Origin of the sequence: Haloferula chungangensis, assembly GCF_042664875.1 — a bacterium.
GTDB classification, from domain to species: domain Bacteria; phylum Verrucomicrobiota; class Verrucomicrobiia; order Verrucomicrobiales; family Akkermansiaceae; genus Haloferula; species Haloferula chungangensis.
Genome location: NZ_JBHTBS010000003.1, coordinates 115,343 through 173,013, shown reverse-complemented (window position 1 = coordinate 173,013; position 57,671 = coordinate 115,343). Strand labels below are relative to the sequence as shown.

Sequence of the window (57,671 nt, the reverse complement as noted above, 5' to 3'; positions counted from 1 at the left end):
CTTTGACACTCCGAAAGGAACCGTGGTCGCGTTGGAAGACTTGTCGTTCTCCGTTCACAAACGCGAGTTCACCTGCGTGATCGGGCCTTCAGGCTGCGGGAAATCGACGCTTGTCAGAATCCTCGCCGGACTGGAAACGCCGACGGGTGGCGAGGTGCTGGTGGGAGGGAATCCGGTGCAAGGTCCGGGTCCGGACCGGGGCATGGTTTTCCAGTCCTACACACTCTTTCCGTGGCTGACGGTGAAGCAGAACGTGATGTTCGGTCCTCAGATGTCGGGTGCGTCATCAACCTCGGCGGAAGGCGAGGCGCGGCAGTGGATCGACCTTGTGGGTCTGTCACGTTTCGAAAATTCCTATCCCAACCAATTGTCAGGAGGGATGAAACAGCGTGTGGCGATTGCGCGGGCACTGGCGAATCAGCCAAAGGTGCTGTTCATGGATGAGCCCTTCGGTGCGCTGGATGCGCAAACCCGCGCGAGCATGCAGGCGCACCTGTTGGAGATCTGGAAAAGCGTCGATATCACCATTGTTTTCATCACCCATGATCTGGATGAAGCGGTTTACCTGTCCGATCGGATTCTGGTGCTCGATGCAAATCCGGGACGGTTTAGGGAAATGGTAGAAGTTCCCGTGGCACGGCCCAGGACACCTGAGCAGGTATTTGAACCTTCGTTCAAAGCGGCGAGGCATCATATCGACCATCTGATCCATCCCCCCGGAAAGGTCGAGGCAGAGACGCCGGTGCTGCGGATGGTGAAGCACGATCCGGACGTCGTTTGAGGACGATGAATCGCATCAAGGGAGAAATTGCCTTCGAGGTTTCACACAAATTTCAAATGAAGTATGATTACGGTTCCAAATAGGGGAGAAAAGGCGGCGCTTCTGAAAGCGAAGTTGTTGGACGCGGGCGTGAAGTACTGTGTCGGGGCCTATGTCGACATCCACGGGGTGCCGAAAGGGAAATTCGTGCCGATCAGTCATTTTGAACATTTTGCCGAAGGCAGCGAACTTTACACCGGCTACGCCCTCGATGGTCTGGGTCAGAGGCCGAACGATGACGAGATCGCCTCTCTCCCGGACCTTGATGGTTGTGTGATCCTTCCATGGAATAGGGAGGTCGCTTGGTTTCCTGCAGATAATACGTTCAAGGGCGAGCCTTATGAAATCAGTACCCGCGTCGCGCTCAAAAAGCAGATCGCAAAAGCGGCGGAAATGGGCTTCGGGATGAATCTCGGTATCGAGTGTGAACTCTTCGTCGTGAAGCAGGGCGACGACGGAGGTCTGGAGATTCCGAACGATGACGACAATCTCGTGAAGTCATGCTACGACGTGAAACGCTTCATGGATCGCTACACCTGGATCGACAAGGTCTCAACGACGATCAACGACCTGGGTTGGGATCTCTATTCACTCGATCATGAGGACGCGAATTCCCAGTTTGAATTCGACTTCCAGTACTCCGACGCGCTGACAATGTGCGACCGCTACATCTTTTTCCGTCTGATGGCGAAGCAGTATGCGGCCGAAGAAGGATTGCTGGCGACCTTCATGCCGAAACCCTTCGCCGACAAGACGGGAAGTGGGGCGCATTTCAATATGTCGCTCTATGATCTGGAGAGCGGGAGGAATCTTTTCAAACGAGCGCCGGAGGATGATCCACGGGGGCTTGGCCTGAGCGAACTCGGCTATCAGTTCGTCGCCGGGATCCTCAAGCATGGCCCTGCCCTGTGTGCGGCATTCGCCCCGACGGTGAACAGTTACAAGCGCCTCGTTCGCAAAGGCCTGATGTCCTACTATTCATGGGCGCCTGTCTTCAACAGCTACGGAAAGAACAACCGCACGAATTCGGTGCGGGTGCCGATGGCTGGCGGACGTTGTGAGAGCCGCAATGCTGATGCCGCATGCAATCCCTATCTTGCGGCGACCTTGGCGCTGGCGGCGGGACTGGAAGGAATCCGTGAGGGACTTGACCCTGGACCCGCGCAGGAGATGAATCTCTATGAACTTTCGCCACAGGAGCTGGCTGCTAGGGGAATCTCGGAGTTGCCAAGAACCCTGGACGAGGCCGTGGCGGCTTTCGCGGCGGATCCCTTCGTCACCGAAGTGCTGGGGCAGGGACTGCGCGACGAATTCATCAATTACAAAAGCGAAGAATGGCGCCAGTATCATCAGCGCGTGAGTCAGTGGGAGATCGATACCTATGCGCGACTCTTCTAACAAGTCTGCGGTGATCCTCGAGAACCAGAACTGGTCCGAGATCTCAAAGCTGCAAAAGGAGCACGGTGGAATGCTTCTTCTGCCGATGGGCGCGACCGAGCAGCACGGACCTCATCTGCCGGTGGCGATGGATACCCTGCTGGTCGAGAAACTCTGCCAGAAGGTGTCGGCACGGACAGGAGTTCCGGTGATGTCGGCGCTCCGCTATACGGTTTCGCAAGGACATACGCCGAAGTGGCCCGGCACCTTCTCGCTCCGGCATGAGACTTTCATCGCGGTGCTCCGGGAGTTGGCTGGGTGGGCGGAAGCGACGGGCTGGAAACGCTTGCTGCTGGTGAATTCCCACTTTGGCAATGATGCGCCTGCGCGGGTGGCGGTGGATCAGCTCAGGCTGGAACTGATGGGGCGACTACAGGTCGGTCTGGTCCACGTGTTTCAACTCAATGACGAGATATGGAGGAGTTATACGGACGATGCCGGAGATCTTCATGCCAATCGCGCGGAGACCTCCCTGATGCTGCACCTGTGTCCCGAACTGGTCGACAGGGCGGCGATGCAGACCAGTGATGACCCGGACCGGACCGTGGAGACGGTTTTTTCCTATCCCGTCGCACAGACGAGCTTGAACGGGGTGACCGGGAGACCATCGGATGCTACGCAAGAAGAGGGCAAAGCGCTCTTCTCCGCGATGGTGGAGGCTATGATCAGGAAGGTCGCAAGCGGTGTCCGTGAGGAACCACCGCTTCCGACATCGGAGTGGGGAAATCTAGCCTCTATTCGGTATGACTAGTGTGAGGAAAAAGAAAAATCTTCATACTTGGCGCGGCCTTTGCTTTTCTCGCCCTGTGCCGCGAGATGAAAACGGAGAAAGCCTGCGCCGGGTGACGGTGTCGATGTCGGAAGACACCTTCCAGACGCTGGATCGACTGGTGAACGACCGAGGCTTTGACAGCCGGTCGCAGGGGATTGCCGAAATGATCCACAGCCAGGCAGCCGAGCATTTGGGCAAGGTGGGAACCGAGGTGATGGCTGCGAATCTGACGCTGGTTTACGATGAGTCGAAGAGCAGTTTGCTGCGCGACTTGTCGAGGATTTGTCGCGAACACATTGCCGAAGTGATCTCGTCGCAGCATGTGCTGTTGGAAGACGATCACGTGATGGAGGTGATGCTGATGCAGGGACCGGCGAAGATTTTGAGGGAGATCGCCAACGAGTTGGCGACCTGTAAGGGGGTGAAGACGGCTCAATTGACGCTCACCCCTTTCCTGATTCCTCAGGTGCATGGAAAAGGAAAGACGAACGAGTTTTAGTGATGAACCCCATATTTAGAAAAACACTGACAGGCGGAGGAATGTGGTCCGCGGTGATCGCGAAGGGGCGAAAGATCCGTCTAACAGACCTGCAAGGTCGGGCGAATGTCGGAATGCTGCTCTACAACGCGCTCGAACGGCAGGAACGCTACAACATGCCGGATACACTGAAAGGCCAGTATGTCTTCTATCTGCGTGAGCCTTACTGCCTGCACTCAGACATGGGTCGCTTGCTGGCATCGATCACGGCGGATAGCCTCGGCTGGCATGATACGGTGTGCGGACATTCCGATGCCAGGCTGGTCGCCGAGAAGTATGGTGAAAAGAATTACCAGCAGGCTGGCAACGGGTGGTTCCGCAATGGCAGGGATTGCTTCCTGATCGAACTGGCGAAATGGGGACTCGGAAAGAAGGACCTGGTGCCCAATCTGAATTTTTTCAGCAAGGTCGTCAGCAATGATGACGGGGAGCTTTCCTTCATCGAGGAACATTCCGGTCCTGGCGATTTCGTCGAGCTGCGCTTTGAAATGGACACGCTGGTGGTGCTGAATACCTGCCAGCATCCGCTCGATACGTCTCCCGTCTATCGCGAGAACGAGGTGAAGCTTGAAGTCTTCGATGGCGAGGTCGCGCAGCGAAATGATCCGAGCCTCACGGTGCGGGAGGAGAACCTCCGCGCCTGGGAGAACAATTTTAACTACCATACCCTGAGATTCTGATGTCGATGAAGGAAAGTGAACTCAACCCGAAGACTGCCGCCTTTCGCGAAACGATCCCGGCCGGTGACTGGTGGGTGCATGAGATCAAGAAAGGACAGACGCTGAGGATTCTCGATCTCGAGGGAAACCAGGCGGCGGACACCTTGTTCTTTGATGCGCATGATCCCAGTGATCGCTACAGTGCTGATCGGACGATTCAGGCGCAGCGGGCACTCTATCTAACCACCGGCACCAAGCTGATGAGCACGGAGGGAAATGTGATGCTGGAGATCGTAGCGGATACCTGTGGTAGGCACGATACCCTTGGGGGGGCTTGTTCGCGCGAGTCGAATACCATGCGCTACGCTCACGACAAGGAATGCATGCATGCCTGCCGCGACAGTTTTATTCGTGGGGCGCAGGAGTGGAATGTCGAGCTGACGAAGCGGGACATCACCTGCAACATCAACTTCTTCATGAATGTGCCGGTGACCTCTACCGGTGAATTGAGTTTTGCTGACGGCATTTCGGCACCCGGCCGGTATGTTGAAATGAAGGCGGCACGTGATGTGGTTTGTTTGATCTCAAACTGCCCGCAGCTGAACAATCCATGCAATGGCTGGAATCCAACACCGGTCGAAGTGCTGATCTGGGATTAAGATGATGAAAGGTTCGATTCTAATTGCTAACAGGGGTGAGATCGCAGTGCGCGCGATGCGGACGGTGAAGCGGCTCGGACTGAAGTCGGTCGCCGTCTATTCGGATCCGGATGTCGCGGCGCCGCATGTTGATCTCGCTGATGAAGCATTTCGCCTGGGACCGGGGCCGGTGGCGGAGAGCTATCTGCTTAAGGAAAAACTCATCGAAGTGGCCCAAGAAACCGCCGCGGTCGCGGCTTTCCCCGGTTATGGCTTGTTGAGCGAAAATACGGACTTCGCGCGAATGTGCGAGGAGGCTGGGGTGAAGTGGATGGGGCCGACTCCCGAGCAGATCATTGCCTTCGGACTGAAACATGAAGCGAGACGTCTGGCGGGTGAGGCCGGTGTGCCCCTGGTGCCGGGAACCGAACTCCTGGAGTCTGTTGAGGATGCGTTGAAGGCGGCGGAAACGATCGGTTTTCCGCTGATGCTCAAGAGCACGGCTGGCGGTGGTGGCATCGGGATGAAAGTGGTGCGCGATGAAACCGAACTGAGAAAGGAATTTGAAAGCGTGGTTCGCTTGAGCGAGCGCAGCTTCGGCTCGGGGGCGGTGTTTTTGGAACGCTTCATCGAGCGGGGCCGGCACGTCGAAGTGCAGGTGTTTGGCGATGGCAAAGGTCGCGTGCTGGCGCTGGGCGAGCGCGATTGCTCGGTGCAACGGCGGAACCAGAAAGTCTTCGAGGAAACGCCTGCGCCGGGCCTCTCGGATGAAATAAGAAAGTCGCTGCATGCGGCGGCGGTGAGTCTTTGCGAAAGCGTCAATTATCGCTCGGTCGGAACCGTCGAGTTCATCTACGACGCCGATCGTGGTGAGTTCTATTTCCTCGAAGTGAACACGCGGCTCCAGGTCGAGCACGGCGTGACGGAAATGGTGACGGGAATTGATCTGGTCGAGTGGATGCTGCGGCTGGCGCTTGATGAGAAGTGGACGATGCCTGATTGCGCACCCGAGCCAAAAGGTTGGGCGATCGAGGCACGGGTTTATGCCGAGGATCCGAATCTCGACTTCCGTCCGAGCTCGGGCCTGCTGACCGAAGTGGCCTTTCCCGAATGGACACGCTGCGATGGATGGATTGCGTCCGGCGCGGAAGTCAGTCCTTTTTACGACCCCTTGTTAGCCAAGGTGATGGTGCACGGGGAGAATCGCGACGAGGCAATCAAGCTGATTGAAAAGGCGCTTCTTGAGACGAGGATTTCCGGCATCGAGACGAATCTTCGCTACTTGCGTCAGGTTGCGGTCTGGGAACGCTTCGTTGACGGCGGAGTGGCGATGAGGGACATGGCTTCCTTCTGCTATCATCCCTCGACTATGGATGTGCTTTCGGCCGGAACGATGACAACCGTTCAGGATTTTCCGGGCCGGACTGGATACTGGGAAGTCGGGGTGCCGCCCTGTGGTCCATTTGATTCCTTGTCGTTCCGCGTGGCGAATCGTTTGGTGGGAAATGAGGAAGGGCTTCCTGGTTTGGAGATGACGATTTCCGGACCGACGCTTCGTTTCAATGTGGCTACGACCATTGCGGTGGTCGGGCCTCCGGTGCTGGTGCTGAAGAATGGCAAGGCGGTCGAGTTGAATGAAGCTCTTCAAGTCGAAGCGGGCGATGTGCTGAAGATCGGTCGACTGGAAAACCTCGGAGCGCGGGCTTATCTCGCGGTCAGGGGAGGGATCGAGTCGCCGGACTATCTCGGCAGTGCGTCGACCTTTACCCTCGGAAAATTTGGCGGTCCATTTGGTCGTGCACTGCTGCCGGGCGATGTGCTTGGCATCGTTGGCGGTGAAAGCGAGCGTTCAGGTTCTGTGATTCCAAAGCTTCCGTATGCCACGGAATGGCGAATCGGGGTGCTGTATGGTCCGCACGGTGCGCCTGACTTTTTTACGGATGAAGACATTGAAATGTTCTTCAGCACGGACTGGGAAGTTCACTACAACTCCGCGCGAACAGGGGTTCGCTTGATTGGTCCCAAGCCAAAGTGGGCACGGAAAGATGGCGGAGAAGCAGGGCTTCATCCGTCGAACCTGCATGACAATGCCTACGCGATCGGAGCGGTGGACTTCACCGGTGACATGCCGGTGATTCTTGGTCCGGATGGCCCGAGCCTCGGCGGATTCGTTTGCCCGGCAGTGGTCGTGGAGGCCGAATTGTGGAAGCTCGGCCAGTTGCGACCCGGGGACCGGATTCGCTTTGTTGCGGTGGATCAGGCTTGGGCCGGTGAGCAGCGTGAGGCGGTGGATCAGTATTTGAGCGGTGGCGTCGACTCTCTTCCCGAGCCTCGGGACGTCGGTCTAACAGCGAGTGCTTCCTGCATTCTCGACGAGTTTGGTGAGGGCGATGACCGGGTGGTGCTGAGACCTGCGGGTGATCGCTATCTGCTGATCGAATTTGGACCGCACCTTCTCGACTTGAAGCTCCGCTTCAAGGCTCACGTGGTGCATGAATGGCTGAAGAAGCAGGAGCTGGATGCGATCGTGGATCTCACGCCCGGAATCCGCTCCCTGCAGGTTCACTATGAGCCGCGAAAGATGGACCGGGATGAGCTATGGAACCTGATCCGTCGGGGAATTGAGTCCTTGCCGCCGCTGGAAGAGATCGAAGTGCCGGCCCGAGTGGTGCACATGCCCTTGAGCTGGGATGATCCGAGCACCCGAGAGGCGATCCGGCGTTACACGCAGAGCGTGAATCCGAAGGCACCGTGGTGTCCGAGCAATCTTGAGTTCATCCGTCGGATCAACGGGCTCGAGTCGATCGATGAAGTGAAGCGGATCTTCTTTGATGCCTCGTATCTGGTGATGGGGCTCGGAGATGTCTATCTCGGTGCACCGGTCGCGACCCCGCTGGATCCGCGCCACCGGATGGTAACGACCAAGTATAACCCGGCCCGCACCTGGACGCCCGAAAACGCTGTGGGGATTGGCGGAGCTTACCTCTGCATCTACGGCATGGAAGGTCCGGGTGGCTATCAATTTACAGGTCGCACCGTTCCCGTCTGGAACCGCTGGCGGAAGACCGATGACTTTGAACAACCGTGGCTGCTGCGCTTCTTCGACCAACTTCGCTTCTATGAAGTCAGCGCGGAGGAACTGATGGAGCTGCGCGAGTCGGTCCCCTTGGGGCGGCATCGCTTGAAAATCGAGCAGACAAGCTTCCGCTTTGCGGACTACGAGGCCTTTCTCGAAAAGCAGTCGGATGAGATCGAGGCTTTCCGGACAATGCAGCGTCAGGCATTTCAAGAAGAACGGGAACGCTGGGAAGCGGCAGGTCTGAATATGGAAGAGGCCTTCGAAGCGGTCGAGGAAGAGACGCCGGATGTCGTCATTCCGGATGATTGCTTCGCTCTTGAAAGTCCGGTGACCGGCAGCGTCTGGAAAATCGAGGCAGCTGCGGGCGATTCCATGAAGGCTGGTGCTTCATTGATGATACTGGAAGCGATGAAGATGGAGATCCCCGTCGATGCCGACGAAGCACTGGAGCTCGTCGAACTGCTGGTGAATGAGGGAGATTCGGTGAAAGCCGGGCAGGCACTGGCGGTGGTGAAGGCAATCTAACAAATACCAATCTTAGACATGACAATTGAGGATCTGATCAAGCGCTACGAAGCCGGTGAGACACCCGTCGAGGTGATGGAATCGGTGTGGCAGCGGATTGCCGAGTGGGATGATCCTGCGATGTTCATTCATCTGCCCGAGTGGGAGGAAATGAAGATGATCGCGGCCGAGGTGGAGAAGATGCCGAAGGACCTGCCGCTCTGGGGGGTGCCCTTCGTGGTGAAGGACAATATCGATGTGGCGGGCTGGCCGACGACTGCGGCGTGTCCCGGGTTTGCCTACACGCCCGATGAGGATGCGAGCGTCGTCCGCTTGTTGCGGGAGGCGGGGGCGATTCCGGTGGGGAAGGCGAATCTTGATCAGTTTGCAACCGGTCTGGTGGGGACGCGTTCGCCCTATGGCGTGGCGAGGAATGCGGTGGCACCGGGATGGTTGCCAGGAGGGTCGAGTTCCGGAAGTGCATCCGCCGTGGCGGCAGGGATTGCCGTTTTTTCTCTGGGAACGGACACGGCGGGATCAGGTCGGGTGCCTGCGGCCTTTCAGGAACTTATCGGGTGGAAACCCACACGTGGACGGCTCAGTACGAAGGGCGTCGTACCTGCCTGTCGATCACTCGACTGCGTGTCGGTCTTCGCGAACAACACGTCCGACGCTGCGCGAGTGATGTCAGTCGCAGGAAAGTTCGATGAAGAGGATCCATGGTCGAGAGAGGTGAAAGGATCCGGCTTGAAGGGGAGGCGAGTCGGCGTCCCGAGCGGACTGGATTTCAGTGGCGACCCCGACACGCCGGGTTTGTTTGATGGAGCTGTCGAAAAGCTCAAGAGCCTGGGCTACGAAGTGGTATCAATTGATCCGACGCCCTTTGTCGAAGCGGCGAAGTTGCTCTACGAAGGTCCCTGGGTCGCCGAGCGCTGGGCGGCGGTGGGGGAATTCGTTTCATCGAATGCCGATGAAGTCCATCCCGTGACCCGCAAGATCCTCGAAGGTTCCCAGGGTTGGCAGGCGGCGGATTTGTTCAAGGCACAGGACAAGCTCAAGTGCTTTGCCAGACACGCTGATGCTGTCTGGAAAGAGGTGGATCTTCTGTTGTTGCCGACGACACCGTGTCTTTACAGGGTCGAAGAAGTGCTCGAAGAGCCTTTCGGGACGAATGCGACCCTTGGCCGTTACACGAATTTCATGAACCTGCTCGACCTTTGCGCCGTCGCTCTGCCAGCAGGGCGGGCGAGAGGAGGGGAGGTGCCCTGGGGGGTGACCTTGGCGGCTCCTGCGGGAATGGACGAGGGATTGTTAGACCTGGCCGCACTGATGAATGGGGAGGCTGTCCATGAGCGACCATCAGAGAAGATTCCGGTGGTGGTTTGCGGGGCGCACCTTGAAGGACTGCCGCTTCACTGGCAGCTTTCGGATCGTCATGCCGAACTTGTTAGGCGGGGGAAAACCGCACCGGCCTACCGGATGTTCGCGATGCCAGCGGGCGACGGCTTTCCTGAGCGACCGGCGATGATTCGTGAGGATGGCGGCGGTTGCTCGATTGAAGTCGAGGTGTGGGCATTGGCGCCGGCGGACTTCGGCGACTTCGTGGCCAAAATTCCGGGTCCACTCGGGATTGGAAAAATCGAGATGGAGGACGGCGAGGAACTCCCGGGATTCATCGCTGAGCCACGGGCGACCGAAGGTGCCGAGGAAATTTCCCGTTTCGGGGGCTGGAAGAGCTGGATGGCATCGCGTGCCTAGTGGAGGTCAGCTGACACAGGAGGCGAATGAAGTGGCTGGGCAAGGTGCCTGTCAGTCCTTTATGAAGGATTTCATGAAATCGTTGCTGGTCCTCATTTTGCCACTTTTGATGAACCCTGTCTTCGGACGGAGTTGGACGAATACCGAAGGTCGCGTCATTGAGGCGGACCTGATCGGGGTCAAGGGCGACAAGGTCGTGCTGAGCATGAAGGGGAAGGAGTATGAGATTCCATTGGCTTCACTCTCAGAAGAGGACCAAACCTTTGCTCAGGAAGAGGTCGATCGATTGGAAAAGGAGCGCTTGGAGTCGGCGAAAAAGTTCATGGGGCAGGAGCTGGTTCCCGGGCAGACCATCACCTTCGAGTTCCCACTTTCCCCCGAGAATCAGGAGCTGGCGAAGAACCGCCCGAAGGGATGGAAGGATTCCTTCGCCGGACGTTATGGAGGAGACTGGATCAAGAAGCTCGGTGAGCCGCGCGAACTGAGCACAATCAATGTCTACCTCGGCGTACCCAAGAACTTCGATCCGGTCAAAGGGTGTCCGGTTTTCGTCCAGTGGACGACCAGCGACCGGCAGAGCAACGTCGCGGGTGCGAAGAGCTACTGGGATACCTGCAACGAAAAGGGATGGATGCTGGTGAGCGTTGATGGAGCACCCGACTCGAAGGCCCTGTGGACGAACGCGGTGTTTCTCGCAGGCATCAAGGAGTTCTTTGAGCAACTCCACGCGAAGTATCCGGGCTCAGAGCAGTGGACGATTGCCACCGGCGGCTTCTCCGGGGGTTCAAAGATTTGTCAGTGGATGGGCGGTTTGATGAGCGGGCTGGAAGGTGTGGATGTGAAGGGATACTGGATCGGCGGCTGCAATGAGGCGCGCTTCGACTACGCGGCTGAAGATCTCGATGTAAGCAAGAAGGCTTATCGATCGGCGAAAGCCTACATCAGTTCCGGAGAAAGCGATCGTCTCGTGAACAAGGGACACCGGGATGAAGTGGAGAAAGGCTGCAAGGAGGGCGGTTTCGCTGAGGTCCGTTCGGAGGTCTACTCTGGTGGACACAGCATCAGTCAGGAGCAGTTTGCCGAGGCTTTGGACTGGTTTTTGGAATAGGTGCCATCCGGAGAGCGATCAGCTGCTATCGACCGGAGGACTGCTTGTGCTTCTTGAAGATCGAGAGGGTCCGTTCGCGCTCGGCCTTGTGATCGACACAGGGGAGGGGGTAGTCGGACGCGATCGGTTTTCCGTCTGCGGGTGGCTCCATTAACTGCTTGGCGGGGACGTCCTTGAGCTCGGGCACCCAGCGCTTGATGTATTCGCCTTTGGGGTCGTAGCGCTTGGTCTGCGACCAGGGGTTCTGAATGCGAAAGTAGGGGGCGGCATCCGCACCGGTGCCGGCCGACCATTGCCAGCCGCCGTTGTTTGAGGCGATCTCGCCGTCGGTAAGCTGCTGCATGAAGAACTGCTCGCCGAGCCGCCAATCGATGTGCAGGTCCTTGGTGAGAAACATCGCGACGATCATGCGGACGCGGTTGTGCATGAATCCGGTGGCGCGAAGCTCGCGAATCCCGGCATCAATGATCGGGAAGCCGGTGCGTCCCTCTTTCCAGGCTGCGAAGGTTTCGCCTGGCTCATCCCAAGGCAGTCCACGCCAATCCCTGTTGAACTCCTTTTCCAGCACCTCCGGGTAGTGGTGGAGAATGGCCATGTAAAATTCCCGCCAGGCGAGCTCTTTGATGAACGTCTGCACGCCCTCGGATTCGGATGGTTTCTCCAGAAGCTCTGCAGCTTTGGCGTAGACGGTCCGGGGCGAAATCAGGCCGAAGCGCAGGTCCTGAGAGATTCGGGTGGTGCCCGAAATGGAGGGGATGTCGCGATGGTCCTTGTAGTGGGCGAGGCGTTCTTCCAGCGCGCGACCAAGCCGGTTGTGGGCGGCCTTTTCGCCCGCTTCGAGGATCTCCTCGCCCGCTTCAGGGAGCTTCCAGTGAGCAAGCGTGGGGAGCCCGTCGGAAGGGATGTCGTCCGGAGTGCCGAGCGATCGAGGTTTCGGGAAAGGCTCGGGCTTTTCGAGACCGAGCCAGTTCTTGCTGTAGGGAGTGAAGACTCGGTAAGGGTCGCCACTCTGGGTCAGGACCTCATGGGGGGCGTGCAGCGTGACGTCGTGGTAGCCGTGGCAGGCGAGACCGCGGGATTCGCAGGCTGCTTTGAGACGTTCCTCCGTCGACTTTCCGTAGGGATCCGGGTCCTCATTGTAAAAAATGGCCCTAGCACCCGATTCATCAACCAGCTCGAGAAGGGCCTCCACGGCGTCTCCCGAGCGGAGAATCAGTCGACCCCCGACGGTCTGAAGGTTCTTGTCGAGTGAGGCCAGAGCTTCGCAGAGGAACTTCTGCCGATTGGGGCCGGTCCAGTGATGCTGACCTGTCCAGTTGCTAAGCAGATAGCTTGGAATCACCCGTTCTGCTGATTTGGCAGCGTGGTAGAGGCCCGGATTATCAAGGATTCGCAGATCCCGGCGGAACCAATGGATGGCGAGAGGGTGTTCCCGAGGCATGGGCCGAATGGAAGCCGGGAATCATCGCGCACAAGTACGATTTTCGTCAGCCGGTCCGCAGGGGGACGGCTGACTGCGACCTCGTGAGGTCGTGGCTCAGGCCTTATCGAGAATTTTGTCGACCTTGCGAACCGTGGTGTCGCTGAGCTTGCCCTGAACCAAGCGAGACTTGGCGACCGTGGCCTTGATATCCTCCAAGGCCGCTTCCGCAGCTTTCAAGGACTTCCTTCCACCACCGTAGCTCTTGTCAGAGAAATATTTGGTGAAGGTCGCACCTCCGCGGCTGATGCAGAGGCGCCATCCTTGGAAGGCGGTGTTCTCATAGGTGAATCGAGTGAGGTTCCGCTTTGATTTCATTTCAGGTTCTTTTCTTTTGGTAAGAGTATTCATGGGGAACAATGCCACGTGCTTTCGCTGATGGCTACCTGAAATTTGTTTGAGAAAAGTTAGGTTTCGACTCTAACACCTGAAATTAAGGTGAAATCGGGTGAAAATTTTCTTTGCCAATCCCCGGGGCATCCCCTTAAGTCCCGCCCGCGCAAGCCTCAACGAACCGCCGTAGGTCCTCCTGGCAGCCCTCTTTTTGGGGAATCTGCCATATGCGCTGGAGGGAAACCCGGCAAATCGATCAACCATATGTCAGCTGTTAAACTGTCTCGTTTCGAGATCCCTAACCGCCTCGTTCGCAACGAGGATACCGCCACCGACGTCTACGCCCAGTTCACCGCCGAGCCTTTCGAGCGTGGATACGGCCACACCCTCGGTAACTCGCTCCGCCGCGTGCTTCTTGGCTCCCTCGAAGGTGCCTCGATCACTTCCGTCCGCATCGCTGGCGTGCAGCACGAATTTTCCAGCCTCCCAGGCGTGGTGGAAGATGTCACCGACATCATCCTCAACCTCAAGAAGGTGAAGTTCAAACACCACGACAAGGAGTCCCGCATCCTCACCATCAAGGTCGAGCGCGACGGTGTGGTGACCGCTGGTGACATCCAGGAAGACAACATTTACGAAGTGGTCAACAAGGACCAGGTCATCTGCCACCTCGACAAGAAGGTGAAGTTCGACTGCGAATTCGAAATCCGCGTCGGCCGCGGTTTCTCCACCGGTGACGAAAACAAGCGCAAGGATCAGCCGATCGGCGTGATCGCGATTGACTCGATCTTCTCGCCTGTGACCCGCGTCAAGTATGCGGTGGACAGCACTCGTGTGGGACAGATGACCGATTACGACAAGCTCGTGCTCGATATCTGGACCGATGGTCGTGTGACACCTCAGGACGCCCTCCTTCAAGCTTCCGCCATCCTTCGCCACCACCTCGACGTGTTCGTCAACTACGACGAAAACGCCGTGGACTTCGAAGAAGCACCAGCAGAGACCAGCGAAGAGAACGCGGCTCTCAAGAAGCTCCTCAACATGTCGGTCAACGAAATCGAACTTTCGGTTCGTGCCGCCAACTGCCTCAACAACGCGAACATCACCTCGGTCGGCCAGCTGGCCATGAAGAGCGAGGCAGAGATGCTCAAATACCGCAACTTCGGCAAGAAGTCGCTCAACGAAATCAAGGACAAGCTTTCCGAACTCGGCCTCGGCCTCGGAATGTCTCTCGATCCATCGTTGCTCTCCGGCCCTGTTGCCGCAGCTCGTGCCCCACGCCTTGGTGTGGAAGACGAAGCTCCGGTCGGCCTTGCCGACTTGATCGCCCAGAACCTCGACGACTAACTTTAAAGAAGGGAACACCCGATGAGAAATCGCAACAAGACCGCACAACTCAAACGCACCGCGTCGCATCGCCGCGCTTTGCTCGCCAACATGGCCTGCAGCCTGATCGAACACGGAGCAATTCGCACCACCCTCGGAAAGGCCAAGGCACTTCGCCCGGTCGCCGAGAAAATGGTAACACTTGGCAAGAAGGGCGACCTTCACGCCCGCCGTCAGGCCGTGGCTTTCCTCCGTCATAAGGACGTGGTGAAGCAACTGTTCGAAGTGGTGGCACCTGCCGCTGCCGACCGCGAAGGTGGCTACTGCCGCATCACCAAGCTTGGACCACGTCTGACCGACGCCGCACCGATGGCCATCATCGAGTTCGTCGATCGCGTGATCGAGAAGGACGAAGAAGTGGTGGAAGACACCACCGATGACGCTGTCGAAGTGGAGGCCGAAAAGGTCGAAGCCAAGGCGGAGTAAATCTTCGGCTCAACTGATTTGAAAACGCCCGCAGGTTTCGCCTGCGGGCGTTTTTTCGTATGGAGTGGCACGCTCACCGTGCGCCATGGGTGGGAGAGGCGACTTTCAGTCGCCAGCCTTGGGTGAAATGGACACGAAAAACCCGGCACTAGGTGCCGGGTTTCCATGAGTTGCGTCGTCCTGAGACTCGCTTGGTGGAGTTCAGAGTTTATAGAACTCCTCCCAACCCTTGCGCGGCGCGGGATCGAGGAGGGCTTGGGCGGTGTCGTTGTTGGTGATCTTGTTCGTTTCGCGATCGAACTCGATGGTGCCACCAAAGCGTTGGGCGAGGATGCCGAGGGTAAAGACCTGGGTGAGCGGACCGCTGACACTGAAGGGCGAGCGGGCTTCTTCCTCGCCTTTGCAGGCGAGCAGGAAGTTCGCATAATGATTGGAAGCCTTGTTGGTGAAGCGGGGAAGGTCTCTGCGGATCTCCATGAATTTCTCGCGAGGCACGACTTGAAGCACGGTCGCGTGGCTCTCTCCTTTGAACGTGAGCTCCTCGCCGTAGATGATCTTGCCGGGCTTGCTGGTGTTGAGATCGCCAAGCTCCGGCTCGACCTCGGGTTTGTTCGCCACACCATCGAGCCAGGTGACGTCGCAGGCCGGCATGCCTTCGCGCTCGGGGAATTTGAATTTGATGGTCGATTCCTGCGGGTAGACGAGCGGATTGGCTCCTTCGCGTTTGACGGCCTCGATCGATGATGGCAGGCCGAGTTTGAGGAAACGGTGGGAAGTATCGAGGATGTGCGGACCCCAGTCACCGAAGGCACCACAGCCGTAATCGAACCAACTCCGCCATTCCTGTGGGTGGAGCTTGTCGCTGAAGGGGTGCTCGGGGGCGGGACCAACCCAGGTGTCCCAATCCATGCCTTTGGGCAGCGGTTGGCTTGGGTATTCCTTGACGGAAGCGCCCCAGCCGTGCCAGCGCCGCGGGGAGTTCATGTAGGCGGTGATTCGGGTGACGTTCTTGATCACGCCGGCCTCGCTCCACGCCTTGTATTGGAAATAGTTGCCTCCGGAGTGCCCTTGGTTGCCCATCTGGGTGACCACCCCGCTCTTTTCCGCCAGGGCCATGAGACGCTCGCACTGGCCGAAGCTGTGGGCGAGGGGCTTCTCGACGTAGACGTGCTTGCCAAGTGACATGGCAAGCATCGCCATGCAGAAATGAGCGTGATCGGGAGTGCCGATGAGGACGGCATCGATCTCGTCGGCCATCTTGTCGAACATCACGCGGAAGTCGGTGAACTTCCTGGCTTTCGGATGGGCGGCTTGTGAGGCCTGAGTGTGCTTGCCCTCCAGGTCGACATCGCAGAGGGCCACGACGGTGCAGTGGCCGGAGTCCGCCATGGTTTTGAGGTCGCGTTCCCCTTGGTTTCCGATGCCGATGCAGGCGAGTCGTACTTGCTGGCTTGGAGGAAGTTTTCCTCCACTCGCCTGGCCGAGCGCGATGTGCGCGGGGAGGATGGAAAGGGAGCCGAAAATCGCCGACTTTTTGAGGAAGTCGCGACGGGTAGACGAACTAGGTTTTTGAGTCATGATTCTGTTTCTATGAAGTGGGTGTCGTGGCCGCGAGCGAAAGTTGCCGGTGAGCTGTCATGTAAACACGTGACAGGTGCCGGCATGGAGCGCTCTTTAATGGGAGTGCTCGGCGCAGTGGTCGCAACGCACCCAGCCACTACTGCCATCGGCAAAGTATTCTTTCTTCCAGACCGGGACCCGAGCTTTGACTTCGTCGATGATGTAGCGGCAGGCATCGAAGGCGGCGTCGCGGTGGTGGGCGGAAACGCTGACAACCACCGCAAGTCCGCCGATCTCGACGGAGCCGGTGCGGTGGACGCAGGCGGCGTGAACGATCTCGAACTTCTCGTGGGCTTCCTCAATGATGCGCCTTCCTTCCTTCTCGGCGAGCAGCGGGTAAGCTTCGTATTCGAGGCGCTCGACGGCGCGTCCCTGGTGGTGGTTTCGGACCCAGCCTTCGAAGGAGGCGAAGCCGCCCGAGGCGGGGTCGAGGACCTGTTCACGGATGGCGCTGGGATCGAGGGGGGCGGCGGAGATTTGGAACATGGAAACTTTCAATCTTAAACTCCAATTGAGAACTGGTGAGCTGGGTTTGAAGTTTAATATTTGAGGTTTGGAGTTTTGAAATTTAGCCGCCGGCGACGGGCGGGATGAAAACGATTTCGTCGTTGGGCTGGAGGCGGGTGTTCCATTCGCAGAAGTCGCCATTGCGGGCGCAGCGGAGAGAGTCGAGCTTCAGGCTGAGACGGTGACGGAAGGAAAGTTCGTCGTAGAGGCCGGCGGCGGTGCAGGCGAGGGTCTCGACTTGCTCTTCGTCGAGTCCGCGCTCTTCGCGGAGCTTGGCGAAGTAGAGGACTTTGACGGACTTGTTAGAGACGCCCTCGGTGATCTTGGCGAAGGCCTCCTCGAGATCGGCCGGGGTGTTGGCATTGTCGAGGGCGGCGGGGGTTGGGAGATCGAGGGATTTGGGATGAAGGGCCTCGAGGAAATGGCGGGCGCAGTACTCGTTGCTGGCGAGGGAGGAAGATGCCTTTGTTAGGGCGCTGCTTTCGTAGATGGCGCAGAGCGGTTCGGGGCGGGCGTCGATGCGGCTTTTGAAACAGGTCGCGGACTGATCGGGGCTGTGGGCGTTGATGAGTTGCTCGATGGTCGCTTTGTCTAACAGAAAGAGATCGCAGCCGATGAGAAGGACGGCTTCGGCCGGGTAGGCTTGATGAAAGCTGGCGAGGGCGCCGAGGGGTCCGTCGCCGGGATTGAGGTCGGGAAGGACCGGGATGCCGGAGGGGACGATCTCGGGGGAGTTGGTGGAGACCAGGATGTCACCGGAAATCGACTGGGCGAGGGCGATGATGTGATCGAGTTGGCGGGTGCCGTCGGGACGCTCGATGAGCGCCTTGTCGCGGCCCATGCGTTTGCTTTTGCCGCCGGCGAGAATGAGGATTTTCATTGGATAGGGCGCTTGGGCTCCGAGGCGCGACAGAGTCGCGCGGTCCATGCTTGTTCAGGCTCGGTAATCGGACTTGCCTCCGGTCTTTTCCAAGAGTCGAACCTGGCTGATGACGATCGCGGGGTCGAGGGCCTTGCACATGTCGTGCAGGGTGAGGGCGGCGATGCTGGCTCCTGTTAGGGCTTCCATTTCGACGCCGGTCTTGCCGGTGGTCTTGGCGGTGCAGCGGATGATGGCGGTGTTGTTTTCGAAGGTGATGTCGATACCGACCTTATCCAGCGGGAGCGGATGGCAGAGCGGGATGAGGTTGCTCGTTTGCTTGGCACCCATCACACCGGCGAGGATCGCGGTTTGGAAGACGGGGCCTTTTTTCGAAACGAGATCGGAGCCGTCGAACTGCGCGGCGACGGCGTCGTTGACGGTGACCAGGGCTTCGGCGGTCGCGATGCGTTCGGTGATCGCCTTGCCGGAGACGTCGACCATGGCGGCCTTGTTAGAGGAATCGATGTGGGAGAGGGACATGGGCTCAGGCGGTGAAAGGATAGAAGTCGAGCGGGCTTTCGGGATCGAAGTCGGGGGCGGATGGGATTTCCAGAACACCGACGGCGCCGGCGATCGATGAGAAGTCGCCGGAGTTTCCGGGAGGCAGCGGGTTGCGCCGGTTTCCGAGGGGGAGGAGCCAGGTCAGTTTGCTGAGCGGCACGATGTCCTCGGGGGGCATGGTTCGGCGTTTGGGGTTGGGGAGTCCCTGAAGTTGGTTGAGGGCCGGACGGACGAAACGGGTGAAGGTGGCGAGCACCGAGACAGGATTGCCGGGGAGGGCAAAGACATCGGGCGGGCCGGGCCAGAAGGCGAGCGGCTTGCCGGGGCGGAGGGAGACTCCGTGGAAAGAAGGAGCACCGAGCCGGTCTTCTAACAGCGGACGGATGAAGTCCTTTTTGCCCTTCGAGATGCCGCCGATGGTGATCAGCATGTCGACAGAATCGAGCGCCTGATCGAGGAGCCGGCCGAGCTCGGCTTCATCGTCACTGGCGTGCTGTTGGAACTCGATCGGGATGCCGTGGTAGTCGAGGATCGCGGCAAGGGTGGAGCCATTCGATCGACGGATCTGCCATGGTTCGGGAATGGCAGCGGGGTGGATCGCTTCGTCGCCGGTGGTGAGAATGCCGATCTTCGGTCGGCGGGGGACAGTGAGGGTGGTTTGGCCGACAGAGGCGGCGATGGCGATTTCCGGGGCACCGATGGTGACGCCGGCGGGCACGAGGGTGGCCCCTGAACGGGCATCGGAGCCGAGCGGGTGAATGAACTGGCCGGGCTTGAATGAGCCCATAATTTTGCTGAGGTCGGGCGAGAGTTGCTCGTAGGGGACGATGGTATCGCAGTCGTCGGGAACAATCGCGCCGGTCATGATTTCCCAGGCATGGCCGGGTGGTAGTGGGCCGGGGCTGGGAACGCCGGCGGGGTGGAGTCCGGCAATCTTGATCGGGCCCTCGGCGGAAATGGTGGTGGCCTTGAAGGCGATGCCGTCCATCATCGAGCGGTTGTAGGGCGGGAGTGCTCGGTCGGCGAGGATCGGGGATAGCAGCCGACGTCCAACAGCTCGGGAGAGCGGCACGTTTTCGGCAGGCAGCATGGTCAGGGACGAACTGATGCGAGCGTCGGCTTCGGCGGGTGGGATAAGTTCGTTCATCAGGAGTTGGGAAAGAGATCATCGACGAGGAGATCGGCGGCTCCAAGGCAAAGTTCGCCGTCTTCGAGGATTCGGCAGCGCAGTCCGCCGCGGCCTTTCATGAGGTCTTCGGTGCCTTCCTTGCCGCAGGCCTTGTCCATCCAGTAGCAGGGGCGGCATTCTTCGGATCCTTTGAGAAGGATGCCGTTGAGGCGGAAGGTTTTTCCGATCAGAGCATTGAGGTCGAGGCCTTCGACAACGACGTTGCGGCGGAAGGCTCCGGCGGGGAGATCGGGGTTTTCCGAGTATGCGCGAATGTCATCGATCACCCTCTGGTCGATCAGGGTGAGTTGACCTTTGTAGTCGTCCTTCCAATCATAGAAACGGTCGCCGGGAATGCCACGGCCAGCGACGAGCTTGATGGATTCGTGGGAAATGATCTCGTTCGTTCCGGCGGGTTTTTCGTGGTGCCCAAAATAGTTGTGGCCCGGTGAGGTGAAGAGATGATGGATGGTGGCGGTCATGGGGTTTCAATTTTCCAAGGATCAAGCACCAATGATCAATGGAAGAGAGGTAGAAGATGAATTGGGATCCGTTGGAGGTGGAATGGCTTTCGAGAGGAGTTTGACGGATGCGACGAGAAGCACAATCGCAAGAAGGTTCCGAATCGTACGTTCACTGAAAGGTGATGCGACCCTGCTAGGTGTTTTGGGACGGGCTGCTTCACACAAATCAAGCTCCCGATGGAGGTGAAATGGACAGAGAGAAATGTCGTCGCTTTAAGTTTGACTTTCTAGACGACCGGTCTAATTTTCCAACGAAGTGAGCGACCGCCCGACCAAAGAACGCATCTTGGATGCCGCGGAAGAGATCATGCTGGAGCATAGTTTCCACTCGGTCGGACTGAATCAGATTTTGTCTGCCGTGAAGGTGCCGAAGGGGTCGTTCTATCATTACTTCAAGTCGAAGGAGGACTTCGGTGTCGAGATTCTGAGGCATTACGCCCGAAACTCGAATGCGATCAAACATCAGCTGCTCTTCGAAACGGATCCGGAGAAGGATCCGATTGAGCGCATGTTCTGCTATTTCGAGGCTGCGATAGAGCGTGGAAGGGAAAACGGGGGGAAGTGTCCTTGCTTGATTCAGAAGCTGGCTGCGGAGGTCGCCAATTTTAGTGAGCCGATGCGTGAGGCTGTCGCCGAGGGATACGCTCAGTCCATTTCCATCTTTACCAAACTGTTCGATGAGGCCGTGGAAAAGGGTTCGCTCCCTAGATCGACCAACACCACAACTGAAGCCGAGTTTTTGATGGTCGTCTGGGTAGGAGCGCTGCAGCGCATGCTGATCTTCCGAGACGCTGAGGCGTTGAGATTTGGTGTGGATATTCTTCGCGAACGTTTCTCGAAAGTCGATTGACTCCCTTTTTTTAATCTCACGCTAGACGACCGGTCTAATTTGAATAGGTCGATCAAAATCAAATCACAACGATTTCGATGAAAACGAAGTTGGTCCCATCACCCGAGCAACCAGCGGCATCGGCCTGCTTCAACCTTCAGGGTCGCTGTTCGTGGCCTCCTTGTTCCCCGACGAATCTCTAAAGGTCGATGGGGGGCTAAACCGCTCAATCAATCGGGGCCCTCAGAATTTTCCCAATCCAAGAACCGAATATCAGCATGAACTCCAGTATCTCAGGAAAAGTCGTCGTCATCGCCGGGGCCAGCAGTGGCTTGGGTGACGAGACCCAAGCAGTCGCCGCCCATGCCTGGGATCTCGCTGGAGCGAAGAAGCCCGACGACGTTGCAAGCGATCTGAGCGAACTCGCGAAGACTCTTTCGGACTCCGAGTGATTCCGCCCGCAACCATCTTCCTTCCAATCAAGACTTCATCGGAATTTCCCGCATGAAAATGCCGCATCTACTATCAAAGCGCACCCTCGTGCCCGTATCCGTTCTCCTTGCGTTGCTGACCTCCGGCTGCCTTTCGGTGGGACCGGACTATCAATCGCCGACGACCGAAATCGCACCGGGATACAAGGGGGCGGACGCTCGTCTCGGCAATCGCGTCGAGCGCCGCTGGTGGCGTGCGTTCGGGGATAGCACCCTGAACAACTACATGTCCGATCTCGAGAGCGGAAACTTCGATCTCAAAGGAGCACTTGCACGTAGGAATCAGGCTCTCGCGGCACTTGGCATCGATCGCGCCGAGCTCTTTCCGCAGGTCTCGGCCAGCGGGGGAGTGACAAGGAGTCGAGGTTCTAACAGTGATATTACCGCTGGAATCGGAGGCAACTACCTGACCCGCTACAGCGTTTCGGCTTCCCTCGGTTATGAAATTGATCTGTGGGGTCGTGTGCGTCGCCTGGTTGAAGCCGGTACGGCCGACGCGGAAGCGGCATCGCTCACGGTGGAAGACGTTCGCTTGTCACTTCAATCGCAGCTCGCCCGCAGCTACTTTGCTCTGCGATTCCTCGATAATGATGCTCACGTTCTCCGCCAAGCCATGGGGACGCGCGAAGAAAGCCTTTCGCTCGCCCAGGATCGATTCGAAGGCGGAACGACGAGCGAACTTGACGTCGCCCGTGCGGAAACCGAGCTTGCTTCCACCAAAGCGCAGCTCGTGGCGCTCGAAGGACCTCGCGCTTCGCTGGAGAACGCGATTGCAGTCCTCGCCGGAAAGCACCCTTCGAATTTCTCGATCAGCGCTTCCTACTACGACCGTAGTATTCCTGAAATCGACTCCGGGCTACCGGGTGATCTGCTCGGTCGGCGCCCGGACGTCGCGGCAAGGGAGCGCCAGCTGGCTGCGACTTCCGCGCGAATCGGTGTCGCTACTGCGGAGTTCTTCCCGAAGATTTCACTCACGGGAAGCGGTGGGCGCTCCGCGATCAGCAGCACCGATTTCCTCAACTGGAGCAGCCGTGCCTTTGCAATCGGTCCTGAGGTCTCGGTGCCGCTCTTCCAGGGAGGACGGCTCACCAGCAACCTGGATCTCGCAAAAGCCGAGCAGGAGGAAGCTCTGGCCGCCTTCCAGCAAAGCGCCCTGAACGCCTTTGCCGACGTTGAGAATGCACTGGCATCCTTGTCCGCCGCCCGGAATGAAGTCGCCGCCCTCGAGGCGAGCGTGAAAGCCGCGGACAAGACCTACAAACTCTCGAACCTTCAGTATCAGGAAGGTGTCACCAGCTTCCTTGATGTCGTCGATAGCCAGCGCGAGCAGCTCAATGCGGAGCGCAGAAAAGTCGAAGCCCGGGGGCGTCAGTTCGGCGCCACGGTCCAACTCATCCAAGCCCTCGGCGGTGGATTTACCCGATAATAACCAAGTCTCCTAAAGAACAATGAAACGAAGCATTTTCCTCCTCGCCCTGCCTTTCCTTCTGGCGCAGTGCAATCCGAAAGAAGAGGTCGTCAAACAGCAGCCGATGCCGGTGCATGTCGCGCACCCTGTCGCCAGGACCGTCGAGCTGACGGATATCTACACCGGGAGGTTCTCACCGGTTGAGGAAGTCGACTTGCGGCCACGCGTGAGTGGCTACATCGATTCCGTGCACTTCAAGGAAGGTCAGAAGGTGCATAAGGGGGATCTGATGGTGCGGATCGACCCGCGTCCTTTTGATGCTGCCGTAGCCAATGCCGATGCGCGGCTCAAGCAAGTGGAGGCGCGTCACGTGCTGGCTGAGAACAACCTCGCCCGTGCCATGAACTTGGTGAACAAGAATGCGATCGCCCGCGAGGAGTTCGACATCCGTGAAAGCGAGGTCAAGCAGGCTGCCGCCGACGTCCTCGCGGCCAAGGCCGCGCTGACCACTGCCAAGCTCGACCGCGAGTTTGCCGACATCCACGCGCCCATTTCAGGAATCGCTGGGAAGACAATCATAACTCCCGGGAACTTCGTCAGTGGAGGGAATGCCGGTGCCGACATCCTTACGACGATTGTTCCGCATCATCCGATCTATTGCTACTTCGAGGTGGATGAGCGCCGCGTCCTCGAATTTACACGTCTCTATTTCAAAGGGGAGGCAGATGGTCGTGAGGGTGAACCTGCCAAGGTCGAAATCGCAGTCTCCGATAGCGACGAGTTCGAGTTTCAGGGAACGATCAACTTCTCCGAGAACCAGCTGGATCCGAATACCGCCACGCTTCAGATCCGCGCGCTGGTTGATAATGAGAACGAGTTCCTTACGCCGGGACTTTTCGCCCGAGTGCGAGGCAAAGTCGGCGAACCGATCGAGCGCATGCTCGTGCGTGATAGCGCACTTGGCTTCGATCAATCGAAACGCTTCGCCTGGGTGCTCAAGGACGACAATACCGTCGAGCGCCGCTATGTCGAAGTCGGAAGTCTGCAGGAGGGCGGCCTGCGGGTGATCACGGATGGTCTCACGACGGACGAGAAGATCGCCGTCAGTGGCATTCAGCTCCTCCGTCCGGGCGCTCCGCTCGCACCATCCGAGGTCGAAATGGTCCCTAACAGCACGGACGTATGAAGAACTTCGCCTTCTTTTTCATCGATCGTCCGCGCTTTGCCACGGTCGTCTCGCTGATCATTCTTTTCGTAGGGACGCTGTCGTACTTCAACCTGCCTGTCGCGCAGTTTCCAGAGGTCGCGCCACCGACGGTGGTGGTCACCGGCGCCTATCCGGGTGCCACGCCCGACACGATTGCCAAGACTCTGGCTGCTCCGATCGAACAGGAAGTGAACGGTGTCGAGGGCATGCTCTACATGAACTCGCAGAGCACCTCCGACGGGGCCTATCAGCTCACCGTCACCTTCGAGCTCGGCACCGATCTCGACCAGGCCCAGGTGCTGGTGCAGAACCGTGTCGCGATTGCCGAACCACGCCTGCCCGAGGAGGTGCGGCGAATTGGTGTGACCGTGCAGAAGTCATCTCCCGACTTGCTGATGGTCGTCCAGATGTTCTCGCCCGATGAGACCTTCGATCTTCTTTACGTTTCCAACTACGGACTTCTCCAGGTTAGGGAAAGGCTCCGTCGGATCGAAGGTGTCGGGGAGGTCCGGCTTTTCGGAGGGCGCGAGTATAGCATGCGGGTATGGCTCGATCCGGAACGCCTTGATTTTTACGAGCTCACCGCGAGTGAAGTGGTTTCGGCTCTGCGTGGTCAGAACCTTCAAATCGCCGCCGGAACGATTGGCCAGCAGCCGATGGAGAAGGCGCTGCCTTTCCAGATCAATGTGACAACCCAAGGCCGGCTCACCGAAGAAGGCGAATTTGAAAAGGTCATCGTCAAGACGGATGATGAGGGGCGTATCGTGCGACTCGCCGATGTCGCCCGCGTTGAGCTGGGATCGCTCGAATACAACGTCAACGCCTACCTCAATGGAACTCGGACGCTTGCGATGCCGATCTTCCGACGTCCGGGATCCAACGCGCTTGAAACCGCGGAATCCATTCGTGAAGCGATGAGGGAAATGTCCGCAGACTTTCCCGAAGGTCTCGAATACGACATCGCCTATGACCCTACCGGCTTCATCGACAAGTCGATCGAAGCGGTGCTTCATACGCTCGTTGAGGCGGTGATTCTGGTGATCATCGTGATGCTGATTTTCCTGCAGTCCTGGCGTGCTGCGCTGATTCCCGTGCTGGCGATTCCCGTCTCACTCGTGGGGACCTTCGCGGTGATGCAGGTTTTCGGATTCTCTCTTAATAACCTCACCTTGTTCGGTCTGGTGCTCGCGATCGGGATCGTGGTCGATGATGCGATCGTCGTGGTTGAGAACATTGAGCGAAATCTCGATAAGGGCCTGGCACCTCGAGATGCGACCCGCACTGCGATGGCGGAAGTGAGTGGCGCTCTGGTGGCCACCGGGCTGGTGCTCCTTGCTGTCTTCGTGCCGACCGCATTCATGGCCGGGATCACCGGCCAGTTCTATAGCCAGTTCGCTCTAACGATTGCGACCTCGACCCTGATCTCGGTGCTGATCTCGCTGACCTTGAGTCCCGCTTTGGGCGTGCTGCTGCTCCGTCCGCGGAATGCCAAGCCCGATCTGTTCACGCGCCTGCTCAATAGAATCTTCGGTTGGTTCTTCCGCATCTTCAACAAGACCTTCGACAAGGCCAACAATCTTTATACCGGCATTGTGAAGCGTTCGCTTCGCTTTGGTGCGGTGATGGCCATCCTCTACATCGGGCTGGTCGCCATCGCTGGCGTTGGATTTCAGAAAGTGCCGGGCGGATTCATTCCTGCTCAGGACCAGGGCTACGCCATCGTCGCGGCACAGCTCCCGACCGGAGCCTCGCTTGACCGAAGCGATGCTGTTGCGCAGGAACTCATCAAACGAGTGGGTGAGTTGGAAGGCATCAAGAACGTGGTTGCCTTTGCGGGCTTCAACGGAGCCACCTTCTCGAACTCATCGAACGCCGTAGTGCTTTTCCCGGTCTTTGAAGAATTCGGTGAGCGCCCGGATGCCGACACGATTCTGACCAAGATCCGCCAAGTCACGGCTGATATTGATGCGATCACGGTGGCGATCCCACCTCCAACGATCCGCGGACTCGGAAATGGCGGTGGATTCAAGATGGAGATTCAGGACCGGGCGGGGCTTGGTTACGAAACACTGGAACAAGCCACCTGGAACCTCGCTTTCGCTGCGATGGCGGAGCCGGAAATCGTGCAACCCTTCACGCCCTTCACTTCGGCGGGACCCCAGCTTTATGCGGATATCGATCGTGAGAAGGCGGTGATGTTGGGTGTTCCCTTGCAGAACGTCTTCGACGCCCTTGAGATCAATCTTGGTTCGAGTTTCGTCAATGAGATCAACTTGTACGGACGCACATTCCGAGTCACCGCCCAGGCTGATGCGAAGTTCCGCGACGACGAGGAGGACGTGACCAAACTGAAAACGCGCAATGCCTCCGGCGATATGGTGCCGCTTGGCTCGGTCGTCGATCTCCGTCAGGCCACCGGGCCAGACCGGGTCGTTCGGCACAACCTTTACCCGAGCGCGGACCTGATCGGCTCGGCCGCTCCGGGTGTTAGCACCGGTCAGGCGCTTGCCAAAATGGAAGAACTCGCCGCCAGGGTCCTGCCTCCGGGGATCAGCTACGAGTGGACAGAACTGGCTTATCAGGAGACCAACACCGAAGGCTCTGCTGTGCTGATCTTCCTGCTGGCGATCGCCTTCGTCTTCCTTCTTCTAACAGCCCAGTATGAAAGCTGGGGGATGCCGCTGGCGGTGATCCTCACCGTTCCGCTCTGCCTTGCCGGTGCGATCTGGGGCGTTTGGTTCCGGGGGATGGACAACAACATCCTGACCCAGGTTGGCCTGGTCGTCCTCATTGCTCTCGCGAGTAAGAACGCGATTCTGATCGTCGAGTTCGCCAAACATCTTGAGGACGAGGGAATGAACCGTTTCGACGCCGCGGTTGAAGCTGCGAAGCTGCGTCTTCGTCCGATCCTGATGACTGCCTTCGCTTTCATCCTCGGCGTGATCCCGCTGGTGATCGCTTCAGGGCCCGGTGCCGAGATGCGTCAGGCTCTGGGAACCGTGGTCTTCTATGGAATGATTGCCGTGACTTTCTTCGGCGTATTCTTCGCCCCATTCTTCTACGTGCTGGTGCGTCGCAGTGCCGAGAAGAAGGAGGTCGCCGATGTCTGATCACCATGCACAAGTTCAATCGTCGAACGACCTGCGCCATAGGCCGAAGCCAGGCGTATGATTTCCCGGGGGGGAGATGAAAAGTCCAGCATCCCATCGTGTGATGGGATGCTGGCAATTTCTTTTTGGGGCCACCGCTTGGTAGGACTAAGGGAAGATGACTTTGCCGAGGAGTTTTACGGAAGCCAGTAGAAGAACGACCGCAAGGAGCCTTCGAATGGTAGTCGCGGAGAAATGATAACTGCCGAGGCGCGAGCCGGCGAAACCGCCGACGAGCGCGAAGGGGAAGAGCGAGGCGAGGTGCCAGGGGATCGGCTCGGGGCCGGTGCTGAAGCCAAGGATGCCGCTGAGCGAATTGCCGGCGATGAAGACAATCGAAGTGGCGGCGGCAGTTTTAGGCGTGGCCCAGCCGGCGATGAGCAGGAGCGGGGTGAGGAAAATGCCGCCGCCGGTGCCGGTCAGCCCGGCGAGGTAGCCGAGGATGGCCCCGGCGATGAGGGCGATAGGCGTCTTGGGAGCTTTGGGCTCGTCGCTGGAGGCTTTGTTGGGGAAGAGGAAGCGGATTGCGGAAAAGAGCAGCACCGAGCCGAGCACGAGGCCGAGGATTTGAGGGGGAAGGCTGACCTTTCCCCCCAGGAAGGCGAAGGGAAGGGCGGCGACGAGGAATGGCCAGGTCAGCGACCAGCGGAAATGCCCGCCACGGACGAAGTGCCACATGCCGAAGATCGAAACGCCGAGATTCATCATCAGCGCGGCGGGCCGGATCTCCGGGACCGCGATGCCTGCGAGGGTCATCGCCGCGATGTAGCCGGAAGCTCCTGCATGCCCGACACTCGAGTAGAGGAAGGCGAGGATGAGGATGGATAGGTGGAGGGCGACTTCGCTCACGGCGAGGCGATTGGAACCTCTGGTGTCGCAGGTGACGAGGGTTTGTTTGGGGCCAGCATCGGCGCTTCTTGGTAGACGATGTTGTTTATTGAAATTCGTTGTCTCGAAATCGCTCCATGGCATCGAAGATTCGATCGAGCTCCTCCTTCTGTTCCCGTTCAGTCTTCAGCTCTCCATGTTTTTTCTCGGCCTTGATTCCCAGCTTGACCTCCAGTTCCGCGATGAGGCCATCACTAACATGGCGACTGCATGAGAAGGTCTCGTGACCTTCATCGCAGAATCCGTGAAACCGAAACAGTCCGAGATCGCCGGAGTATCTCTAGATGTGGGCAATGCAGCGTTCGTTGAGACCGTCGTGGGCGACCATCCTCTTGAGCTTTTCGAGATTCGTCTTTGTCAGGCCGATGTGAAAAGTCGAGGGCCGAGGGCTCAGGATATCCGGAGTCAGATGGGTCCGGTATGGGGACCTCATATGCCAGAATCTCAAGCGTTGAAGAAGAGAGGAAGAGACGACTTCGATGAACAGATTGGTGTCTTCATCGTAGAACACGGTGAGTGCGTCGAGGAGAGCCAGGCGGTCGGAGATGGGACTGAAATCCCAATGAAATGCTCCATCGAAGTGGTTGCTCATTCTTTAAAGTGGAGAGCTATTCTTTGGGTGAAGGATCGAGCCACGGGAGTCCGGGAAAGCGGGCGAAGCCTTGATCAAAGCTGACGAGGGTGGCCTTATGTTCGATGGCCAGGGCGGCGAGCCAGGCGTCGTTGATGTCGTTGCCGACGATGCTCAATTTGCTGACCAATTCCCGGAAGGTTTGATTGTGAGGGGAAAGGGCGGAGACTCGGACGGTGCGTGGGTAGTTCCAGAGGTCGTCGAGCCAGTAGCCAAGGGTTTCCTCCAAGGGCATGTTAAACAATTTGGGATGCGTGCAGAGTCTGAGGAGGGCCACCTCGGTGAGTTCTGTTAGAAGAAGCTCCGTGCCTTGTTTCATGGCATCAAGGATCCACTCACGCGAGACCTGGTGAAATGCCGAATCTTCGTTCGCCGCGTAGATGAGCACGTTCGCGTCGAGAAGGTATCTCATTTCCTGCCTTTCGAATTCGCAGAGGCTCCCAGCTGCTTGAGATCATCTTCGAGCTGAACTTCTTCGGCGAGTTTGAGGAAGTCTTCGTGGCCGATTTTTCGCCTCGGCTTGATGCTGCGGAGTTTGGGGACGAAGTGGGGCTTCGTGTTGGCTGCTTCGATGCGGAGCTTGAGACCCTCTTCGAGAAATCGGGTCAAGGTGATGCCTTCCTCGGCGGCCTTGGTTTTCGCGGCGCGGTAGATCTCATCGGGCAAGCGGAGGGTCGTTTGCATGATGGGAATCTAGCGTCTGACAGATTTCTGTCAAGATGGCGAAATGGTCACGGCGCTGGCCTTGTAGTTGGGCTGGCGGGAGTGGGGGTCGAAGCTGGGGTGGGTGAGCTTGTTGACCTCGGGGTAGTGCATCGGGAGGAAGAGTTGTCCGGGCTGGACGGTCGGAGCGAGGTAGGCGCTGGCCTTCATTTCGCCTCGGCGGGAACGGATGGTGACGGTCTGATTGTTCAAAACTCCCAGCCGTTTCGCGTCTCGCGGATGAATTTCGATGTAGGCTTCCGCGGGGTAGAGCTTTTGGAGGATGTCCGATTTGGAAGTGCGCGTCTGGGTGTGCCACTGGCTGCTGGTGCCGCGGCCAGTGAGGAGCATGAAGGGGAATTTGGCGTCGGGCGCTTCAGGGAGTTCATCGGGTGCTGAGTAAAGGATTCTGGCGCGACCACTAGGAGTGTAGTAGTGTCCGTCGGCGAAGAGCCTTCGTTCCGAAGGTGTGCCGAGTGCCGAGTGCCGAGTGAAAAGTGAGTGATTTGCGACTTTGTCGATTGGTGATGATTCCGGGGATGATAAGGGGGATTGCGAATCCCCGCTCCTTGGGAAAGGCCATTGGATGCCGCCGGCTTGGTCGAGTTGCTCGTACCCTTTGATGGCGGTAATGTCACAGGGGCGGTCTTTGGTGAGGTCGCGGAGAATTCTGAAGGCGGACTCGGGGTCGGTCCAATCGGCGAACATCTCGCCGCAGCCCCAGGCTTCTGCGAGCAGGCGGAAGATGCGGAAGTCGGTGAGGGTCTGGCCCGGGGCCTTGCGGACGGGTTTGATGGTGGCGATGCGGCGCTCGGAGTTGATCAGGCAGCCACTTTTTTCGCCCCAGCCGGCGGCGGGGAGGTAGAGGTCGGCGACGGCGGCCGACTCGGTGCTGTGGTACATGTCCTGGACGACGAGGAATTCGAGCTTGTCGCGCAGCGCGGCGAGTCGGCCGCTGTCGATCCACGAGTGGAAGGGGTTGGTGGCGACGATCCAGAGGGCTTTGATTTTCCCCTGCTCGGCGGCGTGGAGGATCTCGTCGTAGGCGAGGGACGCTTCCGAGGGGATCCGCTCGGCGGGGATGCCAAGGCCATCGGCGACCTTCTGACGGTGCTCGGGGTTGGCGAAGTCGTGGCCACCTACGAGGGATGTCGTATTTGAAAACAGGCGTGAGCCCATCGCGTTGCACTGGCCGGTGATCGAGTTGGCGCCGGTGCCGGGCTTGCCGATGTTGCCGGTGATCAGGGCGAGATTGATCATCGCCTGGGCGGCGCGGACCCCTTCGTAGGACTGGTTGATGCCCATGGTCCACCACCACGATACGCGCTTGCCGGGCTCGGAGACGAGGCGGGCAAGCTTCTCGACGGTTGCGGGCTCGAGTCCGGTGCGCTCGGCAACGGATTCGGGCGTGTAGTCTCTAACAAATGCGGCAAACTCATCGTATCCCTCGGTGTGGGTGATGGCTTCGGGGTCGATGCGGCCGTCGCGGATGATGCAGTGGGCGAGGGCGTAGTAAAGAGCGAGGTCGCCTTTTGGTTTGAGCGGGACGTGGACGGTGGCGGCCTGCGCGGTTTCGGTGGATCTGGGATCGATGACGATGATCTCGGGCATGCGGCGGTTGCGCATGATGCGTTGCCAGAGGATCGGGTGAGCGATGCAGAGATTGCTGCCGGAAAGGACGATGACGTCGCTTTCCTCGAAGTCGGCGTACGTGTAGGGCGGCGCGTCGAAGCCGAAGGATTGCTTGTAGGCGGTGACGGCGGTGGCCATGCACTGGCGCGTGTTGGCATCGCCGTGGAGGAAGCCCATGCCGGATTTCCAGAGCAGCCCGAGAAAGGCCATTTCCTCAAAGGGGATTTGTCCGGTGGAAAGGAAGGCGGCGGAGTCGCGGCCGTGCTTGTCCTGGATGCCCTGAAGCTTGGAGGTGAAAAGATCGACGGCAGTGGCCCAGTCGATGGGCCTTCTTTCGCCCGTGGCGGGATCACGGAGAAGCGGAGTGGTGCCACGATCGGGGGCGGCGAGGGGGTCGAGCGCCTGCCAACCTTTCGGGCACGCCATGCCGAGGTTCACGGGGTAGTTGGCTTGAGGGCTGAGGTTGATGGCTTCACCTGCTTCGTTGAGATGAAGCTTGAGTTGGCAACCGGTCGCGCAATAGCCGCAGATGGAGGTGACGGTGGAGGCCGGAGCGAGGCGCGACGGAACCTTGCCGAGACCGAACTGGCCGGGTTCTTGCACCAGGTCCTTGGTTAAAGGGCCTGATTTTTGTTTGAGGATCTTCTGAAGCATCAGGGTGGAGCACCGTTCCGGTAGACTCCTAACCTAAGCATGGCGCGTGCTAGTCGGCAGCGTTTTTCACCGAGGCGAGGCCTCGCTTCGATCATCCGCCTCATGATGGCCGCTCATGGCAAGGGGAAGTGTCAGTCGGAAGGTGGTTCCGTGAGCCGCCGAACTCTCGGCTTCCATACGGCCGTCGATCGAACTGGCGATGGAGCGGACGATCGCCAGTCCAAGGCCATTGTGGCTGGATTGCTGGCTGCGGGCGGGGTCAGCGCGGTAAAATCGCTCGAAAAGGTGGGGCAGGTGCTCAGGGGGAATGCCTGGGCCGGCATCGTGAATTTCAAGCACGGCGCTCTCTCCCTCAGGGCGAGTGCAGAGGGTCACCGGGGTGCCTTCCGGCGGGTGGGAGAGGGCATTGGAAACAAGATTCTGGAGCAGGCTGTCGATGAGCTCGGCGGGCGCCGAAACGGGAGTAGGCGTGAGCTCAAGGTGGATTTCCGATCCGCGATCCGCGGCCAATGGGGCCATCCGGCTGGCGGTTTGACGGGCAAGTTCTGCAAGGTCGCAGTGGGTAGTCTCGCCTGGCTTTCCAGTGTCGTGCCGGGCGAGCTCGAGCAGCGAGTCGACAATGCCACGCATGCGCAGGGCGGCGGTTCGGCAATGCTCGAGAAACTCGCGATACTGAGCCGGTTCCCGCTCGGATTTGAGCGACCGCTGGGTCTCGGAAAGAATGATCGTCAGGGGAGTGCGCAGCTCGTGCGAGGCATCGGCGGTGAATCTCACTTGGCGCTCGATGGCTTCGGCCAGGCGGTCGAACGTGCCGTTGAGGACGTGGGCGAGTTGGTCGAGTTCGCTGTCGCTGTCCCTGATGGCGATTCGCTCGTCGAGCTGACCCTCAGCGATCCGTGAGGCGGTATGGGAAATGGCCCCAATCGGCTTGAGAGCCCGGCCGGCGAGCCACCAGCCGCCAGCGAGCGAGGCGAGAAAGATCGCGCCTCCTCCGAGACTGAGCAGCAGCCGAAACTGGCGCAGCGTCGCGAGGTCCTCTTCAATGTCGCGACCGACCAGCACCGTGAATCCGGCGGGATGCCTGCGCACAACTTCCTGGAAGTTTCGTCGACGGGTCGGGGTGAAGTTGCCCTCTGCCGATGCTTTAGGCAGCGTGAGATCGGCCGGCACGTTGTTAGAAAGATAGATCGGCTCGCCCTCGGACGACCAGTAAGCGATGTAAGCCTGGGTGCTGTCTTTTTCCAGCAGGTGACGGAATTGCGGAATGGAAGCGGCCCGTGCCGGAAAGCTCGCGAGTGCCGTGCGGAATTCGTCGCGGGTCGGCGGGGCGTCTTCGCCTTTCCGTTCGGCAAACGCGCCATGGCGCATGAACGAGCGTTCGAAATCGACAAGTTGGCGCTCGATTTGTCCGAAGCGTTCACCGGCGGCGAGGCGGTAGGCGAGAAGCCCGACGGCGACGATCAGGGCCAGCGAAATCAATGCGTGCCAGAGCTGAAGCCGCCAGCGGAGCGAGTGGACAGGGAGTTTCATTCGATGCAATAGCCGTGGCCGCGGCGAGTGGTGATGAAGTCGTGCCGGACCTTTTTCCGGACGTTCGATACGTGGACGTCGAGGAGGTTGGAAAGGGTGTCGTCGCTTTCGTCGAAGAGATGCTCATAAAGCTCCGAACGACTGACAATGGTGCCGCGTTTGAGCGCGAGATGTTCGACAAGGGCATACTCGCGCGGCGTGAGGGGAATCGGCGCACCATCGCGCGCGAGGGTGCGGGCGGCGAGATCGAGGGTCAGCTCGTTCAGGCTGAGCTGATTGCTGCCTTGGCCACGGTTGCGGCGGATCAGTGCGCGGAGCCGGGCTAACAGCTCGTCGAAATCGAAGGGCTTTGTTAGGTAATCATCGGCACCCGCGTCGAGGCCGCGGATGCGGTCAGGCACGGCGTCCCGGGCGGTCAGCATGAGCACCGGAGTGGCCTTTGTTTGGCGGAGCCGACGGAGCAGTTCCCAGCCATCGAATCCGGGCAGCATGCCATCGAGGACGATCGCATCGTAATCGATCTCACTGGCCAGCGCGTGCCCCTCCGGGCCATCGGCGGCGGAGTCGACCGCATACCCTTCCTCGCGCAGTCCTTCACGGATGCTGTGGAGGAGGAGCGGGTCGTCTTCGATGATGAGGAGGCGCATGGGGTGGGATTTTTATTTTGGTGGGACGGCGGAGCAATCGCGGTGCCCTCTATTCATGCCGCAATGCGTCGATGGGGTCGAGTCTGGCGGCGCGGCGGGCGGGCATGAAGCCGAAGAGGATGCCGATGGCTGCGGAGAACACGAACGCGGCGAGATTGATCGAGGAGTCGAAGACAAAGGGAACGTCGATGATTTTCGAAAGACCCAGGCACAGCCCGAGGGCCAGCAGGATGCCGGTGAGCCCACCGATGCTTGATAGCGTGATGGCTTCGACGAGAAACTGCAGCAGGACTTCTCGGGCGCGTGCTCCGATGGCGAGACGGATGCCGATTTCCCGGGTTCGCTCGGTGACCGAGACCAGCATGATGTTCATGATTCCGATGCCTCCGACGAGCATGCTGACGCCGGCAACCGCGCCGAGCAAGGTGGTCATCACCTGGGTGGACGAGCTCACGGTGTCGGCGATCTGGCGGGTGTCCATGACGCTGAAGTCGTCGTCTTCATTGCGGGCGAGATTCCGGCGTTCACGCATCAGCGAGCCGACATCGGCAATGATCTGCTCGGTCGACCAGTCGTCCTCGGCGGACATCATGATTTGACCAATGCTGTTCGTGGAACTGCGTCCGACGAGGCGTCGCTGGAGGGTGGTGAGGGGCACGACAATGGTGTCGTCCTGATCGCGGCCGAAGCCTGACTGACCCTTCGCTTCGAGCAATCCGATGATCTGGACCGACGCCTTGCCGACACGGATCTTTTCGCCAATCGGATCAGCATTTCCGAACAAGTCCTTGCGGACGGAGTCGCCAATGACTCCGACGGCAGCGCCGGTTTTGAGGTCTTCTTCGGTAAAGAGGCGGCCTTGGGAGAGCTTCCAGTTTCCGATCGGAAAGTAGTCCGGAGTGGTGCCGGTAACGTCGCCCGATCGTGCTTCATCACGGTAGATCGCGCTTGAGTTCGACGAGGCGACGGGAGCGACGGCGCGCAGGCCGGGGACCTGCTCGCTGATGGCGAGCGCATCGTCTTCCGTGAAATTGGGGACGCCGGCTGAGGATGATCGCGGTCCGAATCCGACCCCGGGACGGAGCACGAGCAGGTTGCTGCCGAGGCCCGAGATCTTGTCCTTGATCGAGGCGGTGGCGCCTTGGCCGAGGGTGACCATCGTGATGACCGCGGCGACGCCGATGACCACCCCGAGCACGGTGAGGAAGGCGCGGGGAAGATTGCGGCGAATTTCGCGGAGGGCGATGATGAAGGCATTCCAGAGCATGGGTCAGTGGGGCTTGGTGTGATCGGATTCGATGAGCCCATCGCGCACGGTGACGACGCGGCTGGCGTAGGTGGCGACTTCCTCCTCGTGGGTGACCATTAGAATGGTGATGCCCTGTTCCGTATTGAGGCGGGTGAGCAGCTCCATGACTTCATCGGTCGTGCGCGAGTCGAGGTTGCCGGTGGGTTCGTCGGCAAAGAGGGTGCCGGGCGAGGTGACAATGGCCCGGGCGATGGCGACCCGTTGCTGCTGGCCGCCGGAGAGTTCGGCCGGGGAGTTGCGCTCCTTGTCGGGCAGGCCCACGCTGGCCAGCGCTTCGCGGGCGAGCCGATGGCGTTCTTTTTGCGAATGCCCCCGATAGAGCAAGGGGAGCTCGACATTTTCCAAGGCCGAGGTGCGGGCTAACAGGTTGAAGCCCTGGAAGATGAATCCAAGCGCATGACGGCGGAGCAGCGAGCGCTGGTCCTTGTCGAGGGATTCGACGGCGATGCCCTCGAAGCGGTAGGATCCGGTGGTGGGCGTGTCGAGACAGCCGAGCAAATTCATGAGGGTGGATTTGCCCGAGCCACTCGGGCCCATGACGGCAACAAACTCGCCCTGCTCGATGTCGAGATCGATGCCGCGCAGCGCTTTGAAGGCGGCGGGGCCCTGACCGTAGGTTTTGGTCAGGCCTCGAAGTTGGATGAGAGGGTTCATGAGCCGGACGAGCTGGAAAGGATGACTTCAAGGCCGGCTTCGATACCGGGTCCGCGGATTTCGGTATTGCGGCCATCGGAGAGTCCGGTCTCGACCGGGATCGGCTGGGGTTGGCCGTCGCGCAGCACCCAGATCTGCTGACGCTCGCCGGGCGAAGGGTTGCCGGCCTCTTTGGGAGCCTTTCCGCCAGAGCGACGCGGTGGGCCGGGGGTCAGGCTTTCGACCAGGGACTTCTTCGGTGCGCCACCGGACGGAGCGGCGGTGCGGGAGGGATCGAAACGGAGCGCGGTATTGGGAACCAGCCGAACGCCCTTCGATTCCGCCACGGCAATTTCGGCGGTGGCGGTCATGCCGGGGCGAAGGCTGAGGTCGTTGTTAGAGACATCGAGTTCGGTCTCATAGGTGACGACGTTGTCGGTCACCTGCGATCCGAAGGATGCCTTGCGGACTTCGGCCTGATAGTTTCGCTTCGGCCAGGCATCGACGGTGAAGGTTGCGGGTTGTCCGGTATCGACGCGACCGATGTCTGCCTCGGCAACGTTGACGATCAGATTCATTTTGGAAAGGTCCTCAGCGATCACGAACAGTTCGGGAGCCTGGAACTGGGCTGCGACGGTCTGGCCAGGTTCGATGCTGCGGGTCAGCACGATGCCATCGACCGGTGAGCGGAGAATGGCTTTGCCGAGATCGCTCTCGTTGGCCTTCAGGGCGGCTTCGGTTTGGGCAACCTGAGCTTCGGCGCTTTCGAGGTCGGCCGCCGCCCGATCAACGGTCGCGATGGCGGCATCCATGTCGGCCTTCGACGGGGTGCGCCCGCCGCTGAGTTCGTGGAGTTCGCGTAGCCGGGTGAGGGTGGCTTCGCTTTCCTTCAAGGTCGCCTGGGTCTGGCTGACGCTGGCTTTCGCCGAACGCAGGGCGGCACGTGATTGCTCGGTCTGCTGGGCGAGTTTGGTGGTGTCGAGCTTGGCGAGTTCCTGGCCGGCCTTCACCTCGTCATTGATGTCGACGTAGACCTCCATCACCGTGCCGGAGACTTCGCTGCCGATGGTGACCTGATTGGTCGGTTCGAGGGTGCCGGTGGTGGTGATTGTTAGAGCGACATCGCCAGTGACGACTTTCGCGGTATGGTAGACGGGGCCTTGCCGGTCATTGGCATCGCGCTTCGACCACCAGATGCCCGACGCGGCGATGGCGAGGAGGATCAGGGCGGACAGCACCCAACGTCGAAGCGGATGGGAGTTGCGGTTCTGCTCGAGGACTTCGGCAAGCGGGGTTTCGGATTTCATGGATGGGATCGGGTTGAGAGTTCAGCGACCGCCACCGAGGGCGCGGTAGAGTTCGACGTAGGCACTGGAGTGGTCGAGACGCGCCGTGAGCAGATCGCGTTCGGTTGAAAGCTGGCTACGCTGGGTGTCGAGGACCTGGGTGATGTCGATCACTCCCGCCTCGTATTTCCGGGCGGCGAGGTCGGCGGCACTGCGGGCCGCGCTCACGGATTTCTCCAGAGTGGCGATCCGCGACTCGGTCCGCTGGCAGGCGATCAAGGCGTCTTCGACTTCCGACAGGGCGGTGAGGATGCTTTTACGGTAAGCCTCGTAGTTCTGCTCCTCGACGGCATCCTGAACCTGGATGTTTGCCCGGATGCGTCCACCATCGAAGATCGGACCGGTGAGTCCGGCGATCACGCTGGCGGCCACCGTTTCCGGGTCGAAGAGTTTCGAGGAACTCAGCGAGTCGATGCCGAGTGAGCCGCTGAGCCCGATCGAGGGAAACTGCTCGGCCTCGGCGGAGCGGGTATTGGCGATGGCGGCGAGCCAGCGGAAGCCCGCAGCGCGGACGTCGGGGCGCTGGCGGATGGTTTCGGCGGGAATGCCGATGGCAAGTGAGCGGCGGGGTTGGGGCAGGGCATTGGCTGCGGAAACCTTGAGCGTGCCCGGTGTTTCGCCAGCCAGCAGATTGAGTCGGTTGCGGGATTGGGCAACGGTTTGCTCGAGGGTATCGATGGCCGCTCGGGCGCTTTCCAGAGCTGCCTTCGATTGCTCAAATTCGAGTCCGTCGGCTTCGCCAGCCTGCTCGCGCCAGCTGGCGAGCTGCGTGGTTTCCTCCTGGGAAACGATGCTTTCCCGCACGATGGCGAGGCCTGCTTCGGCGGCTCGGAGCTGGAAGTAGGCGAGAGCGGTTTCGGCAGCCAGCGACGCGCGGGTGGCGTTGAGGTCGGCCTGGGCTGCCGCGATGCCGGAGTCGGCGGCGGCGACGGCCTGGCGGTTCTTGCCGAAAAAGTCGATCTCCCAGCTTGCGGTGAGGTCAGCCGAATAGGCTCTGATGGCGCTATCGGACGCATCCCGATTCCAGATTTTTCCAGAAGCGGCCGAGCCGGAATATCCCAGCGATGGCAGCAATGTGGACGCGGTCGCCTCGCGTTGCGCTTGGGCTTGTCGTACCGCTGCAGCGCCCGAGCGGATGTCGGGGTTTTTATCGTAGGTGCGGCGGATCAGGCGGGTCAGCTCGGCATCACCGAAGGAACTCCACCAGTTTCCAAGATCCTGAGACGCGGAACCTGTAGGGAAATCACCGACGTTCTGCCACGATGTCGGGACGCTGAGGTTGGAGATTTCGGTTGGAGGGGAAACGCATCCGGCCAGAAGGGCGGATAGAAGGCAGCAGCTGATCGTTTTCACGCCGCCAAACTGACATGGCGAACCTTTAGATAAGATGAAGGTGAGGCAATGGGACCGAAGGTCCCGCTCCGCCGGCAGTTAGAAGCGCCAGGTCAGCCCGGAATACAGGGAGAGTTCCGGGGATCCCTGGCCGATGCCCGTGCCTGCACCGAGGCGGAAATTGAGGTCATGGCGCGGGGTGAACCACGCGCCAGCGACGATCTCATGCTCGCCGCCGGAATCCAGATCGCCGATGCTTTCCAACCCAAGCGCCCATTTCTCCGTGAAGTCATGACGCAGACCAAGCGAGTAGCCGAATGCGATGTCGCTCCAGCCACCGCTGACGACGATGAGGTTGGCAACGGCGCGAGTCGACTCGGTGGCCTGCCATTCGATGATCAGGCGGGATGCAAAGAAATCTTCTCCATGGCGATGGATGCCACTGTGGCTGCCGTGGCTGTGGTCGTGGGCTGAGTGATCGTGACCGGAGCCGCCGGAAGGGGGAGCGTCAGGGTTGAAGGCCGGCGCGTCGGGATTGAAGGAAACCGATGACGAGCCGGTGGAGGAAGAACTGGAGTTCGTGGCAAAACTGCCGTGGCTGTGGCCTCCGCTTGCAGAAGATGAAGCCTGCGATGACGAATCGGAGATATGGTAGGACGCGGAAAAGCCGATCCTTAATGGTGAGTCAGGAATGGCCATCGACCATTGAAAAAGCGGTGTGAAGCCGGAGTAGTTGAATGGCACGCCATCGTCATTTGACCATGTCGCGCTCAGGCCGACCGAGGTGCCGAGTCCGGTCCCGACGAGAAATCCTGGCTCGAGCGAAGTTTCCTCGCTACCCGATGCGGTCCGCACATAGCTCGCTGTGGCGAAGGTCGAAACGCTTCCAAGAACGGGAACCTGGGCATCGAGGTTGACAAAGAAATCCTGACCATGGTGAGCATGAGCCGCTTGGGCGAGAGTGAGGAAGGTGATGGCGAATCGGTGCATCGCGGTGGAGTTTGGGATGGGTGAGAGAGCAGGCTCACCAGGTTCGTTTCAAACGGTAGAATTGCTTCTCAGGGCGCGGGGATGGGATGTTGAATCGGGGCGGCGCAAGCTCCCCGCTGGCGGGAAGCCAGGGAGCGTTGAGATCACTCGTCGACTCAGGGAACCAGTCGCTTCGCGAACCCCATTCCAGATAAAGCTCTTCGCCTTCGGAGCTGATGAGGACCTGAGGATGGCTTTCGTCCCGGTCGGGTTGACCGTCGCTGTTCCGGTCGCCGCCGCGGACGATGGCTTCTTCAAGCGACACACCCGAGATGGTTAGAGCATCACCGTCGACGAGGAGTGATAACAATTCGCTGCGGGTCAGCGGAGCTTCGGTGCTGCTATCACTGATATACTGACGGGTCTGCGGGTCGAATCGCAGCTGTTTCGAGGTCCCGCTGTGTCGACCCCAAGCAACGACGCCAATGAATCCGTTTTCGGCCTGGCTCTCGATCAGTGTGAGATGATTGGTGATTTCGGAATCGTTGCGATTGGCCGGAGTGATGGTTTGTTCGTGTCCGACCGTCGGTGGCGTGGCGGTGTCGAAGGAGATCAGATATGCCTTGAGATCCGCCAGATTCTGACGCTTCTGGGCGGTCATCGGAAGGCGGTCGAGCCGGTCGAGGGCGTAGGGGTGAACGATCGGGAGTTCGTGACCACTACCATCCGAGCCGAGCCCAAAGCCGGAGAGCGACTCACCATTGGGATTGAAGATGTCGGCCCGTTGATAGAGTTGGCGGAAGCCAGGGTTCTTCATCGCTTGCGGGCTTCCTACGGAAAAATTGTCGTCAAGATTCTGATCGGTGCCGGCATTGAAATCGTGGCAGACAATGCAGTGACTCAGGTTGTGATCATTGAAGATGGTGAGTCCGTTGACGGGGTTGCCGCCATCGAGGTTGGTCTTGAGTGTGCGATCGAGATTTCGGTTGGGGTTGGGGTGAAGCTTGATGGAAAGAAGATACTCGGTGAGCCGATCCATGTGGGATTCCGGGACAAGATCTCCTCCCATCAGATTCGGAAAGGTCGAGTTGAAGGACTGAATGCTCGGCTTGTCACCACGCCAGTGAAACTTGGTGGTGATGACTTCAGGTGGTCGCGCCTGACCGGTTGTCGGATCGTTGGGGCGGGCGTCGTTGAGGGCGAGTCCACGCAGGGTTTGGGTGGTTAGTGGCCCTTTCATGGGGTGGACCTGTCGATTGAAGATGGTGAACTCGTGGATCGAGAGATTGGCACTCGGGATGGAAATCATCTCTCCGCCCGGATCACCGAGGTCCCAGGCGAGCCCATCGCGATCGGCATCGAGGTGACAGGTGGCGCATGAAACGGTGCCATTTCCAGACAGTCGGGCATCGTAGAGAACGCCACGGCCCTGGCGGATATTCGCGGGCATCGGGTCTGTCGACCCGAGCATTTGCTCGGAAAGAATCTCTCCCGTTGCCGTATCGACGGTTGTTAGAGTGTCGGAGAGCTTGTTCAGCACGTAGAGCTGACTGTCGTCTGAGGAAAGCGCGGCATCGCGCGGTCCCCGCATTTCCAGAGTGCTGGCACCCGCCGGGCGGAGGTCGATGTTCTGAAGGATGCTGCCCGTACCGGTATCGACTTCGGCGATCCGATCGGAATTGAAGGCGGTAATCCATGCGCGACCTCCATCGCCTGTGAGCGCCACCGAGGTCGGTTGGGCAAGGGCGCGTGCAATGCTTTCCGGATTAGGGGTGGTGGCGCGTGCGATTCCGGGATTGAGGTCGTAGTGGGTGATCGCAGCGGAGTCAGGATCAAGACGGCTCAGACGGTGCAGGCTGAAGTGACCGTTGAGCTCAGGCTCGAAGCGAGTGAGGTTGAGGGACTCGCTGTTCACGCAGAAGACGGCACCGTCAGGATGACTGGCGAGTCCGAAAAGATGGGTGCCGAGCCCGCTGAACCAGCTCGAAAGTTGATGGGTCGTGGTGTCGATCATCGCGATGTCATGATCGAGGACAGTGTGGGAAACGCGGGGGTCATCCGCAGCTACGATCAATGCCGTAGCTGGCGGATCGGGGAGCGATGGATTCGTTGGCTCCGGGGGAGGCGGGGCACTCGCCCGCGGAAGAATCGTCGTTTGGTTCCCTGAATCCAGCGAGGCAAGGTAGACGGATCTGCCGTCCGGACTGGCCGTCAGGGCACGCGGTTGGAGGGCGTCGATGGAGATCTCGGCGAGTTGGGTGCGGCTTGTGGCGTCGAAGACGAGAAGCTTCCTCGACTGGGCGCAGGATACGAAGGCTTTGCCATTGGCGAAAATGACGTCGGCAGGTTCGTCGGCCGTGCGCAGGGTGGCGACGATGAGTCTTTGGGAGAGGGAGACGATGGAGATCGAGTCGGAGACTTCGTTGACCACCCAGACTTCGTCATTGGTGCGCGCGCGGACGCTGACGGGAGAGGTGGAAACGGGGATTTCAGCGATGAGGAGTGGATGAGCGCGAAGGGGGCTGCCGGTATCAAAGACGCTGAGCCGGTGCGATACGCTTTGCAGAGCCAGCAGCTTGCTGCCGTCTGGCGTCAGGTCGAGCGGGTGCACTTGACGTGCTTCAAAATGCTCGAAGGCAAAGCCGCGCGAAATGAGCGCGAGGAAGATGATCAGGCGAAGCATCATGAGAAAAAGGTAGCCGGGAAGCCCAGGGCTTCCCGGCAGGGGGTGCCATGTTTAACGGCGACGTCGGCTGATGAGCGCAAGGCAACCGCTTGCCATGAGGATGGCGGAAGATGGCTCCGGGACGGTGGAAAACGTGAAGTTGTAATTCTGATCGACACGGGATGTGGTCGAATCATCGGCGTTTCCAAGGGCGATGGTGTAGCGGCCAGCATCGAGCGTGAAGGTGCCGGTGACCGAATCTCCCGTGAAATTCTCAGCGTTTCCTGCAAATACCAGCGAAGGCGTGTTCAGGTCCCACCCGCTGTTCAGCAAGCTAAGATCGTTCCCATTGTTTGAGAAACCATGGAGCTGGCCCGGCTCATGGACGATGGATTCCCCTGCGTAAATCGAGAATCCGGGGCGTCCTTCCTCGCTTGCTCCGCTGGCGGGAGGAAGCCAGTCCATCGAGATCGAAAAGCTGGTGGTTTCCGTTAGTTCGACAAGGAACCAGGTCGCGGCGTGGCCCCAGCCTTTGTTGGGATTCGCGGCCGGATTGAGGTCGGCATAGCTCCAACCACCAACGGTCGCAACCGAGTCCCAGGAATCGCCAGCGCCCATGCTGACGAAGGCTTCATAGCCGAATTGGGTGCTGTCATTGGAGCCGTTAACTGCAGAGGGATTGCTGTAATTGGTATCGACGGTCACCACGGCGGAGGCCGTGGAGATGAGGGCGGCACTGATGATAAAAGACTTCATGTTCTAAGTTGATTTGAATTGTTTTGATTTAAAGATGGCGACGTAAAGGCAGGCGCGAAGACGGCTGCAGGTGAGTGCTTGCGGAGGATGATCGGTGCCGTCGCAAAGACACCGATGCCGCAGAAATACCGGGACCATGGTCCAGGGTGTTAGAGCTCCCCAAATGATAGGTGAGTGCGGTCGTCCAACTGCGGGCGCAGTGTTTGATTACGACAGCGTGATCCGATCACATTTCCACGATCAGCTCTCCGGTTCAACGGGAGGACGGTGGGGATGGAACGAGGCAGAGTGGCCTCGGGAGGAGACTTAGCTCAAAAGTCTTGGCGGGGGAACCGGCGGGGAATCCGCCCGGCTGCCGCAGTGCTCGATCGGGTCGAGGAAGGGAGGAATCACGGTCGGACGACTCGTGGGATTCCTGAGAGTGATGATTGTGGGAAGCGCGAGTTCCTTGAGCGACAGCTTGTCGCTCGCGACTTGGAGCGGCTGCTTTTCGCTTTGCTGGTCCTTGACCTCCTTGATCGCAAGGCAGAGCGAGCAGGGGTGCTCGCCATCGAAGGTCTTGCTGATGCCTTCGCTGACGCCTTCGGACGAGGAATACTGAACGAGCATTCCTGCCCAGGCGACGATTTGGAGCACGCCAAAGGAGCCACCCAGCAAGTGGATGCAGCCCATGATGACGATCAACTTCCGAATCACGGGCCCTCGATAGAACCGGTGCTGCGATCAGTCAAGCGAAGGCAATCGATGAGCCGCTTTTCGGTCGATAGGACCGATGGAGTGTTCAGTGACTTTGAGCCGGGCCGAAGTTGCCGGGCATCTTCGGAGCCTGGACGGACTGGAAGTAGAGCTGACGTTCGAGGATCTCGGAGATGAACAGGATCGGGAGGGCGACGAGGGGATTCGCCAGAACGGCGAAGGCGGCGGTGAAGGCGAAGATGATTCTGGCATTGAGAATCTTGCGCAGCGGTCCGAGTTGAAGACGGGCGGAGTGGCGATCGGTCGACCAGGGTGATGGCTCGATTTCTGGAGTGGCCTTGGCGATTTGACGCCAGTCGCTTGCTGGATCCGCGGGCCGCTTGAGGAGCCGGGCCTCGGGGATCATTTTCAAAATGATGGCGAAGGCCGCCAGGATTCGAAGGTCGGGATGGGCAATGGCCAGTCCGAGGAGAAGAAACGAAAGCGTGGTTCCGAAAAAGCGCACGGCTGTGAGGGGGAAGCGCCAGAGTGACCTCCGGGTATCGACGTAGATCATCACGCTGGTGAAGATCGCTGCGAGCGCAACCGGGAGGACCGAGTAATGGGTGAGCGTGGCGATCGAATCCTTGAAAGGGAAGTCGGGGAGGAAGGGGAGGGCGCAGAGGATCAGCGGGATCGGTGCGAAGAGGGAGAAGGCGAGGATTTCGCGGGAGAGCCAGCTGGTTTTGAGGCCGAGGAAAAAGCGCCAGGCCTTGAGCGGTTGGCCGAGGTGGAGGGTGGCGGCACCCATTCCGACATTGAAAAGGATCGCGCCGAGGATGGCGATGAGGAGTCCGGAGGTGCTGAGGACGGCTGAGAGCGTGAGCGGTGTCGATGAGACGCCGACTAACGTCAGCGATCCGGCCGCGAGGAGGCCAATGCCGGTCTGGGTGAGGACGAGCATGAATACCAGCGGCCAGTGGGCGTGCTGCGGCGTGAGTTGGTCGCGATCGGCGGCGGTGGCGGTGGAAGGAACCTTGCGGCCGGTGTAGCGGGTGGTGGGACGCGTGATGGTCGACGAAGGGAGCGCGGATTCCTTGCTTCGGAAATCGCTGTGGAAGAGCGAGAAGTCTTTGGCCCGCGGGCGATCCGGTCTCGAGGTCTGGACCTTGACGATGCGGATGGCTTCGGTCGGGCAAGCCTGGACACAGGCCGGGGCTTCGCCTTCGGCGAGGCGCTGGTGGCACATGTCGCACTTTCTAACAATGCCGCGCTTCTTGGAATATTTCGGGACGTCGAAGGGACACTTCAGGATGCAGTAGGAGCAGCCGATGCATTGGTCGTCGAGGTGGCGAACGATGCCGGTGTCTTCTTCCTTTTCATAGGCACCGACCGGGCAGCCGTTCATGCACTCCGGCGATTCGCAGTGGTGGCAGGCGGTGGTAACGGTCTGCTGCCAGCCGGGGGCTTCCTCGCCACCTGTTAGGGTGCCGGTGTCGCGCCAGGCTTCATGGTCATCAAGGCCGTTGAGCGAGTGGCAGGCGGAGACACAGGCTTTGCAACCGGTGCAGCGGTCGAGGGCAACTTCGAAGGCATACTGCTCGCCTTCGCCGGGCTTTGTTAGAGGAATGAGGTTGCGGTAGTGGTCGGCGAGGTCTGGCTGGCGGTCGTGAATTTCCGCGAAGCGGGCGACCGGGGTCTGAAGCGTCGACTGCTCGGCAATCAGGTCGTCAATGAGGGTGCGGAGTTCGCCGGTGGGCGGCGGAACTCTTTCCTCGGGTGACGGATGGAGATTGGTGACCAAGTGATCTATGAGGTGATGCGCGACTGGAGTCGCGCGCTCCGTTAAGCGGCGGCGATATCGATCTCCTCGGTGAGGGAGCGGATTTCTTCGGGAGGAAGGCGACGGGAGAAGGCGGCGAAGGATTCGTCGTCGATCCGCTTGGCGAGGTAGACGCAAAGAAGCTTCTCGATGAGTGGCTGGATCTCGGTGGCGGGGATCGATTTCCAGATCTCGCGGGCGATGGCCTGCTGGTCGTCGACGCCGCCTCCGAGGACGATGTTGTAGCCATCGACGGATTCGCCGCTCTCGGTTTTCACCTTGGTTCCCATCATGCCGATGTCGCCGATGTAGTGCTGGGCGCAGGAGTGGTGGCAGCCGGTGAGGTGCATGTTGATCGGCTGGTCGAGGATCATCTTGCTGGCAAGGTGATCGCCGAGGGCCACCGCATTGCCTTTGGTATCGGCGGCGGCGTATTTGCAGCCACGCGATCCGGTGCAGGCGATGAGTCCGCCCTTGATGGTGTTGTTCTTGTGGCTGAGGCCGGTGGCGTTGATCGCGGTGAGGGCGGCCTGGAGGTTTTCATCCGAGATGCCGGGGATGATGAGATTTTGCCAAACGGTGAGGCGGATCTCGCCGCGGCCGAATTCATCGGCGATATCGGCGAGGGCGAGCATCTGGGTGACGGTCATGCGACCGACTGGCGTCAGAACGCCGACGTAGTTCTTGCCATCGCTCTGCGGATGGATGCCGAGGTAACCCTGCTTGTCCTTTGGCTTGGCGGGCTCGCATTTTTCAAGAGGGAAGTAGCGCAACGGGAAGGTCATTTTCTTCTCGGTTTCGGCGAGCATCTTTTCAAAGCCCCAGTCGTCGACGAGGTACTTGAGCCGTGCCTTCTTGCGGTTGGTGCGGTCGCCATTCTCGATGAAGACGCGCATCAGCGCGGCAGCCACGGGGACGGTCTCGGCGGGTGTTAAAAGGACGCCACAATCGGTGGCGAACTGTTCGTGGCCGGTGATCCCGCAGAGCTGCATGCGGAAATAGACACCGGGCTCGATGCCCTGATCGTTTTCACCCACGCGTGTGGCGTAGAAGCCGATATCATTGGTGTCGGCGCAGGTCGAAATGACGCCGCCGGAGTCGTAGGAGATGTTGAACTTGCGCGGCAGGCCGTAGAGGTCGCGGTTCTTGAGGATGTAGTAGTGCATCGCCCGGGCGTAAGGGAGCACGTCGATGAGCTCATCGGGATCGAAACCGGTGGTCGGGCTGGCGGTGATGTTGCGGACGTTGTCGGCACCGGAGCCCTGCGAGGTCAGGCCGAGGTCGGCGAGCTTCATGAGCACGTCCGGGCAGTGCTTTGGCTCGATTTCGCGGATCTGGAGGTTGGCGCGGGTGGTCAGGTCGGCGTGGCCGGGGCCCCAGTCCTGAGCCATTTCGGCAAGGCCGCGGAACTGGTAGGTGCTCAAGGCGCCACCGGCGATGCGGCAGCGGAGCATGAAGCTGTCCTGGGCGGGGGCGACGTAGAAGAGGCCGTGGAACTTGTAACGGAAGACGTCGCCGGCTTCAGGAAAGACGTTGGTGGCGGCGTTGGAGACGATCGCGTCGTAGCAATCGAGACCATTTTGCTCGTATTTGATGACTTCCTCACGGCAAAGGTCGTCGATCGGCGTGCCGAAGACGGTTTCCTCAATCTCGTGGGTGAAGCGGCCCTCGGCATCCTGGCCCAAGTGAGGGAGGTTTCGGCCCTGGACGAGGCCCGAGACGAAGGCGCTGAAGAACGTGGTTTGTTCGTTGGAGAATCCGGATTCGATGTTACTGACCATGGCCTTTGCTGATGAGTTGCGAGGCTCAATCAGCAGTTGGCATGCGAGATGGTCGGGAATGTGAAAATCTTCCGTAGAGTGGGGTCATTCCATGCATGAGCAGGGTTCATGCAAAGAGTATTAATGAATGAGCGGCATTGCCATGAACGGAGCTCAAGGGTCGCTTGAGGGTCCATCATTGGAAAATCGAGACCGGTTACTCGATAGGTAGGCGTTCCGAGAGTCCGGCAGGCATGGCGGAGGGTTTGTAGAGGGTGCCGGTGCCACGGTCGCCCTGGGGTTTGTAGTGGGGGCTGTCTTTGGTCGTGGTGGGCTTGTAGGTCTTCCCTTGATTCTGAGAGCGCCACCAATCGTTCCACTGGGCGGCGAGTTGCTGGGTGAGTTCGGGCTTTTGGGCGACGAGATTTTCGGTCTCCATCGGGTCCTTGCGAGCGTCGTAAAGCTCCCAACCGGAGCCGTCGGCTTCGACGAGGGTCCAATCGCCGGTGCGGATGGCGCGGTTATCCATGTATTGAAAGAACATCGGGCCTTCTCTGTTCCAATTGGAGTCCGTCCGCAGCGGAAGGAAGGATTCGCCGTCGAAGCCGTCGGACTCGACATTTATCAGATCAAGCAGGGTCGGGGCGAGGTCGGCGATGTGGACGGAGTTGGCGAGAATCTGGCTTTTTGCTGTGGCTTTGCCTGGCCAGCGGATGATGGCACCGGTGGTGATCCCTCCGGCGTGCTGGCTGATCTTGTAGAGTCGCCACGGGGTGACGGAGGCGTAGGCCCAACCGGTGCCGGGTTGGAAATTCGAGCCGGGGTCGCCGGGTAGGAGCTTCCTTTGGAGCATCGCCTGATCGACGACGGAAAAGGAATCGGCTCCATTGTCGCTGAGGAAGACGATGAGGGTGTTGTCGGCTCGTCCGTGGCTCTCGAGCGTCTTGATGACGCGGCCGATGCCATGGTCCATGCGCTCGACCATCGCTGCGTAGGTGGCCATGCGAAGGTCCTCGAGGTCGCGCTGCGCCGGGGTGAGGGATTCCCATGCCGGAAGGTTCTCGGGGTACGAGGGGAGTCGTCGTTCGCTGGAAATGATGCCCATTTCCTGCTGCCGTTTGAAACGGGCTTCGCGGGTGACCTGCCAGCCTTTCAGATATTTTCCCCGATGCCGGCGGATGTCGGCTTCGGGAGCCTGGAGGGGATTGTGGGGTGCCTGGAAGCTGAGGTAAATGAAGAGCGGTTGCTCGGGATTGGCGCGCTTGGAGGACCTGATGAAGTTGATCGCCCGGTCGGCGAAGGCGTCGCTGCTGTAGTAGTCTTCTCCGAAGTCCTTGAAGGGTTGACGATCGAGTCGGTAGTCGGCGGAGCCTTTGTAGTGATCGGCGAAGCCGCCGAGGAATCCGAAAAAGTGATCGAAGCCACGATCCATGGGGTTTCCGGCGAGATGCCATTTTCCGATCAGGGCGTTGCGGTAACCGGCGCCCTTGAGGCGCTCCGGGAGGAGCTTGGATTTTTTGAAGTTCTCGAGTCCACGAGGCCACCACTGACCCGTGAGGAGAGATGCTCGTGAGACGACGCACATCCCGCCATTGTAAAAGTGAGTCAGGCGGGTGCCTTGGGCGGCGAGGCGATCGAGGGAAGGAGTAGCAAGTTCGCCGCCGAAGCAGGCGGGGTCGCTGAAGCCCATGTCATCGGCAAGGATGACGAGAATATCCGGCTTCGGCTCGGCGGCAGCAATGACGGCGCTTGTGAGAATCGCTGCGATAAATGGGGCGGAGAGCTTCATGGATCGATACGTTTTGCCACGACCACGAAGGGGCGTTCGTGCGGCTCGGATTCCCCGAGTGGCTGAAACGGAATCGGACCGCGGGAAGGAGAATTAGCAGGAAATTCTCCGCTTCTTTCCAGCGCTACTCCTCTGGCGTGACGGTGACGCCGATGGCTAGAGTCTGGGCCCCTCCACCGTAGACCGTGCCGCGGATCGGACAGATGTCATTGTAGTCGCGGCCATGAGCGACACGGATGTGGTTGGTGCTTGGGATGACATTGTTCGTAGCATCGAAATCCGTCCAGCCGAGCTGGGGAACGTAGACGCCGATCCAGGCGTGGGAGGCATCGGCGCCGATCATGCGTGGCTGGCCCGGAGGCGGATCGGTGCGGATGTATCCGGACACGTAGCGGGCCGGCAGTCCGATCGAGCGGAGACACGAGATCTGGAGGTGGGCGAAGTCCTGACAAACGCCAGCTCTCTTCGCGAAGGTGTCACTAACAGGTGTGGTTACCGTGGTGGCAGTGCTGTCGAAGGTGAAGTCCTTGAAGATGCGCTGGGTCAGCTCGTTGCTCGCCTGAAGGATCGGGGTCCCGGGGCGGAACGATTGAAGCGCGTAGTCAGCAAGTTCGGGAAGCACCGGGCAGAGCGGCGATGCGAAGCTGAACTCAATCGCCGCAAGGTCCGGAAGGAGTGTCGACCTGCGCACCTGATCGCGAACGATTTCCCATGGAGGCGAGAGGTCGAGTGTGGGGTCGGGAGTCGCGATCACGTCCACCTCCGAGTAGCTATCGATGACCAGTTCCTGATGCGGGGAGGCGAGGGAGAAAAAGGTCGTGAGGTTATCGTAGTAATCCCGATGGGATGTCAGTATATCCGGTGCTGGAGTAACCGCGATGCGCGAGGAGATGTGGTTTTGGACCGGGGATTCGAGGGGGCTCAGCCGCGCAAGGTGGTGCGAGTACGAGACCTTGTCCTCATAGCGATAGGCGGTGCGGTGATGGATGGTGTAACGCACGATCAGGAGGCGGTGAAAGAAGCGTGGGTAAAGAATTCCCAGCCGAGTTGCTCGGATACGGTAGGGAGTTCATCGCGGAGCTTGACGACGAAGCTTCGGAGATTTTTCAAGGCGATGGCTTCAGATGCATCGTCTTCGGCATGGAGGACCTCCGTCTGGACGTAGTGAAGGGCGCGAAGCAGGGTTCGGTGGGCGGGGCGGAGGATGCTTTCGTCGGTGGTCTTGGGCAGTTCTGAAAGATTCACGTTGAGATCCGCAAGCTGATAGGCGAGGCCACGCGGGTTGGCAGGATCAAAGAGCAGCAAGTCCAGAGCGGGAAGGGCCTGAGGTGCTCCCTTATAACGGAAGCGGTAGGTCATGCTGCAATCGATGATCGAAAGCAGGGCGTCGAGGATCGCGGCGGGTGGCCGTGGGTAGAGGGTCAGGGTGCGTTCGACGAGGGTGAGCAGCCATGAGCTGCGTTCAAGACGGCGACCGATATTGAGGAAGCGCCAGCTTTCGGTGCGGGTCAGGTTCTCGCGGATCGTGCCGTTGAAAGCGGAATGCAGCAGAATGGCCTGCTGAAGGGGAGCTCGGAATCCGGCAAGCGTGGTCGGTGGAGCGGTGTGTCCGATCTGCTCGAGATTCTTGACGATCCTCCATGTCTCGCTGGAGAGGCGGTCGCGTGCGAGGGCGGAAAGCGAACGAAGACGGCTGAGATTTTCCGGAATGGAATCGAAATTAGACGCCTTTTTGCTACCAGACTTGTAGTAGATCGTGGTGATCGTCTGAAGAAGCGCTTGGCGGTCGATTTTTGCGGGAAGGTTTTCCGAATCGGATTTCTTCAGGTAATCGAGCTTGGTGAGTGCCTGAAGCAGAACCGGGATCGAAAGGATGTCGTCGCTGACATCGTCATCGATGGCCGTCTGGACGATTTCCAGAAGGACGCGTGTGGCGCATTCGGCGCGTTCGGAGTAGCGGCCAAGCCAGAGCATGTTGTCGGCCAGACGGCTCGACATGGTGCCGCTGCTACGGCGGACGGCAACCCTGGCAGAGAGATTGGAGGTGAGCTTGGGAGGGTTCTCCGGATTACCAAGAACCCAGAGGTCCTTGATGTTGGTGTCTTCCTGAAGTGAAAGGCCGGGCAGCGTGTTGGGGCCGGAGGCACTGCGCGCCAGTCCGCCGGGCATGACGCGATAGCTGTCGCCTTCGGCAAAGAGGAAGAGCCGGATGGCGACGGCTCGGGCTTCGATCGCATTGCCATTCCAAACCGGTGCGGTGGAAAAGGGCATCTGGCGCTGAATCACATAATCGCCGGGATGCTTGGCGATCTGCAGTCGGAGTTCGTCGAGCTGCTGCGGGGTGAGCGAGCGGGTGAGCTTCGGAGGGAAAAGATTGCGGGTGTGAGCGCTTTTGACGACGGCGGCTCCGGAATTGAGCAATTCGTTCGCATTGCTGCCGGCCTGGTTCCAGTGGGTCTCGATCGATGGCAGAAGGAGGTCCTCTCCAAGGAAATGTCGGGAAATGGCAGGGAGGAAGGGAAGGAATGCGGGGGCTTCGGCAATCGAAGTTCCGGGAGGATTGACGACAGCGACCGAGCCGGATCGGATGGCCTGCATCAGGCCGGGAACACCGGCGTGGCTGGATGTCGGCATTTCCAAGGGGTCGGACTCGTTGTCCGGAACGCGGCGGATCAGGACGTGGACGCGTTGGAGCCCCCGCACCGTCTTGAGAAAAAGCCGGTCACTGCGCACGGTGAGGTCACTGCCGACGGCAAGCGTGATGCCGAGGTAACGCGTCAGGTAGGCATCTTCGAAATAGGTTTTGTCGCCAGGTCCGGGCGAGAGGAGGACGACGTTGGGAGTATCAACGGCGGAGGGAGCGAGTGACAGCAGCGTGCTGCGGTACTCCTGGAAAAAGCTGGCCAGACGGACGAGGTGCAGGCGCTTGGATGTCTCGGGGAAGACGTTTGAAAGAACGATGCGGTTCTCCAGCGCAAAGCCGGTGCCGTTCGGCGTTTCGGTGCGGTCGGCGATGACCGTCCAGTTGCCATTCGGATCGCGGGCGACGTCGACGGCGTAGAGCGAAAGCAGCGGCTTCTCCGGGTTGGGGAGATTACGCAGGGAGTGGACGTAGCGCGACTGGGAGAAGATGACCTGGGCGGGGAGAATGCCACTTGTTAGGAGGTTCTGCGGACCGTAGCAGTCGTGGAGGATGCGGTTCCAGAGCTGGGCACGCTGGATGGCGCCTTGGGCGAGGGAAGCCCATTCGTTTTCAGAAATAAGCAGCGGAAGAGGGTCGAGATTCCAGCGCCGTATGTCTTCCGCAGTCTCGCCTGCCAGGAGATTGTGGGCGATGCCGTTCTCGTAGAGCATGTCCTCGCCACGCTTCCATGAGGAGGCGAGGCCGCCTGGCCCCATCGCATTGATCCTTTTCGCGAAGTCCTTCCATGGTGACTCCGTGCCCACGCGCTGATCGCGAAACTCGTCAAAAACCCCGATGCCTGGCTTGTAGGCATCGAAGAGTCGGTCGGGAATCGAGGTGCTTTGGCTTTGGGACTGGGTTTGCTCTGGGGACATCAGGATAGCGACGGCCGCTCCGTGTGATCACGGGTTCTCGGACCGCCGCGGAAACTTAGGAAGTGTATCGCTGAAGGTCGAGAGTCATAGGGTATTCCCGGTCGATTTTTGGGGTTGGAGGGTCGAGCTTTCCCGGGGACTTGTTGATGGTGAAGAAGCGGGAGCGACGACGGCTCTCAGCAACAAAGGCATTCAGCGGGAAGTCGTCGTAGGCTCTGCCGCCGGGGTGGACGACGTGGTACTTGCAGCCGCCGACCGATCGCTGGTTCCAGGTATCGACAAGGTCGAAGGTGAGCGGCGAGTTGATCGGCAGGGTCGGGTGGAGCGCGGAATACGGGCTCCAGGCACGGAAGCGGATTCCCGCGACGAACTCGCCCTGACGTCCGGTCGGGTGCAGCGGGACGGAAACGCCGTTGCAAGTGACCTGATGGCGGGAGTCGGTGAAACCGCGGACCTTGAGCTGGATGCGCTCGACGGATGAGTCGACATAGCGTGAGGTGCCACTGCTCGATTGTTCTTCGCCCAGCACGTGCCACGGCTCGATGGCTTGGCGGAGTTCGAGGTGGACGTTGCGCTGCTCGTATTCACCGATGATCGGGAATCGGAATTCCTGATGCGGCTCGAACCACGCGGCATCAAAATCGAGGCCACCACCTTGGAGGTCGGTGACGATGTCTTCGAAGTCGTCCTTGATGAAATGAGGGAGCATCCAGCGGTCGTGGATTGAAGTGCCCCAGCGTACCGGCTTGGCCGTGTAGGGCGTGTCCCAGAATTTCGAAAGCATGCCGCGAATCAGGAGCTGCTGGGCGAGCGCCATCTCGGGATGGGGTGGCATTTCAAACCCACGCATCTCTAGCAGGCCGAGTCGGCCGGTGGTGCTGTCCGGTGAGTAGAGCTTGTCCAGGCAGATCTCGGCGCGGTGGGTGTTGCCGGTCATGTCGACCAGATGGTTGCGCAGGATGCGGTCGACGAGCCACTGCGAGTGATCGAGGGTCGAGTCGCCTTTCGGAAGCGCGGCGAAGGCGGTCTCGAGTTCGTAGAGCGTTTCGTGACGGGCTTCGTCGAGTCGTGGTGCCTGAGAAGTCGGGCCGATGAAGAGCCCGGAGAACAGGTAGGAGAGCGAAGGGTGGTTGTTGAAGTAGGTGATCAGCGAGGGCAGCAGATGCGGGCGACGCAGGAAGGGTGAGTCGAGCGGGGTGTCGCCACCGACCACGATATGATTGCCACCGCCGGTTCCGGAGTGACGTCCGTCCTCCATGAATTTCTCGGTGCCGAGGCCGATGTTCCGAGCTTCTTCGTAGATGACGGTATTCTTCGCCGTGATCTCGTCCCAGGTTTTCGAGGGATGGATGTTCACTTCGATCACGCCGGGGTCGGGTGTGACGGAGAAGGAACAGAGTCGGGGGTCGGAAGGGGGCTTGTATCCTTCAATTCGGATCGGCGTGCCGAGCGACTTGGCGGTTTCCTCCAAGGCACCGACCAGTTCGAGATAGGCATCCGTTTTGACCAATGGCGGCATGAAGACGTGGAGTCGTCCATCGCGCGGTTCGACGCTCAGGCCGGTGCGGACTTGCCCGGATGCCGACTTGCCGACTTGCGGTTCCTGAAGCGCGTCGAGGCGCTGCTTCGAGCTGCGACGCATCGGGTCCTCACCCCGTGGGTCGCCTTGATACTGACCGCGGATGGTTGCGGCCGTAGCCGAGGCCGGGTTCTGCTGGCGGAGCGAGGGAGGCAGGATCCTTTCGGCGGGGAAGGGATCACGGGGAATCGACGGATCGTAAGGTTCGAGGATCGGTTGATCGATGCGATCGGCCCAAGGCAGGCCGTCCATCGGAAGGCGGTAGCCCATCGGATGGTTGCCCGGAGCGAGATAGAGTTCCTCACCGCGCAGGAACCACGGTCCGGTGATCCACTCTTCGGGGTTCACGCCGCGGGCGAGTGGCAGGAGGTGGCCGACGGGTGAACCGAGTCCTTGCTCGAAGACCTTTGCGATGGTATCGCGCTCAAGCTTGTCGGCGAGTTTCGGGTTGTCGACCGTGACATTCATCGGCAGGCGACGCTCCTTCCACATGTAGTAGAAAATGTCTTCGTAGCCGGCGCGGATGTATTTTTCCGGGATGTCGAGATTCTTGGCGAGCAGCTTGATGAAGGCTTCCGACTCCTTGCTACTATAACCATAGTCGACGCGGTGGTCGGCGAAGAGGCTGGGGTCGTTCCAGACCGGTGTGCCGTCGAGGCGCCAGTAGGAAGTGAAGGCCCAGCGTGGCAGTGGTTCGCCGGGATACCATTTTCCCTGGCCATGGTGGAGGAATCCGCCGGGCGAGAACTTCCGGTGAAGGCGATGGAGGAGTTGGTCGGCGTAGAGTTCCTTGGTTGGTCCGAGGGCGTCGGTATTCCACTCGGGGGCCTCCATGTCGGTGGCGGAAACAAAAGTCGGCTCGCCGCCCATGGTGAGACGCATGTCCTGCTTCTTGAGCTTCCTGTCAATTTTCTGGCCGAGGGCTTCGATCGCAGCGGTCTGCTCCGGCGTGTAGGGGAGGGTGACGCGTGGCGTCTCGCGGATGCGCTCGACCTTCATGTCGAACTCGAACTCGGTTTCGGTGTCATCGGACATCGAGAGCGAGCCCGAAATCGGCGCGGCATTGCGGTAGTGGGCGGCGGCGCAAAGCGGAATGTGGCCTTCGCCTGTCAGGAGTCCGGAGGTGGGATCGAGTCCGACCCAACCAGCGCCAGGAAGGTAAATTTCAGTCCAGGCGTGAAGGTCGGTGAAGTCATCGGAGGGTCCTTCGGCACCCCCATCGACGGGCTTCTGGTCCGCCTTCAACTGGATGAGGTAGCCCGAGCAGAAGCGTGCGGCGATGCCGAGGCGGCGCATCGTTTGGACGAGCAGCCAGGCGGAGTCGCGGCATGAGCCGGTTCCTTTTGTTAGCGTTTCCTCGGTGCTCTGGACACCGGGCTCCATGCGGATGGTGTAGCCGACCGCCTTGTGGACGGCCATGTTCACGGCGACCATGAAGGCGTTGGCTTCCATGCCATCGGTCACGGGGAGATTCTCGAGAAATTTGCGGAACTTCGGCCCGCGGACCTCTTTGACGAGGTAGGGTTCGAGGTCGAGGGTCAGTTCCTCGCTGTACTCGAAAGGGTAGTGCTGGGCGTATTCATCGAGAAAGAAATCGAAGGGGTTGATCGTCGAAAGATTCGCGATCAAATCGACTTCGATGCTGAATTCGCGGACGGCTTCCGGGAAGACGATGCGGGCGAGGAAATTTCCCTGCGGGTCCTGCTGCCAGTTGATGAAATGCTTTTCCGGCGAGATCTTCAGTGAGTAGGAGGGGACTTCGGTGCGCGAGTGAGTCGCAGGTCGAAGCCGGATCACCTGCGGACCAAGTTTGACGGGCTTGGAATACTTGTAGGAAGTGACGTGGTGGAGTGAGCAGTGGATCGACATGGCCGGTGGGTTGGTCTGATAGGTTGAATTCGTGGGGCCAGTTGGAGGCGGTTTTCCGTTGGGCGGCGATCGCTTAGAGGAGCGAGACTTCGAGGTCGACCTCCATTCGACAGCTGGCAGTCCCTTGATACTGTCCTTTTACCGGGGCGACATCGTCATAGTCGCGTCCAACGGCGACCTTGATGAAGCGGGTATCCGCAAGGGTGTTATTGGTCGGGTCGAGCCCGATCCAGCCGCTGTCGGGAAGGAAGATTTCCACCCAGGCGTGCGAGGCCTGGGCGCCAATAAGGGTGTCCCGTGGCCCGTTGTAGAGGTATCCCGAGGTGTAGCGGGCAGGGATTCCAATCGATCGGCACATGCCGAGCATGACGTGGGTGAAATCCTGACAAACTCCCGACCGGTGTTCGAAGACTTCCTCGATCTTCGAGCTGACCTTGGTCGACTCGAGGTCGTAGGTGAATTCTTCGTGAATCCAGGACATCAGCGCCTTGGCTTTATCGAGGACGCGAGGGTGGTGGCAGGTCACGTCGACCGCCTGGCGCCAGATTTCAGGAGGAAAGGAGACGTAGTGCGACGCCTGGAGGAAGGACCAGGTTCGCTCGTGGATGGCGGGCTCCTTGTAATCATCCAGGATGGCGGCCTCGTCCCTGTCGCTGAACTCCACCGGAAAGTTCTCAACCTTGAGAACACTTTCAATATCGAGACGCTGATGGGGATTTGGAATCTCGAAATGATGGGTAATGTTCTCGTAGAGGTCGTTGAACGCGCGAAGCCGCGTCGCAGGGAGCACCCTGATCAGGCAGGAGATGGTGCGCTGGTGGCTGAAATTTGAAGGATGGAGATGCAGGGTGTTCGCGCTCCCGCTGACCGGAGCAGCATAGTAAAATGCGGTACGGTGACGGACCTGATATCGTAGGCTTGAATTCAAATGCGATGGGGTGGTGCGGGAGCTGTGACAGGCATCCGATTATTGCTGCTGCTGCTGTTCCTGTTGCTGTTGAATTTCCCAGGCGACAACCGCGGATATGGACTCTCCTGGGATCGCAGGAACGCTTTCATCAGAATCGGGGAGCAGCACGTATTCCCGGAAGATCTCTTCACCAATCAGATTGAACTGGGTCTGAAGCGCGTCGAGGTAATCGTGAAGCTGCTGTTCCAGAACTTCCTCCACCGAGCCGTAGGCCAGGGAGGCGAGAAGGCGACCGGATGCCCGCTCCGCCTCGTTGCTGAATGATCCCCGGGGATTCCTTGAAATCCGATGGAGAGCGGCGTCGACCGAATCGATGCAAAATCTAACAGAGCGGGGGAAGTCGCGATCGAAGATCAGGAAATCGATGATGTTCTTCGGCGAGATCTGGTTGTGGAAGCGGCTCTGGAACGAGCTTCGTGCACCACAGGCGCGGAGCGTGGCATTCCAGTGGTGGTCGATGAGCGATGCCTCTGCCCCTTTCTGAGGCAGGAAGGTGGTGAAGTCGAGAATGCGGGTAATCTTGTCGGCACGCTCCATGTTCCGTCCGAGGTCCATGAAATTCCATGCTTCATCGTGACTGAGGTTTGAAGAGATGATGCCATTGAAGACATTTGCCGACTTGCGGATTGTCTCGTGGAACTGCTGGGGATTGGAACACAGCAGGGAGTTGGCCTCGGATGACTGCAGGAAA

General features: G+C 59.6%; 47 protein-coding genes (2 of these 47 running past the window's edge). 16 read left to right on the top strand and 31 right to left on the bottom strand.

The genetic code is table 11. The features are described 5' to 3' along the window. The 9 genes from ACFQY0_RS07235 to ACFQY0_RS07195 form a co-directional block, all read left to right on the top strand. Positions 1 to 781, top strand: partial view of an ABC transporter ATP-binding protein gene (locus ACFQY0_RS07235; RefSeq protein ID WP_379710829.1) — the 3' portion only. 98 nt of this gene lie to the left of the window's left edge; 781 of the gene's 879 nt are visible here — the last part of the coding sequence; its start codon lies beyond the left edge, outside the window; its stop codon occupies positions 779 to 781. A 63-nt stretch (positions 782 to 844) separates the two neighbouring features. Next, the gene (gene glnT, locus ACFQY0_RS07230; RefSeq protein WP_379710827.1) at positions 845 to 2,218 is read left to right on the top strand and encodes a type III glutamate--ammonia ligase; all 1,374 of its coding nucleotides are present in this window, start codon (positions 845 to 847) and stop codon (positions 2,216 to 2,218) included. Continuing rightward, on the top strand, positions 2,202 to 3,008 hold the full coding sequence (locus tag ACFQY0_RS07225) for a creatininase family protein (RefSeq protein ID WP_379710825.1): 807 nt from the start codon (positions 2,202 to 2,204) through the stop codon (positions 3,006 to 3,008). Before glnT ends, ACFQY0_RS07225 begins: the two co-directional genes overlap by 17 nt. 55 nt (positions 3,009 to 3,063) lie before the next feature. Continuing rightward, complete coding sequence (locus tag ACFQY0_RS07220) at positions 3,064 to 3,528, top strand: CopG family ribbon-helix-helix protein (protein WP_379710823.1); 465 nt, start codon at positions 3,064 to 3,066, stop codon at positions 3,526 to 3,528. A gap of 2 nt (positions 3,529 to 3,530) precedes the next feature. After that, positions 3,531 to 4,247, top strand: a complete 717-nt coding sequence (locus ACFQY0_RS07215; RefSeq protein ID WP_379710821.1) for an urea amidolyase associated protein UAAP1 — start codon at positions 3,531 to 3,533, stop codon at positions 4,245 to 4,247. 5 nt (positions 4,248 to 4,252) lie between these two features. Next, a complete protein-coding gene (locus ACFQY0_RS07210; RefSeq protein ID WP_379711490.1) occupies positions 4,253 to 4,885 on the top strand; it encodes an urea amidolyase associated protein UAAP2 in 633 nt (210 codons plus the stop codon). Between the two features lie 4 nt (positions 4,886 to 4,889). Next, complete coding sequence (uca, locus tag ACFQY0_RS07205; RefSeq protein ID WP_379711489.1) at positions 4,890 to 8,468, top strand: urea carboxylase; 3,579 nt, start codon at positions 4,890 to 4,892, stop codon at positions 8,466 to 8,468. Positions 8,469 to 8,486: 18 nt separating this feature from the next. Beyond that, positions 8,487 to 10,205, top strand: a complete 1,719-nt coding sequence (gene atzF, locus ACFQY0_RS07200; RefSeq protein WP_379710819.1) for an allophanate hydrolase — start codon at positions 8,487 to 8,489, stop codon at positions 10,203 to 10,205. Positions 10,206 to 10,278: 73 nt separating this feature from the next. Beyond that, positions 10,279 to 11,313, top strand: a complete 1,035-nt coding sequence (locus ACFQY0_RS07195) for an alpha/beta hydrolase (protein WP_379710817.1) — start codon at positions 10,279 to 10,281, stop codon at positions 11,311 to 11,313. Positions 11,314 to 11,338: 25 nt separating this feature from the next. Here ACFQY0_RS07195 and ACFQY0_RS07190 read toward each other — a convergent pair whose 3' ends face one another. Next, complete coding sequence (locus tag ACFQY0_RS07190; protein WP_379710815.1) at positions 11,339 to 12,754, bottom strand: cryptochrome/photolyase family protein; 1,416 nt, start codon at positions 12,752 to 12,754, stop codon at positions 11,339 to 11,341. 96 nt (positions 12,755 to 12,850) lie between these two features. Continuing rightward, positions 12,851 to 13,111 (bottom strand): hypothetical protein, encoded by a 261-nt coding sequence (locus ACFQY0_RS07185; RefSeq protein ID WP_379710813.1) that lies wholly within the window; start codon positions 13,109 to 13,111, stop codon positions 12,851 to 12,853. A 279-nt stretch (positions 13,112 to 13,390) separates the two neighbouring features. On the opposite strand from ACFQY0_RS07185, the gene ACFQY0_RS07180 reads away from it, so the two are divergent. Together ACFQY0_RS07180 and rplQ are read left to right on the top strand one after the other, a co-directional pair. Further along, on the top strand, positions 13,391 to 14,473 hold the full coding sequence (locus tag ACFQY0_RS07180) for a DNA-directed RNA polymerase subunit alpha (RefSeq protein WP_379710811.1): 1,083 nt from the start codon (positions 13,391 to 13,393) through the stop codon (positions 14,471 to 14,473). 21 nt (positions 14,474 to 14,494) lie between these two features. Next, positions 14,495 to 14,938 carry a 50S ribosomal protein L17 gene (gene rplQ / locus ACFQY0_RS07175; RefSeq protein WP_379710809.1) on the top strand — a complete coding sequence of 148 codons (444 nt, stop codon included), beginning with the start codon at positions 14,495 to 14,497 and terminating at the stop codon, positions 14,936 to 14,938. 201 nt (positions 14,939 to 15,139) lie between these two features. On the opposite strand, the gene ACFQY0_RS07170 is transcribed toward rplQ, so the two are convergent. The 6 genes from ACFQY0_RS07170 to ACFQY0_RS07145 all read right to left on the bottom strand — a co-directional run bounded on the left by ACFQY0_RS07170 (position 15,140) and on the right by ACFQY0_RS07145 (position 20,138). After that, complete coding sequence (locus ACFQY0_RS07170) at positions 15,140 to 16,516, bottom strand: Gfo/Idh/MocA family oxidoreductase (protein WP_379710807.1); 1,377 nt, start codon at positions 16,514 to 16,516, stop codon at positions 15,140 to 15,142. Between the two features lie 96 nt (positions 16,517 to 16,612). Then, positions 16,613 to 17,044 (bottom strand): molybdenum cofactor biosynthesis protein MoaE, encoded by a 432-nt coding sequence (locus ACFQY0_RS07165; RefSeq protein ID WP_379710806.1) that lies wholly within the window; start codon positions 17,042 to 17,044, stop codon positions 16,613 to 16,615. Positions 17,045 to 17,126: 82 nt separating this feature from the next. Further along, positions 17,127 to 17,945, bottom strand: a complete 819-nt coding sequence (locus ACFQY0_RS07160; RefSeq protein ID WP_379710804.1) for an NTP transferase domain-containing protein — start codon at positions 17,943 to 17,945, stop codon at positions 17,127 to 17,129. Between the two features lie 54 nt (positions 17,946 to 17,999). Continuing rightward, complete coding sequence (gene moaC, locus ACFQY0_RS07155; RefSeq protein WP_379710802.1) at positions 18,000 to 18,467, bottom strand: cyclic pyranopterin monophosphate synthase MoaC; 468 nt, start codon at positions 18,465 to 18,467, stop codon at positions 18,000 to 18,002. Positions 18,468 to 18,471: 4 nt separating this feature from the next. Further along, positions 18,472 to 19,635, bottom strand: a complete 1,164-nt coding sequence (locus ACFQY0_RS07150; protein ID WP_379710800.1) for a molybdopterin molybdotransferase MoeA — start codon at positions 19,633 to 19,635, stop codon at positions 18,472 to 18,474. Beyond that, the gene (locus tag ACFQY0_RS07145) at positions 19,635 to 20,138 is read right to left on the bottom strand and encodes an MOSC domain-containing protein (protein WP_379710798.1); all 504 of its coding nucleotides are present in this window, start codon (positions 20,136 to 20,138) and stop codon (positions 19,635 to 19,637) included. Before ACFQY0_RS07145 ends, ACFQY0_RS07150 begins: the two co-directional genes overlap by 1 nt. A 298-nt stretch (positions 20,139 to 20,436) precedes the next feature. Here ACFQY0_RS07145 and ACFQY0_RS07140 point away from each other — a divergent pair, with 298 nt between their 5' ends. The 5 genes from ACFQY0_RS07140 to ACFQY0_RS07120 all read left to right on the top strand — a co-directional run bounded on the left by ACFQY0_RS07140 (position 20,437) and on the right by ACFQY0_RS07120 (position 27,225). Next, a complete protein-coding gene (locus ACFQY0_RS07140; protein ID WP_379710796.1) occupies positions 20,437 to 21,030 on the top strand; it encodes a TetR/AcrR family transcriptional regulator in 594 nt (197 codons plus the stop codon). A gap of 257 nt (positions 21,031 to 21,287) precedes the next feature. Then, positions 21,288 to 21,461: a hypothetical protein gene (locus ACFQY0_RS07135; RefSeq protein ID WP_379710794.1), complete on the top strand. Its 174-nt coding sequence runs from the start codon at positions 21,288 to 21,290 to the stop codon at positions 21,459 to 21,461. A 52-nt stretch (positions 21,462 to 21,513) separates the two neighbouring features. Next, positions 21,514 to 22,926 (top strand): efflux transporter outer membrane subunit, encoded by a 1,413-nt coding sequence (locus tag ACFQY0_RS07130; protein WP_379710792.1) that lies wholly within the window; start codon positions 21,514 to 21,516, stop codon positions 22,924 to 22,926. A gap of 22 nt (positions 22,927 to 22,948) precedes the next feature. Then, a complete protein-coding gene (locus ACFQY0_RS07125; protein WP_379710790.1) occupies positions 22,949 to 24,094 on the top strand; it encodes an efflux RND transporter periplasmic adaptor subunit in 1,146 nt (381 codons plus the stop codon). After that, positions 24,091 to 27,225 (top strand): efflux RND transporter permease subunit, encoded by a 3,135-nt coding sequence (locus ACFQY0_RS07120; protein ID WP_379710788.1) that lies wholly within the window; start codon positions 24,091 to 24,093, stop codon positions 27,223 to 27,225. The genes ACFQY0_RS07125 and ACFQY0_RS07120 overlap by 4 nt, the downstream gene beginning before the upstream one ends. A gap of 147 nt (positions 27,226 to 27,372) precedes the next feature. Here the strand turns inward: ACFQY0_RS07120 and ACFQY0_RS07115 are convergent, their stop codons facing one another. The 23 genes from ACFQY0_RS07115 to ACFQY0_RS07005 all read right to left on the bottom strand — a co-directional run. Beyond that, on the bottom strand, positions 27,373 to 28,113 hold the full coding sequence (locus tag ACFQY0_RS07115) for a sulfite exporter TauE/SafE family protein (protein WP_379710786.1): 741 nt from the start codon (positions 28,111 to 28,113) through the stop codon (positions 27,373 to 27,375). Between the two features lie 319 nt (positions 28,114 to 28,432). Beyond that, entirely contained in the window at positions 28,433 to 28,744 is a 312-nt protein-coding gene (locus ACFQY0_RS07110; RefSeq protein ID WP_379710784.1) for a hypothetical protein, read from the bottom strand. Between the two features lie 16 nt (positions 28,745 to 28,760). Beyond that, positions 28,761 to 29,195, bottom strand: a complete 435-nt coding sequence (locus ACFQY0_RS07105) for a TA system VapC family ribonuclease toxin (protein ID WP_379710782.1) — start codon at positions 29,193 to 29,195, stop codon at positions 28,761 to 28,763. After that, positions 29,192 to 29,467: a hypothetical protein gene (locus ACFQY0_RS07100; protein ID WP_379710780.1), complete on the bottom strand. Its 276-nt coding sequence runs from the start codon at positions 29,465 to 29,467 to the stop codon at positions 29,192 to 29,194. The genes ACFQY0_RS07105 and ACFQY0_RS07100 overlap by 4 nt, the downstream gene beginning before the upstream one ends. 30 nt (positions 29,468 to 29,497) lie before the next feature. Next, entirely contained in the window at positions 29,498 to 31,771 is a 2,274-nt protein-coding gene (locus tag ACFQY0_RS07095) for a molybdopterin oxidoreductase family protein (protein ID WP_379710778.1), read from the bottom strand. A 66-nt stretch (positions 31,772 to 31,837) separates the two neighbouring features. Next, the gene (locus ACFQY0_RS07090; RefSeq protein WP_379710776.1) at positions 31,838 to 33,301 is read right to left on the bottom strand and encodes an ATP-binding protein; all 1,464 of its coding nucleotides are present in this window, start codon (positions 33,299 to 33,301) and stop codon (positions 31,838 to 31,840) included. Further along, positions 33,298 to 33,948 carry a response regulator gene (locus ACFQY0_RS07085; RefSeq protein WP_379710774.1) on the bottom strand — a complete coding sequence of 217 codons (651 nt, stop codon included), beginning with the start codon at positions 33,946 to 33,948 and terminating at the stop codon, positions 33,298 to 33,300. Before ACFQY0_RS07085 ends, ACFQY0_RS07090 begins: the two co-directional genes overlap by 4 nt. A 49-nt stretch (positions 33,949 to 33,997) precedes the next feature. Beyond that, complete coding sequence (locus ACFQY0_RS07080; protein WP_379710772.1) at positions 33,998 to 35,215, bottom strand: ABC transporter permease; 1,218 nt, start codon at positions 35,213 to 35,215, stop codon at positions 33,998 to 34,000. A 3-nt stretch (positions 35,216 to 35,218) separates the two neighbouring features. Then, the gene (locus ACFQY0_RS07075; protein ID WP_379710770.1) at positions 35,219 to 35,911 is read right to left on the bottom strand and encodes an ABC transporter ATP-binding protein; all 693 of its coding nucleotides are present in this window, start codon (positions 35,909 to 35,911) and stop codon (positions 35,219 to 35,221) included. Continuing rightward, the gene (locus ACFQY0_RS07070; RefSeq protein WP_379710768.1) at positions 35,908 to 37,197 is read right to left on the bottom strand and encodes an efflux RND transporter periplasmic adaptor subunit; all 1,290 of its coding nucleotides are present in this window, start codon (positions 37,195 to 37,197) and stop codon (positions 35,908 to 35,910) included. The genes ACFQY0_RS07075 and ACFQY0_RS07070 overlap by 4 nt, the downstream gene beginning before the upstream one ends. Before the next feature lie 21 nt (positions 37,198 to 37,218). Beyond that, positions 37,219 to 38,589 (bottom strand): efflux transporter outer membrane subunit, encoded by a 1,371-nt coding sequence (locus ACFQY0_RS07065; protein WP_379710766.1) that lies wholly within the window; start codon positions 38,587 to 38,589, stop codon positions 37,219 to 37,221. Between the two features lie 78 nt (positions 38,590 to 38,667). Beyond that, the gene (locus tag ACFQY0_RS07060; protein ID WP_379710764.1) at positions 38,668 to 39,558 is read right to left on the bottom strand and encodes a hypothetical protein; all 891 of its coding nucleotides are present in this window, start codon (positions 39,556 to 39,558) and stop codon (positions 38,668 to 38,670) included. A 34-nt stretch (positions 39,559 to 39,592) separates the two neighbouring features. Beyond that, positions 39,593 to 42,223 carry a hypothetical protein gene (locus ACFQY0_RS07055; protein ID WP_379710762.1) on the bottom strand — a complete coding sequence of 877 codons (2,631 nt, stop codon included), beginning with the start codon at positions 42,221 to 42,223 and terminating at the stop codon, positions 39,593 to 39,595. Between the two features lie 51 nt (positions 42,224 to 42,274). Continuing rightward, complete coding sequence (locus ACFQY0_RS07050; RefSeq protein WP_379710760.1) at positions 42,275 to 42,958, bottom strand: PEP-CTERM sorting domain-containing protein; 684 nt, start codon at positions 42,956 to 42,958, stop codon at positions 42,275 to 42,277. Positions 42,959 to 43,264: 306 nt separating this feature from the next. Further along, entirely contained in the window at positions 43,265 to 43,654 is a 390-nt protein-coding gene (locus tag ACFQY0_RS07045; protein ID WP_379710758.1) for a hypothetical protein, read from the bottom strand. An 85-nt stretch (positions 43,655 to 43,739) separates the two neighbouring features. Further along, a complete protein-coding gene (locus ACFQY0_RS07040; RefSeq protein WP_379710756.1) occupies positions 43,740 to 45,437 on the bottom strand; it encodes a DmsC/YnfH family molybdoenzyme membrane anchor subunit in 1,698 nt (565 codons plus the stop codon). 41 nt (positions 45,438 to 45,478) lie between these two features. Beyond that, positions 45,479 to 47,236 (bottom strand): NirA family protein, encoded by a 1,758-nt coding sequence (locus ACFQY0_RS07035; RefSeq protein WP_379710754.1) that lies wholly within the window; start codon positions 47,234 to 47,236, stop codon positions 45,479 to 45,481. 196 nt (positions 47,237 to 47,432) lie between these two features. Then, positions 47,433 to 49,004: an arylsulfatase gene (locus ACFQY0_RS07030; RefSeq protein WP_379710752.1), complete on the bottom strand. Its 1,572-nt coding sequence runs from the start codon at positions 49,002 to 49,004 to the stop codon at positions 47,433 to 47,435. A 124-nt stretch (positions 49,005 to 49,128) separates the two neighbouring features. Beyond that, positions 49,129 to 50,004, bottom strand: coding sequence for a transglutaminase family protein (locus ACFQY0_RS07025; protein WP_379710750.1), 876 nt, complete (start codon positions 50,002 to 50,004; stop codon positions 49,129 to 49,131). Between the two features lie 2 nt (positions 50,005 to 50,006). After that, positions 50,007 to 52,562, bottom strand: a complete 2,556-nt coding sequence (locus ACFQY0_RS07020) for a circularly permuted type 2 ATP-grasp protein (RefSeq protein ID WP_379710748.1) — start codon at positions 52,560 to 52,562, stop codon at positions 50,007 to 50,009. A 55-nt stretch (positions 52,563 to 52,617) separates the two neighbouring features. After that, positions 52,618 to 56,010, bottom strand: coding sequence for a transglutaminase family protein (locus ACFQY0_RS07015; protein ID WP_379710746.1), 3,393 nt, complete (start codon positions 56,008 to 56,010; stop codon positions 52,618 to 52,620). Positions 56,011 to 56,083: 73 nt separating this feature from the next. Further along, a complete protein-coding gene (locus ACFQY0_RS07010) occupies positions 56,084 to 56,938 on the bottom strand; it encodes a transglutaminase family protein (RefSeq protein ID WP_379710744.1) in 855 nt (284 codons plus the stop codon). Positions 56,939 to 56,977: 39 nt separating this feature from the next. Continuing rightward, positions 56,978 to 57,671, bottom strand: the 3' portion of a protein-coding gene (locus tag ACFQY0_RS07005; RefSeq protein WP_379710742.1) for an alpha-E domain-containing protein. 353 nt of this gene lie beyond the right edge of the window; the window shows 694 of its 1,047 coding nt (coding positions 354-1,047); its start codon lies off the right edge, out of view — the gene reads right to left on this strand; it ends in the stop codon at positions 56,978 to 56,980.

Bases quoted from the DNA above. Each gene is read 5' to 3' on its own strand.
- glnT (WP_379710827.1), top strand. From the start codon at position 845: ATGATTACGGTTCCAAATAGGGGAGAAAAGGCGGCGCTTCTGAAAGCG.
- ACFQY0_RS07225 (WP_379710825.1), top strand. From the start codon at position 2,202: ATGCGCGACTCTTCTAACAAGTCTGCGGTGATCCTCGAGAACCAGAAC.
- ACFQY0_RS07215 (WP_379710821.1), top strand. From the start codon at position 3,531: ATGAACCCCATATTTAGAAAAACACTGACAGGCGGAGGAATGTGGTCC.
- ACFQY0_RS07210 (WP_379711490.1), top strand. From the start codon at position 4,253: ATGAAGGAAAGTGAACTCAACCCGAAGACTGCCGCCTTTCGCGAAACG.
- uca (WP_379711489.1), top strand. From the start codon at position 4,890: ATGAAAGGTTCGATTCTAATTGCTAACAGGGGTGAGATCGCAGTGCGC.
- atzF (WP_379710819.1), top strand. From the start codon at position 8,487: ATGACAATTGAGGATCTGATCAAGCGCTACGAAGCCGGTGAGACACCC.
- ACFQY0_RS07195 (WP_379710817.1), top strand. From the start codon at position 10,279: ATGAAATCGTTGCTGGTCCTCATTTTGCCACTTTTGATGAACCCTGTC.
- ACFQY0_RS07190 (WP_379710815.1), bottom strand. From the start codon at position 12,754: ATGCCTCGGGAACACCCTCTCGCCATCCATTGGTTCCGCCGGGATCTG.
- ACFQY0_RS07185 (WP_379710813.1), bottom strand. From the start codon at position 13,111: ATGAAATCAAAGCGGAACCTCACTCGATTCACCTATGAGAACACCGCC.
- ACFQY0_RS07180 (WP_379710811.1), top strand. From the start codon at position 13,391: ATGTCAGCTGTTAAACTGTCTCGTTTCGAGATCCCTAACCGCCTCGTT.
- rplQ (WP_379710809.1), top strand. From the start codon at position 14,495: ATGAGAAATCGCAACAAGACCGCACAACTCAAACGCACCGCGTCGCAT.
- ACFQY0_RS07170 (WP_379710807.1), bottom strand. From the start codon at position 16,516: ATGACTCAAAAACCTAGTTCGTCTACCCGTCGCGACTTCCTCAAAAAG.
- ACFQY0_RS07165 (WP_379710806.1), bottom strand. From the start codon at position 17,044: ATGTTCCAAATCTCCGCCGCCCCCCTCGATCCCAGCGCCATCCGTGAA.
- ACFQY0_RS07160 (WP_379710804.1), bottom strand. From the start codon at position 17,945: ATGAAAATCCTCATTCTCGCCGGCGGCAAAAGCAAACGCATGGGCCGC.
- moaC (WP_379710802.1), bottom strand. From the start codon at position 18,467: ATGTCCCTCTCCCACATCGATTCCTCTAACAAGGCCGCCATGGTCGAC.
- ACFQY0_RS07150 (WP_379710800.1), bottom strand. From the start codon at position 19,635: ATGAACGAACTTATCCCACCCGCCGAAGCCGACGCTCGCATCAGTTCG.
- ACFQY0_RS07145 (WP_379710798.1), bottom strand. From the start codon at position 20,138: ATGACCGCCACCATCCATCATCTCTTCACCTCACCGGGCCACAACTAT.
- ACFQY0_RS07135 (WP_379710794.1), top strand. From the start codon at position 21,288: ATGAACTCCAGTATCTCAGGAAAAGTCGTCGTCATCGCCGGGGCCAGC.
- ACFQY0_RS07130 (WP_379710792.1), top strand. From the start codon at position 21,514: ATGAAAATGCCGCATCTACTATCAAAGCGCACCCTCGTGCCCGTATCC.
- ACFQY0_RS07125 (WP_379710790.1), top strand. From the start codon at position 22,949: ATGAAACGAAGCATTTTCCTCCTCGCCCTGCCTTTCCTTCTGGCGCAG.
- ACFQY0_RS07120 (WP_379710788.1), top strand. From the start codon at position 24,091: ATGAAGAACTTCGCCTTCTTTTTCATCGATCGTCCGCGCTTTGCCACG.
- ACFQY0_RS07110 (WP_379710784.1), bottom strand. From the start codon at position 28,744: ATGAGCAACCACTTCGATGGAGCATTTCATTGGGATTTCAGTCCCATC.
- ACFQY0_RS07105 (WP_379710782.1), bottom strand. From the start codon at position 29,195: ATGAGATACCTTCTCGACGCGAACGTGCTCATCTACGCGGCGAACGAA.
- ACFQY0_RS07100 (WP_379710780.1), bottom strand. From the start codon at position 29,467: ATGCAAACGACCCTCCGCTTGCCCGATGAGATCTACCGCGCCGCGAAA.
- ACFQY0_RS07095 (WP_379710778.1), bottom strand. From the start codon at position 31,771: ATGCTTCAGAAGATCCTCAAACAAAAATCAGGCCCTTTAACCAAGGAC.
- ACFQY0_RS07090 (WP_379710776.1), bottom strand. From the start codon at position 33,301: ATGAAACTCCCTGTCCACTCGCTCCGCTGGCGGCTTCAGCTCTGGCAC.
- ACFQY0_RS07085 (WP_379710774.1), bottom strand. From the start codon at position 33,948: ATGCGCCTCCTCATCATCGAAGACGACCCGCTCCTCCTCCACAGCATC.
- ACFQY0_RS07080 (WP_379710772.1), bottom strand. From the start codon at position 35,215: ATGCTCTGGAATGCCTTCATCATCGCCCTCCGCGAAATTCGCCGCAAT.
- ACFQY0_RS07075 (WP_379710770.1), bottom strand. From the start codon at position 35,911: ATGAACCCTCTCATCCAACTTCGAGGCCTGACCAAAACCTACGGTCAG.
- ACFQY0_RS07070 (WP_379710768.1), bottom strand. From the start codon at position 37,197: ATGAAATCCGAAACCCCGCTTGCCGAAGTCCTCGAGCAGAACCGCAAC.
- ACFQY0_RS07060 (WP_379710764.1), bottom strand. From the start codon at position 39,558: ATGCACCGATTCGCCATCACCTTCCTCACTCTCGCCCAAGCGGCTCAT.
- ACFQY0_RS07055 (WP_379710762.1), bottom strand. From the start codon at position 42,223: ATGATGCTTCGCCTGATCATCTTCCTCGCGCTCATTTCGCGCGGCTTT.
- ACFQY0_RS07050 (WP_379710760.1), bottom strand. From the start codon at position 42,958: ATGAAGTCTTTTATCATCAGTGCCGCCCTCATCTCCACGGCCTCCGCC.
- ACFQY0_RS07035 (WP_379710754.1), bottom strand. From the start codon at position 47,236: ATGGTCAGTAACATCGAATCCGGATTCTCCAACGAACAAACCACGTTC.
- ACFQY0_RS07030 (WP_379710752.1), bottom strand. From the start codon at position 49,004: ATGAAGCTCTCCGCCCCATTTATCGCAGCGATTCTCACAAGCGCCGTC.
- ACFQY0_RS07020 (WP_379710748.1), bottom strand. From the start codon at position 52,562: ATGTCCCCAGAGCAAACCCAGTCCCAAAGCCAAAGCACCTCGATTCCC.
- ACFQY0_RS07015 (WP_379710746.1), bottom strand. From the start codon at position 56,010: ATGTCGATCCACTGCTCACTCCACCACGTCACTTCCTACAAGTATTCC.